This is a genomic window from Rickettsiales endosymbiont of Trichoplax sp. H2 (assembly GCF_009690945.1).
GTDB classification, from domain to species: Bacteria; Pseudomonadota; Alphaproteobacteria; order Rickettsiales; family Midichloriaceae; genus Aquirickettsia; species Aquirickettsia rohweri.
Genome location: NZ_NPHZ01000001.1, coordinates 231687 through 289357, shown reverse-complemented (window position 1 = coordinate 289357; position 57671 = coordinate 231687). Strand labels below are relative to the sequence as shown.

Genomic DNA, 57671 nt, shown 5'->3' with positions numbered 1-57671 from the left:
GCACGCATAATTTCTTTTTCATTAATTTTATCTGTAATGTTAAATAATTCACTAACTATTAAATCTATAAGAATATTAATATTTACAGGATCAAGTGCAGAGTAAACTCCAAAAATTCCACAATCACTATAACTGGTTGAGTATGATGAAATATTATAAACTAAACCTCTTTTTTCACGAATTTCTTGAAACAATCTCGATGACATCCCACCACCAAGAATAATCGAAAGAATTTGCGCATCATAAAAATCTTTATCTAAATAAGATACTCCCTCAAAGCCTAATAAAAATTGAGCTTGTTCTAAATCTTTCTTAACATGTAATTCACCACCAGTGTAAATTCCTTTTTCATATTTTTTAACATTGGTATTTTGAAAATTTACAAACCTATTACTAATTAAATCATTAAATTGCCTTGAATTAAAATTACCTGCAGCTGAAATAATAGTATTTTTATTTGAATATTGATTTGTAAAATAGCTTAATAATTCTTCTCTTTTTAAATTTTTTATAAACTCCTCTGTACCTAAAATTGATCGACCTAATGGTTGATTTTTAAATGCAGTCTCTTGAAAATAATCAAATACAATATCATCAGGTGTATCTTTTGTCATACATAATTCCTGAAATATAACTTGTCTTTCCTTCTCTAACTCTTCCTTTGCAAAAGTTGAATTCAATAATATATCTGTAATTATATCAAGCGCCTTCTCTAAGTCATTTTTAAGAACTTTAGCATAGTAAACAGTTGAAGTTCTAGAAGTATACGCATTAAAATAACCCCCTATCATATCAAACTCTTCAGCTATATCTTTTGCTGTCCTTTTTAAAGTACCTTTAAATGCCATATGCTCTAAAAAATGAGATATTCCATTATTTTGCTCATTCTCATTCCTACTGCCACTTTTAACAAGAATACTCAAAGTTACCGATTCAAAATCTTCTGCTTTATCTGTTGCAACTACTAAGCCATTTTCATGCGTAATATAATTTATTGTATTCATTTATTTAAAATAAAAATTTTGCTTTAGTTTAAACGTAATCACTTTAACTTTCCAATCTTTTTAATATTAAAAATAATTTGACTTAATAAATAAAAGCTGTAGAGTTGCTTTTTTTTAATTTGATGGCAAAAAAATGACTAAAAATTTATATCCATATTATAATAAAAAACATTTAGAAGATATTGCAGAATATCTGATAGAAAGAAAAAACTATGATAAACTCAGTGTACTATCAAGCTCTCATAAATTTAATTCTTATATAGCTATAAACAAAGCTATAATGAATTTGGATCTAAAAGCAATATCCACCATTTTAAAATACACTAGCTTTGATGATCTAGATAAAAAAAAATCAGAATTAAAATTTTGCTTAAGATTTATTTTAAGAACAAACTTTATAGATGATTTATATCATGAAGATGAAAAAATAAATGAAGTTACAAAATATATTTTTAAAACTCTGCTAGAACATAAAGTACCTTTAGATAAAACACTATCTACATATTATGAAAATGGTAAAAAAACTGAAATAAATATAATGGCTAGACTATCTGCACTAGATATAAAAGAGTTAGTTGATGAATTTTCTCTCACAGATACTGATTTAGAATATTTAAAAAATTTTTCATCTATATTAAAGGATTCAAACGTTAATTTATTATATTCAAAAGAGACTTGCTCATATAATCAATTTGGAGCAATATTATCGCGAACATATTCTAGTATAATTAACCAAGAACAAGCTTATCAACTATATAAAAGCGTTTATGATTCTGGAAAATATGGAAAAGCTATAATAGATTATTTAAATAGAAAAATTGTTAATGGTGATGCTATTACATTGCATTTTAGCAATTCTGGAAAATCATCATATGATAGGTTACAAAATAAAATTCAAGTTGTGTTAAATAATGGATATATATCTACTGAAGCTATCACAGCACATGAAATATCTCATTATATTATTAATAGATTATTTAAAAATGACTCAAAGCCTTTTAATTTCAATTACTATGAAGTTGATTTTAAAAAGCCAGGTTTTAATATTATTCCATATAAAATGCAAAATTATTATCTTAATAAAACAGCTAGTAATAAACAATTTAAATTTGCTTCAAATATTGAAAAAATTTTAGCTAGTACGAATAAATATAGTGAAACTACAAAACCTATTTTACTCAAATCAGCTGAGTTATTAAATATTACAATTCCTGATCAATACCAAGAGCTATTTAGTCTTGAATTAAGAGATTTTCTCAAATACCAGTCTTTATTACCTCTATTTATATTAAATCCTGACAAACTTATTGAAAATATTATAAGTGAAGAAAACAGTGATATAGAAAATTTTTATAATAATTTAATAGAAAATTTAAATCAATATTTTTCTAAATCTAAGAATTATTCAGAAGATTTTAATAACGATATAGTTAAAATTGAGGAAAATTTTAGCACAAATTCATCTTATCCTGTGTTAGAAAAAATAAAAGAAGTATTAATTGATAAATATTATCCAAAAATAATTGAAGATTTAAAATTAACTGATGCACAAATATTTTTCCTTGAAAGAGCTGCAGATTTAGTTAATAGAGATGATAGTAATTTTGATGTAGAGCCTGTAGTAAGATGTGTTGAGCTTGAAGTACAAAGCAAATTCTCTGATATATCTCAAGATTTATTAGATAGTTGCAAAAAAATGAATGAATTTTGGGACGAAGAAATCTTACCTTTAATGGAAGCTTAAAAAGCTTCCATTTTCAATTTTAAAATTAAGAGTGATCTAAATTTTCTTTTTGATAAATAGTTAAAAATTCTTTAATTGTTAATATATCTTCTTCAGAAACCTTCAATTCCTCTTGATAATTATTTATGTAACCTTTTAATTTTTTATTATTAATTAACTCTGTTCCATGAATTTGATGTTCTAGTGGAATTAGCTTAATAATTAAAGCACTCATTTTTATAAATAATTCAGCTAATTTTTCTTTATTAAATTTCTTCAATAGCATTTGCTCTAAATCTTCTCCACAATTAATATGCTCTGATACATATTTTATAAATTTTAAAGCTGTAGATCTAATTTCTGCTAAATCATTTTTATGCTCACATAGTAAATTAGAAAATACTGATTTATCCATCTTTACTTTACAAGATTTTTTATTATACCAATCAAAGTTCTAATTTCTTGAGAGTTTAACTCAGCTTTCGCAAAAATATTTCTAATGTTATGAATCATATTTTTCTTTATATTACTCTCTTTAAAATAATTTTTCTCATCTAACAATGAAATTAAAATATCAAAAAAATTACTAAATTCACTTTTATTGCAAATTTGTTTTAATTCATTGTCTAAAGAATCTTGTATAGAAGAAAAAAATTCATAAGAGAAAATTGATACAGCTTGTGCCAGATTTAATGATGGATTTATCGTATCAGTAGGAATTACTGATACTACATCTGCTAAACTTACTTCTTCATTTGTAAGACCATTATTTTCTCTCCCAAATAAGATTCCAATCTTTGTATTTTTATTAAATTTTTTATTACAGTAACTTACTAATTCCTTAGGATCCATTTTTTCTTTTTGCATATATCTATTCCTTGCTGTTGAGGCAATAATAAAATTTAAATCTGAAATAGCCAAATTAATATCATTATAAATCACTGTATTATGTAATATATCACACCCTTTAGCAGCTAATTTAAAAGCTTGATTATCTGGAGGCCAACCATCTCTTGGAGAAACTATCCTTAAATTCTCTAATCCAAAATTAGACATAACCCTTGCAACAGAACCTATGTTTTCAGCAAGCTGAGGACATACTAATATTATATAAGGTTTGTGCACAAATTTATTTCCACTTCAAAGAACACCCTATGCTTGGAATTTGCTCACCATTAAATTCAGAAGTTTTTGCTACTTCAGACATTGCAATAAATAACTCTCTTTTAGCATCTGGAATAATATCCTTTTTAGCAGAATCTAATCTTCCACGATACTGAAGTTCTAATTTAGAGTTAAAGCCAAAAAAATCTGGTGTGCAAACAGCATCATATTTTTTTGCTATTTCTTGTGTATTATCAAGAAGATAAGGAAAAGTAAAATTATGCTCCTTCGCAAAAATTTTCATATTTTCATATGAATCTTCAGGATATGAAATTGAGTCATTTGAGTTAATAGCAACAAAACCAATACCCAACTCTCTAAGCTCATTAGCTTCTCTTGCTATCTTATCTACAATAGATTTAACATACGGACAATGGTTGCAAATAAAAGCAACAACTAAACCATTATCACCTTTTACCTTAGCTAAATCATAATAATTTCCATCAACTGAAAGTAAAATAAATTCTTCAGCATTCCAACCTTTATCTGCCTCTGGTGTAGTTAATGCTACCATCTAAAACTCCTAATTATCATTTTTATATTTTAAATTTATATATTTTTTTTCCACAAAAATCACTAAAAAAATTCCTTTATTTACCTATTCCTTTACTTTGCTTATTATGTTTTATTCTTTCTTGAGCTGTTTCTAAAGCGCCAGTATCTATAACTCCATCCTTCCCTACAATTTCTTTTGCAGTTTCTATTACCTTTAAATTCTCTTGAAGCTCTGGACTTGATCTCATTATTTTATCAAATTTAGCTATACTTTCTTGTACATCTTGTTGTAACTGACTTTTCTCTGTTTGCCTTTCTATTTGTCCTTCTGTTTGCTTTTCTGTGTGCCTTTCCTGCACCCTATCTTTTTCTACATGACTTTTCTCTGTTTGCTGTCCTTGACTTCGAGAAACTAATTTATTTAAATCCTGACTTACTTCGGTCATTAAATCTTTAACATTTACTTTTTCAAGCGCTTCATTATTAACAACTTCTCTTTCTTCATTTCGTGGCAAAATTATATCCGCAATCCATGATAATGCACCAGTTTTCTCATCTAAAGCCTTTCCCACCATATACAAACCTACAATCACACCAAGTGGTGGTGGAATAACTAAAGCAGCAATAACACCCATCACAGCTTTTTCACCAGGTTGAAAATCAGGCAACTTACTTGTAAGCATAGCAGGAATTCTTTTAAATTTGTCCCAGGAACTTTCTAGTAAATTTCTATTGTCTTTTTCATCTTCAAATTTCAAAGCTTCTAGCAAATTATCCTCAAATTTATTTTGGCTTAACTTTTGAGCCTTCTTTTGATAATAATCATGAAATTCCTCTTTTCCCCTCATATCTCGTGTATCCACTGAAGAAGAACTCCTCCTTCCAGTTTGAGCAACTAATTCTTCAGCTTGATCTTGAATACTATATTTTAAATCTTCATCGTTCACAATACTCATTACGTTATCTGGACCAAATTTTAAAACATCAGCATCTTTAATATTTAGTTTTTCTAAAACTTGATTTGCCCTTTTCATAATTGCTGATTTAGCTTTTGGGTCTTGCATGATTGCAAAAATTTGCTTATCACTAACAGCAGCTACTTTTAAGATTTTCTTTGCTAAATTCTCCTTTAAAATTTTCAATTTTTGTTCTTTTGTATTTAACCTACCAGTAGTCTTTGCACTTTGACTTGTAACATCAGCTTTAACTGTTGACGACTGTCTATTTTCAGATTCTCTCTGCCTTTGATCTTCTATTTTAGCTTTTTCATCATCAACTAATTTTCTAAAACTACCAATATTTTGACCATTTATATCTAAGGCTTTAAATACTTTATTAAGTTTACTAATTTCACTTTGCTCATTTATCAGATCTTCAAATTTCTTATTTATATTTAAATACCTTCTTAGACCTTGAGGAATTTGAACATTTTCAAATATATTACCAACTGTTAAATTATCAAAATTATCAGAAATTTCATAATTATTGGCATCAAAAACTTGTATATTATTTAATGCAATATGTTGAGCTAGCTTTATCCTTAATCCTTGTTGAAAATTAAATGCCTCCTCTGCTTTATCTAGCATTTCTTTATTTGAAGGAACTGGTATAGCATCGCCACCTAAAGCTATCCTATTTGAATTTTCTTCTTTGTAACTTTTTGCAGCTATATTAAAATTTTCAAAAATTCCATCTGCTCTAGCTAAATTAGCACTTATTTCAGGACTCTCCACAATTAATAAAGTGCGTTCCTCACTAAGTTTTTGTACATTTTTGTAATATTTTTGAAATTCTGGATCATTACCTTTTTCTTTCATTTTCTCAAATGCTTTAACAAAACCTTGAGCTTGAATTTCATCTTTATTTATATCAGGAATCTCTAATTCTTTTATATCTACTGTTATGTTATTTCCCTTTTCAATTTGATAAAAATATTCAAAAATTTTGCTATTTTCATTTTTTTCCAATAATTTATTAAATTCAAATTTGAAATCTTCATTTTGAATTTCTGCTTGCACTCCTGGATCAGTAAATTGCTTTTTCAAATTTGTTAACTTTCTTTCAAATTCATCAGATATAAAATCTAACTCGAGTTTATCACTATCTTGATTTAATTCTACTCTTCCTTGACTAACTGCTTCAGCTGCAATATCATTTATAATTTTATAATATCTTTTTTTAAAATCTTGAAAATCACCATCTGGCATCCCACTACCCCTTTGAAATATTTAATTATGATGTTACGATTTAATTATTGATTATTCAAGGGTTAATTCCATAATGATGATTTATATATAGACTCATAACTACCTAGTTCTTGATGAAGATTTGCCACTATTAACTCTTAAAGCAGCAACATGAGAAGCTGCTCTCACTTCATCCTTAGCAACTGAACTATTAACACCTTGCATTGTAGCAGCAATTGCACGAGCTTCTTCTACAACTCTATCTTGCGGAACAACAACTTCCATTTCTACTGATCTTTCTTCTCTATCTCTTCCATGTTCTTGCTCTCTAGTTTGATATTGACTCTTAACATCTTGAACTAATCCTTGGGTAGTAACTTGTTGTAGCTCTTGAGAATCAAATTTTTCAGGAGCTTTTTTATAAAATTTTTCATTTACACATTCTTGTAATTTACTACCATCATATAATTTTTGCTTGGCTGCAGAACCCATCATATATGCACATATAGCAACGCCTACAAAAGTACCTCCTGTAACTACAAGCGCTATAGCTCCTATTGCAACTTTATGCCATGGCTTAAGCACAGGCTTACCATCATTTGTTAAGAATTTATTAAGCGCATCAGCTGGCTTTCTATACATATTATAAGCTAAAGTTGAACCTTTCCCTCTATCATCTTTTGATTTTTCATATTCTAAAGCTTTTTCTGCATTTTTATCAAATTGAGCACCTGTCATTTTATCAGTTTTATTTTGATATTTTTCGTGAAGTTACTCTTTTCCTCTCATGTCTTGACCATCTAAAGACCTTGAATCAACTCTTCCAATTTGTGCGATTAGCTCTTTTGACTGCTTTTCTAATTCAGCTTGTAAAGCTTGATTATCTATTTCCTTTAAAGCCTCTTCAACTCCTATTATATTCAATTGTTCTAAATCTATTCCCAAATTTTCAAATGCCTGCTCTGACCTTTTAATTATAGCAGATTTTGCTTTTGGATTTTGCATAATACGAGCAATTTGACCTTCACTAATTCCTGCAACTTTTAAAATTTTAACTGCTAATTGCTCTTTAGCATTGGCAGATTGCAGTTTATTCATTCTACGCGATTCATTCCTACTTATAATCTCTCTTGTATATCTATCTTTTTCTTTTTGTACCTGATCTTTAAATTGTCCTATATTTTTATCATCTATACCCAAAGCACCTAAAAAATCTTTTACTTTTACTAATCCCTCTTGGTTTCTAACATCTTCAAATTGTCCTGGTAAAAAACCATTAAGCTCATCTTTTGCATTAAATTTAATATAATTTGGTAAATTTATCCCCTCAATTAAATCACCTTTATGATCAAAAATATTTACATTATTATTAACTAAATATTTTACCAATTCTTTTTTTAGAACTTGCTGCAAATTATAAGCTTCTTCAGCTTTATCAAATATAATTGACCTTGAATTACCTCCTAATAAATCTCTCTTTTCAACTTCAGTTAAATTACTAAATGCATATTCAACGTTTTGTAAAATTCCACTTGCTCTATTAAGCTCACCCATTATCTCAGGATTTTCCACTTCTAGGGATTTCACTCCATCACTCATTTTTTCTAAAATACCTACAAAATGTAAAAAAGCATCTTTATTATCTGCATTTTTTCTTAATTCTTCAAACGTAGCAACATATGCCATTGCCTTTAATTCATCTTTTACATTTTGTGGTATACTTAACTCATCTAATCTCGATTCTTTTGCTCCCTCATATGGTTCATTTTTATTAACATCAAAAATATCTTGAACAAAAAATTGAAATATTCCTTTCTCTTCTGCATCATTTATTAAGTTATTATTTAGCTCAAATATATAGTCATGAAGATCATAATCTACATCACTAAAATCTATATCATCTTCAAGTGACCTTTGTTTTAATGCTTGTAATTCAGCTATTTCTTCTTCATATATACTTTCATCTTCAATGTTAAAATCTAGAATAACTGGCTCATATTCATCAATAATATCAATATCATTATTTTGAGTAGCTTTCAGTGCAATTTTTGCAATTATTCTTAAATATTCTTGGTCAAATTCTTCATTAGTCATCCCTGGCATATTCACTCCCTTGTTAATACAATCCTAATTTTAGGTTAAGGAGTTTTTGGGAGCTTTGCAACTATAAATTGCTTATATAATGAAATTTAAACAATCATAAGCCACTATACGACCTCATAATGGCAATTAAATCAAATCATATAATTAATTGATTATCTTTTATAGATTTAATTTTTAATTTGTATATCTCACCTTTTTGCAAATTTTTTGTAGAATATACCTTAAAATAATCCTCTGTATATCCATAATTATTAGATTCAGCTAAAATTATCTGTTCTTTTCCAATTTTATCCTTTAAATATTGATGCATTAATTTCTGCTTTAAATTCCTTAATTTTTTAGCTCTATCTTTTATAACACTAGACTCTATTTGTGGCATTCTTGCAGCAGGAGTATTATCTCTAAGTGAATAAGGAAATACATGTAAATGTACAATCCTTAGCTGCTCTATTAAATCATAAGTATTTTTAAACATCTCATCTGTTTCTGTTGGAAAGCCAGCAATTACATCAGCACCCAATACGACTTGAGATCTATGCTTCCATATTTCATTACAAAAATTTATAACTTGTTGCCTTCTATGCCTTCTTTTCATTCTTTTTAATATCATATCATCTCCTGCCTGCAAACTAAGATGCAAATGAGGCATAAATCTTGATTCATTTATAATTATATCAAAAAGCTCATCATCAATTTCAGCTACATCAATTGAAGATAGCCTTAGCCTTTTAATATCTGGAACCATCTTAAATAAGCGATTAATCATATTTCCCAAACTTGGTTTGCCTGGTAAATCTAATCCATAATCCGTAATGTCAACACCTGTAAGAACTAATTCTTTATAGCCTTGATCAACTAAATTCTGTGCATATTTTACAATCTCTCCAACAGGAACACTTCTACTATTACCTCTTCCATATGGGATTATACAAAAAGTACATCTATGATTACATCCATTTTGAATCTGCAAAAAAGCTTTTGATTTATTCTGAATTCCATCAATCATCTGATGAGCAGTTTCTTTTACTGACATAATATCGTTCACTAATATAGCTTCTGAATTTTCTAGCAATTGTTTATAAGTACCCTGCTCTAACTTCTCATGATTTCCAAAAACTTTATCCACTTCAATCATATTTGCATACTTTTCTGCAGATACTTGAGCAGCACAACCAGTAACTAATATTTTTTTATTTGGATTATCACTTCTAGCCTTTCTTATAGCCTGCTTTAACTTCCTTTCAGCTTCTTTTGTAACAGCACAACTATTAAATATAATTGCATTATTAATGCCAGCATTCTTTGCATGCTTTTCTATAAGTTCGCTTTCGTAAATATTTAATCTACAACCAAATGTAACTACCTCAACTGACATATTATAGAATAATATTCATATATAATTTTACTAATATGAACTTATACTATCTTTTTAAATAAAAATCCAATAATGTAAACATCAATGCAATTAAAATTGATGTTTGTGCAATATTAGTCTTAATAAACCATTTGAATATATCTGCTTTAGTCTCTGATAATTTTTGCTCAACCCTGCTATAATAATGCTTGACTGAATCATTAAATAATCTTTTAGTGACATACCTTTTACCATTATAATTAACTAATTTTTTCAATTCATTTATAAAATTTTGATCAAAATTTTTATAAAACTTTTTATCTTTTTTTATATCCATAATTTTAAACCTATGATATGTTGAATTTTCCAGAATTAAGAAGAGAAAATTTATAAAAAATCAAATCTGATTTCACACTCTCAACTTCAAATTCATTTATAATAAAATTTCCTAAGATGCAATAATCAGAATTTATTTCTATTTTGCATTTTAATTCATCCCCTAATATTGCAGAATTATTTAATAGCTTATATTCTGGCGTATTATTATACATACCATTTAAACTAATATTTAAAATTTGTTTATCAGGAAATTCAGTTAAGTTTCTATCCTCATTAATAGAGCCATAGTATATATAGTTGTTTTTAATATTAAATTTCAATAATCTTAATCCTGATATCTTACTTGCATGAGGATTAAAAATAAAAAAATTTATATCTTTTCCTGTTTTCATAATATTCATTTTTTCTCCTATCTAATATATAAAAGGCATATTGATAAATTTGCTTTCCAAAAACCATTTATATTTTGCGAAACATTTGAATTATTTTTTTTAAAATAATACTGATCCAAATACTCAAAGTTAATTTCTTCATTTAAGTTAACCTCTTCTATTTTATTTAAAATTTTAAGACATTTTTCATTTGAAAAATCATTTGTTACAATCTGAATATTAGCATCTATACAACTTAAATTTTCAATTGATTCATATAACTGCTTTTTTTAAAAAATTCTATTTTTATAAATGGATAATTTGCATCATCTGGAATGCATGTGTATATGCCTTTTATAAGGCCCTCAAAAAAATTACTTTTAAAAAATAAAATTAATTTTTTTTCTAAGTCGCTTATTATATCCATTATTCTCCATATAATTTACCAAACAAAACCATATATTTTTTATTTTGCTTATCTTGTTTTATTTGGTTTACAAAATAATTATCTAAATTACATTGTAATTTTAGTGGCAAAGAAATGTTCTCAACATGTCTTATAGTAAATTTATAAAGTGCTTGCTTTTTTATATCACTCTTTTTGCTTTTAATATCTTCTTCTAAGAGCTCTTTCTTAGCCCAAATTTTAATATACTCTTTCCAATCTATAATGTACCCTCCATACTGGTCATAAATCTTATCATGTGTAAATAAATTCACTCTTTGATTCATTTCACTAAAATTTTTTATCATAATTTTATATTCCTATATTTTTTATATTTTTCAGCTAAAAAATTTGAACACACACTTCTCTTTTCATACATATCACTTATATGTTCAAAGATAGTAATTTTTAAATTTTCAGGTATTTCATTTGTGTATCCCACTTCAAAATTAATATTAATATTATTGAAATTAAATTTTTGCCTTAGAATAACTTTATCTATTAAAAGGCAATAATAATTTTCATTAATTATTGATTTAACCCCATTATCATAAAATCCATAAATATTAACAATTTTAATAACTGGCTTTTTTGGAAGTACAAAATAATATTTATTTTTGTCATTTTGCTTATAAATAACACTTATTTTTGTTTTAGAAATCATTATTCCACTCCATTCTTCACAATCTCGAGTAGCTGCTAAAATAAAATCACTTAATAAACTATCTTCAACTTCATTATCAATTTTAAGGTAATTTTTTACTTCCCTTAATTTTATTAAATTTTGCCTCGCGTCTTCAATTTTTTTCATTGAAACAATCATTTCTTCTCCTCCTAATTTTATTTATATTGAAAATAAGATTTATTGAGTTACTACAATCACTATGCACTCTCTAAATGAGCTAATTAAAATCATTATTGTAAAAACTTAAAACGAATACAACAATCTATAGAATTACGTCTCTTTTAAAAATTTTGCTAAAAGTTGCAATCTTAACTCTTGAATTAATGATAATAATATTCTAATTATAAGCTCTTCCTCAGTAGCATAATCAGAATAAGGAAATTCTGTAATAGCAAAACTATCAAAATCTGTTAATTTACCTGAAGCTAATATTTTATCACCTTTATACTCTGTAACTTTATAACTTAAAGTAACCTGAATTTTCTTTCTATTCGCAACACTATTATCTTGAATTAAATAATCATCCTTATCCACGTTATACTCAATCTTAAGCAAATACTTAGCTTCTTTTTTATTATTTTCTTTAAATAATCTATCTAACTCATTATTTAAAAAAAATGTTGCTCTTGGATTTTTTTGATCATTTGTTATCCTTTCACAATAAAAATCACTTAAAATATCATTTTTATAATCTCCATAATATAAAGGCTTAAATCCACACCCAGATAAAATTAATAAAACAATAAAAATCCTAATGAATTTCATACTTACAAATATTAATACGTATACTTAACTAAAATATGTATACTCATTGTAAGTATGAAACAAGTAATTTAGCTAGCTATTTCTAATAATTTTATAGCTTCAAAATTAACAATATCTCCACCGACTTTTTTAGTAGAATAAAATTTAATATATGGTTTATGAGTAAAAGGATCACGAAGAACCCTTACATCTCCACGATCAATAATCTGATAAGCATTTTTAAAATTGCCAAATGCTATTGATATTTTACCTGGATTAATACATGGCATATCAGTTGAAATATATATTTTAGAACCAAATAAAGTGCTAAAACCACCTTCTGACAAATTTGGTTGCCATAAATATTGACCGTTCTTATCTTTTAGCATCCTTACTTTTTGCAGTGAATCTCTACTCATTAAAAAATTTGTATTATTTGAATAAATTTCTTTAATACTAAAAAATAGCTTAATAATATCATCTGCATTTAACTTATTAGATTCCGTTTTAATTCTTTCAATTTTCCCCCATTCATTACCATCTTCATACGAAAGAATTCCTTTAGGCTGACCAATTCCATTTCCATTTATAAATGCACTATTTTCTTGTCTAATAAAGATGTTAGAGAGTTTTTTTGATAACCAATCTTCCACATCAATTCTAGGATCATCAACAAGTTTTTGGGTAACTTTTGGCTGTGCGTATAACTCGTGAGTTAAAATAATTTTCTTAGTAAAGACAGTTTCTTTAGAATTTTCTATACCACTTAGGCCTGTTTCAGACCATCCACTCGTAATATCTTCTCTATCTTCAATCAATTCCAATGAATCAGTAGAAATTTCCAAAACACTTGAAATTTTCCTCATAGGAGAATTTTCGACTAATAATGTATCAATAGCTTGATTCATTTTATTTGTCACAGAATATCCAAGCTTTTGATCAGCACTATTGTTTAAATTTTTTTGCTCTAAATTTGCAATATCTGATTCCAATCCCTTCTTAACATATTTACAAAAAGCATTCTTATATTCACAATTAGTCTCATTCAATTTATGTCGATTAGAAGCCGGCCTATTTAAAACACTTTCAATTTTATTTAAACTATCTTGATATCTATCAAGTGACTTATTAATTTTATCTAAGTGCGATAAAGTAACTGAATCCGCACTACCTTTTTTTTCAATCTCGTTAATCCTCCTATCATTAATAGATTTAAATTGCTCCCAAGTACTTCCAATTTTATTTGTTTTTGTAGCAATATCATTATTAGTTATATTATTCATATAATTACTCCTTATTTATGTTATAAAACTTAAAAAACCTTGAATATCACTTTGTTTGACTATATAAAAAATGTATTGTCATATTTTTTTATAATAGTAGCTTCCCTAAGAGCTACTACGGGTGATTAGCTCAGTTGGTTAGAGTACTACGTTGACATCGTAGGGGTCAGTGGTTCGAATCCACTATCACCCACCACTTTAACTGCCAATAGCTAGAACCTCAGCATACTTATTTGCAGGAAATGTAACAATACTAACTTCCCATAAATTCACATTTATAATACACCTAATTTCCCCAGCATAATAAAAATCAAGCACTTCATAACCAATGCTCAAATGATCAGTCACTTTATTCTCAATTAATATATAAGCCTCTTTACCCAAAGAAAGATCTAAAAAAATCCTACCTTCTACATAAAGCCCTTTTTTATCTTCATAAGCTTTATCAATAATACCTATAGGATTTTGATGATTATGTTGCCACAACAATTTAATTCCTTCTACCTGGTTTTCAATAAAAGCACCTGGTAAAATTAGATCTCCTGCATAATCAACAACATTAAATATACTGGCATATCCTGTAAAATATTTAACATTATCAATATTTTTTAAATTTAAGTTGTTATCTTTTAAACTATTTGCAATCATATTCTTTATTATTTATTTATAAAAATTTATGAAATATTGGTTAATAAAATCTGAGCCAAACTCATATTCTTGGACTAAAATGCAGCAAGATAAAGTCACTTGCTGGGACGGCGTTAGAAATTATCAAGCTAGAAATAACATGCGTAAAATGAAACTTGGTGATTTAGCATTTTTTTATCATTCCAATCAAGAAAAAGCTATTAAAGGCCTTGTGAAAGTTGTGAAAGAATATTATCCAGATCATACCGATCCATCAGGCAAATTTGATATGGTAGATTTTAAATACATCAGTTCTTTTAAAAATTCTGTCTCACTTGCTGAAATTAAACAAAATCCAAATTTGCAAGATATTGCACTTGTTAAACAATCAAGGCTTTCTGTTATGCCAATTACAGCAAAAGAATATAATATTATTACTGCCATTGCGAATTAACATGCTACCTACCCTGTCATTACGAACTAACATTATGCCTTATCTTGTCATTGCGAGCGAACGCAGTGAGTGCGGCAATGCACATTCCTCTCTTGTCATTGCGAGAGCATATCAATGCTTGTGGCAATCCACAAATACATCAGCAAAACATAAAGTGGAAACATTCCTGGATCACCACGCCACTTTCGTGGCTCGTGATGACTGTGATGGTGTTGCCATTGCGAGAGCATATCAATGCTCGTGGCAATCCAGAAAATTACATAGTGTATTATTTTTACCACACTTTAAAAATATTTCACTCAAAATATAGCTTTTTTATTTGCATTAAATCTAACAGTAGTATTTAACAGTAGTTAATTAAGAATTCGTTCTTAGGAAACAATTTAAAGGTAATAAATAATATGAAAAAAATTCTACTTACAACAGTTGCAGTTGCAGCATTTACTACAGGTGCATCAGCTATGGAAGCTGGCAAAATGTATATGAGAGGTGATTTAGGTTATCAATTTCATAAGTATAGTGATGTTAAGTTAAAAGGCTTTGCTGGTGACGTCGGTTTTGGTTATGCTCTTTCTGATAACGTTAGAACAGATGTAACATTAAATTTCTCTAAACCAACAAAAACCCAAAAAGAAAAAAAAACTCTTACTGAATTTAATGGTTTAAATACAGAATACGGTATAACAACTGCAAAAACTCCAGATTCTAGTTCTGAATTTAATGGTAAAGCAAAAATAAAAGCAAAGAATATGAGCTTAATGGCTAATGCTTATTATGATTTCCACAACTCTTCAGAGTTCACACCATATGTAATGGCTGGTGTTGGTGTTAGCAGGAGTTCAATTGAAATTTCCCCATCTATAAGCTATACTTCTGGTGGTAAAGATGTTACACAAAGTTATGCAACACAAAAATCTAAAAACTTAACAAGTTTTGCTTATCAAGTTGGTCTTGGTGTTGGTTACGAAATGTCTAAAGATATTCATTTAGATGTTGGTTATAAACTTTCTGGAATGACTGGAAGTTATAAAACAGCTGAACTTAAAAACTCTGCTGGTACAGTTATACAAAAAGCTGGTGATAAAATGGCAAATACATGTAAATCAATACACACTATTTCTGCAGGTGTTAGATTTGCATTCTAATTTAGTTAATTGCTAAATTAAAATAATAGCCTTGAGGTTAATTCTTCAAGGCTTTTTTTATGCCTATTCACCTACTTTGTCATTACAAATAAACATCTTTTGCCTACCCTGTCATTGCGAACAAATCTTTGATTTGTGTGGCAATCCACCTTCCTTATCTTGTTATTGCGAGCGAATCATAGATGAGCGCGGCAATCCATAAATACACCAATCAAACATAAATACATCAACATTCCTGTATCACCACACCACTTTCGTGGCTCGTGATGACTGCAAGATACTTTGTCATTGCGAATGAACATGCTACCTACCCTGTCATTGCGAGGATGCGATAGCATCCGTGGCAATCCAGAAAACAATCAACATATATTAAACAACACTATCACCACCTTTTATAGGAGATAAGCCAACTTGCTTTCTTTTTTCATTAATTGTCATAAAATTAACTTTTTCTAGCCTATCCCAGATGGCTTCTCTCTTATTTGCAAGTGCAGGAATATTATCTTTATCTAATTTTAGAATAACTTCTTGTTTATATAACTTAGCAAGCCATCTTCCAATATGATCAATCGTATTTTGTGCAAGCGGTAAAATAGTCTGTTCCCAAAGAGTAGTTCTGGCTTCAACTAAATTGCTATATGTATTATCTCCAGGAATACCAAGAAGTTGTGGTGGAACACCAAAAGCAAGAGCAATATCTCTAGCAGCACTATGTTTACCTTCAATAAAATCCATATCTTTTGGTGATAAACTAATCTCCTTCCAATCTAATCCACCTTCTAATATCATAGGCTTACCAGCATTAACTGCACCAGTAAAATCCCCTTCTATCATTTCCTTAAGCCGGCTAAATTGCTCATCAGTTAATTCAGAAGGCCTGCCATCTGCACTTTTTACAATAATAGCTCCACTTGGCCTTGCACCATTTTGAAGTAAAGCTTGATTCCAGGAAGCAGCATTATTATGCTGATCAATACTATATGCTGCAGCCTCAATTGCAGAAAGACCATACCAATCACAAAGTGGATTACTATTTTTAATATGAAGAATTCTTGATAAACCACTAATTTGATCTACAGCAAAAACTTGCTCATTTTTCCCAATCTTATATTGATATCCTAAAGGTAAGCAATTATCACCTGCAATAACATTTACCCTATCTGGCCTTAAACTATAAATTTCTTTAGGTAACTTATTTAAATCAGATGCTGAAAATAAATAAGCATTTCCACTTATTAATCTAGATAAATAAATATTTTCAAGTAACTCACTTTTATTTTGATGAGGGTTTGGTTTATATAAAAGATCTATAATTGGATGTCCTTCTAATGGACTTCCATTATAATCAAAAACCTTCAAACTAATCGATGCTGAAGAACTTGCAATCATATTAATTGCTCTATAGGCAATAACATTTTTTGAATAACCTTCAACAGCAAATTGTTCATAATTTCTTTCCATCCAAACTGGTTTTTCTATATTATAAAAATATGAATTAAAATTTGAAAAATTATTATTAAAATTAACTGCTAGATTCTTTTTGTTAAATTTATGATTATTAAAAACTGATTTAATTCTTTTGAAAAATTTCATTCCTAATATGATTACAATTATTTGACCTTATATTTTTCATACTACTTGCATTTAAAAATTCAGGAAGTAACATTTTATTAAAATTAATATTTAAAATTTAAAATGCATAAGGACTTTGTATATTTAAAAGATATTGCTCCAAAAATCATTACAGAAATGAGATATGCAACAGAAAATAATTTTACTGGCAAAATAGTACCTGGATATGAAAGAAATATTTGCATCATAACACTAAAAGCTGCAAAAATTTTAAAAGAACTAAATGATGAATTAAATCAATATGGAATGAATTTAAAAATCTTTGATGCATATAGACCCAAAAATGCAGCAAAAAGTTTTATAGATTGGGCATACTCTAAAGAAGATAATTTAGATTTAAAGAAAATATACTACCCAAATATCAATCGTTCAGATTCCATTGGAAATTATATAGCAGATACACTATCAACACACTCAAGAGGAAGTACAGTAGATCTTACAATAATAGATCTGAAAACTAACCAAGAACTAGAAATGGGAGGAATATTTGATCTTTTTGATGAAATATCTCACACAGCAACCCCAAATATCCCAGATATAGCTAAAAAAAATCGATTATTATTAAAATCCATAATGGAAAAATTTGGTTTTAAAAACTTATGGAAAGAGTGGTGGCACTACACTCTTATTGATGAACCATTTAAAAATCAATATTTCGATTTCATAGTAAAATAAAATTTTTACTTATCTTAACAAATTATGAACTTCTTGCATCAAAAATTTATAAATGCTTGTTTTATGAATAACTGCATCAAATATTTCTAATTTTTCTTGACTCTGATTTTGTGTAAAGAAAACATTATTATGTTGAGATAATAATATAACTGGGATATTTTCAAAACCTTCTTTTGCTTTCACTTTTTTAACAAAATCTAAACCATTCATACCTGGCATTTGATAATCAGTAATAATTAAATCCAAAAATTTCACACCATAATGCTTTATTAATTCAACAGCCTCAAATGCATCTGCAGCTGATATAACATTGTAATCTTGTTTTTTCAATAATGAAGTCGCTAAACTCCTAATATAATTATTATCGTCAACAATTAAAATATTAATTTGCTTATTAGATTTCACAAGATGTATATTTTTTATTTTTTTCAATTTATTTATCTTACTCATATTCCACTGACTAAATATTAAATACATTTTTTTAATTTTGACAAGAAATATATTATAATTTTTTAAATTTTCTCTAAAATTACATAAGATATTGCATATGGCCATTCATCAGACATTGATAAAAACGCATTAATATTTTGTGATTGAAATGGATGCTCATTAAAAAATGGAGCACCTTTTTTATCATTTAATACTTCAATGTCCTTAAAACTTATATTTCTTCCAATCCCAAATTTAGTAGCTTTAGCATACGCTTCTTTTGCAGAAAATCTTTTTGCAAAGTAAGATACATTATTTATTGATTTTCCATATAAAATTTCTTTCTTAGTAAAAATTCTATCAAAAAACTTATCATTATACTTAGTAATTAAAGTCTTAACTCTTCTAATATCAATAATATCACATCCAACACCAATAATCATTTGATTGTTATTTTGGTTGTTTTAATTTGTTATTAACTAATAAGCACAATTCCGAAAGAGATTTTTTATCAATTTGTGATGGAGCTCCCATTAATAAATCTTGAGCATTTTGATTTAATGGAAAAGCTATAATTTCTCTTATATTAGGCTCATTCGCAAGTAACATTATCATTCTATCAATTCCTGGCGCAATACCACCATGAGGAGGAGCTCCATATGTTAATGCTTTCACCATAGCTGGAAACGAATTATCAACTTGTTCTTTTGTATAACCAATATTCTCAAAAGCTTTATACATTATTACAAGGCTATGATTTCTAATTGCTCCACTAGATAACTCAATACCATTGCAAATTATATCGTATTGATAAGCCTTAATAGCTAGTTTTTCATCTAATGTTTTTGCATTGCTTAAAATTTCTATACCACCTTGAGGCATCGAAAAAGGATTATGGAAAAAATCTAGCTTTTTTTCATCATCATTCCACTCATAAAATGGGTAATCAACGATCCAGCAAAAATGAAATTCATTTTCATTGATTAATTTTAAATCTATCCCAAGTTTATTTCTAACTTTACCAGCATTCAAAGCTGCTATTTTTTCAATATCACAAGTAAAGAAAACAGAATCATTTGGCTCTAAATTACATATATCCTTTAACTGTTGGAATTTTTCATTATTTAAGAATTTAGCAATTGGCCCCTTACCATTGCCATTTTCATCAATAATTATATAAGCTAATCCTTTTGCTTTTAGCTCAGATTGAGCAAAAGCAATCATTTTATCATAAAATCCTCTACTTAAATCTCCAGTTTTATGAACTGGTATTGCTCTTATTACACATCCTTTTTCTATTGCATCATTAAAAATACCAAATCCAGATCCTCTAAAGATATCTGTAACATCATTAATAATTATAGGGTTTCTTAAATCAGGTTTATCTGAACCATATTTTAAAATAGATTCATCATAAGATATCCTTTGAAATGGAGCTTTTGAAATTTTATAATTAGAGAAATTTTTAAATGTATTGTATAATACCGGTTCTATCACTGCAAAAATATCATCTTGTGTCACAAATGACATTTCTATATCTAGTTGATAAAACTCACCAGGCGCTCTATCTGCTCTTGCATCTTCATCTCTAAAACATGGAGCAATTTGAAAATATTTATCAAACCCAGATATCATATATAACTGTTTAAATTGTTGTGGAGCCTGTGGTAATGCATAAAAATTACCAGGATGCAATCTACTTGGTACTAAAAAATCTCTTGCTCCCTCAGGGGAACTAGCAGTTAAAATTGGTGTCTGCAATTCATCAAACCCATGATCCCACATTTGGTTTCTCAAAAACTTAATTACTTTGCTTCTTAATTTAATGTTATCATGCATTTTCTCTTTTCTTAAATCAAGAAAACGATATTTTAATCTTAAATCTTCTGGAAATGGTTGAGTAGAGTTAACATTAATTGGTAAAGTATCAGCTTCTGATTCAATATTATAATTCTTAATAACTATTTCAATTTCTCCTGTGTCCATTTCAGAATTAATTGTATCTTCTGATCTTTTTACCACTTGCCCTTCTATAGTTATTACACTTTCATAGCTAAGCGATGTTAATTTATCAAAATCCTCTTTAGATAAACTATAAATCTTATCATCTTGATCTGAAGTAACCAACTGCACAATTCCAAAATGATCTCTTAAATCAATAAAATACACCCCTCCATGATCTCTTTTTCTATGTATCCATCCTGATACTTTTACAAATTTTCCAATATCGTTGGAGTTTAATTCTCCACATTTATGAGTTCTATATTTAGACACCTGTCTTATACTTTATAATTAAATTTTTTGCAGAATACACTATATATTTTTTTTTGACAATTAACATTTTGACACCTTGAATCTTTTAAGTTTGGAATTCTAAATCCCTATTTATTCACTTTTAATTAACGCTAGTGCATGATCGTTATAAATTTTTAAAATTTTTCCTATCTTTTTATTATCCTTAATAACTTCTTTATCGTTAATTTGATAATTATTTAAATTTATCATTTCTAATTTTTTTCTTCTTTTACCACGATGGTACATCCTAGCTGTAACTTCTTGACCAATATAACATCCCTTATTGAAACTAATTGCATTTAAATTATCCAATCCCAAATCTAATGGATAAAATTCTTCAGGAAAAAAATCAACTCCAAATTCTGGAATTAAATACTTGATCCTTATTTCATTATACTTTGCAATATCATTAAAGTTATTTTGTTTCATATCAAAATCATAACATCTCATCCCTAAATTTTTATTTCTAGGATCTATATAACTAAATTCATTAAAATCTTCAGTTGTAATAAAAACATGCGCTTTACAATCCATAATATTAACATCTGAATGCAATTTATAAAGCATCAACTTTATTTTTATATCATTTATATAATTTTGATGATAATCTAAATAATATTTTTCAGAAATTTTAAAAATAAAAAAATCAAATAGCATTTTCCCCTTTGGAGTTAATAATAAAGAATATTGAATATTTTCCTTATCTAACATATTGATATCGTTTGATAAGATATTTTGAAGAAAAATCTCAGAGTCTTTTCCAGTAATATTTATTAATCTTCTATAATTTAAATAATATTTATACATATTTCTAAAATTTCTAAAGGATTAAGTAATTTTATAATAAAACATTGAACTGTATAATAATACTTGAAAATATTATACTCTATATATTAATATAGCATGTTTACATTTAATAATCATATATAAGTATTTGTGACAAAAAAATTTTTTACTAAACCAATAGTTCTTATTGGTATGATGGGGAGCGGCAAAAGTACAGTTGGAAGAAAATTAGCAAGAAAATTAAATTTAAAATTTTATGATAGTGATAGAGTACTTGAAGAAAGAGAAGGATTAAGTATAGTTGATATTCATGATTTTATGGGTGAAAAGTACTTTTTACAAAAAGAAGAAGAAGTTATAAAAGAAATTATTGGATATGGCGTAATAGTATTATCAATAGGTGGCAGTAGCTTTATTAATGAGAATATAAGAAATTTTATTAAAAAATATACTATTTCTATATGGTTAGATTCAAAATTAGAAACAATATTTGAAAGAGTTTCTAGACGCAATACCAGACCGGAATTAATTACTACAAATAACAAAAAAGAGTTACTAGAGAAACTTCTTAAAGAACGTAAACCTATTTTTAATCAAGCAGATATAAGGATTGAAAGTGATTTAGAAGCTCATCACTTAGTTAATAATTTAATTGAAAAATTAGAAAAGTTTCAAGTATAAATATCTAAAATAAGGAAATATATGCTCAAGATATTTACCATTATTATTCTTATAATATTATTTTCTCTAGTTTTAATTTTTCATTTAGCAAATAAAAATTCATATAAAAATTACTACTATGGCAAAATTACAGATCATTTTGATGGAGCAAAATTTCATAATCTTAAAAGTAATACATTAAAAACAAACGACAAAGTTTTGTTAAATTATTTTAAAAATAAATTACTTGGAAAAGGTGCAATTTGGCCTAAAAACATAAATGTAAATTATACCAATCCAATAAACATAATAAATAAAAATAACTTTGATATAATATTTTTTATTAATCATGCTACAAATCTTATTAATATTGCTAATTATAACATTTTAACTGACCCAATATGGTCTAATTATGCAAGTCCTTTACAATTTTTAGGGCCAAAAAGAAGAGCAAAACCAGGTGTTAAATTTGATGATTTACCTAAAATTGATATAATCTTAATTAGTCATAGTCATTATGATCATTTAGACTCTCAGACTATAAAAAGACTAGTTAAAATTCATAATCCTATATTTATTGTAGGACTTGGCGTTGGAGGCATTTTATCACAAATAGGAGTGCCTAAAAATAAAATTATTGAGTTAGATTGGTGGGATAATTTTAAATTTCCAAATTCTCTACTAAATAATAACAAATTTTTAGAAATTACATATGTTCCAGCACAACATTTTTCTTCTAGGTTTTTAGACGATAAAAATTCTACATTATGGGGAGGATTTGTAATAAAATCTTCAAATAAGAAAATTTATTTTGCCGGTGATACTGGTTTTGATTCAAATCAATTTCATGAAATAAGAAAAAAATTTGAAGTTATTGATGTATCTCTTTTACCAATTGGTGCCTACAAACCAGATAGTTTTAGATATGTTCATATGAATCCAGAAGAAGCAGTAAAAGCTAGTATGATACTTGAAAGTAAAATTAATATACCTATTCACTTTGGAACATTTATATTATCCTTTGAAAATTATGATGACCCAGTTCTTGACTTAACCAAATCATTAAATAAATATAATCTAGACCTCAATCACTTTAGCATTCTAAAAAATGGAGAATACAAAATTTTGAATTAAAGACACAATTTTTTGCTCTATAGCTAAATAACTTTAATTTAAGTACGTTAAGAAAGAAGTAAAATCTGGTAAATTTACATTGTAATAAGTAAAAATATAATTAAATTATATTAATTTAACCCGAGCTGCATATAAGAAGTAAGAGATTTATAGCAAATTTTGTCATCATAAAGCGCATTATTAATGGATTGCCACGGATGCTATCGCATCCTCGCAATTACTGTTGCTATATATGTCATCACGAAGTACTTTTTTCAATTTAGTCATTGCGAGGGCACAAAGTGCTCGTGGCAATCCAGGAAAATTATCAACAAATGTAATTAAGGTAACAATTCTGGATCACCACAGTCGAGACTTTGTCTCTCCCTCGTGATGACTGTAATGTGGCATACATTGCTCCTTCGTGATGACAAGACCTGGTATAATTTTCTAATTTCTTATATGCAGCTCAGGTTATATTAGTTTAACTTTTTCAATCTTTGAAAATTTTTTTATAATTATTGTTTCATAAACTAGTATTACTGTTGCCATAATAATTATAGCCGATCCAATTATTGTTGTTAAATCTGGTATTTCATCAAAGATAATATAGCCTAATACTGCAGAAAAAATGAGCTCAATATATCTATATGGAGCTACTGATGAAACTTCAATTAGTTTAAAAGACTTTAGCAAGCAATATAGAATCAAATTACTAGTTATTCCTAGTAGAAATAAATAAAACAGATCATTAAACGTAGGAGTAATCCAATTATAAAACACATGGATTATACTCAATATAAGCACAAAAAGACTAGAATAAAACAGCATGCTTATCATTGACTCTTGAACCGCAAAACGTTTGTTTATTATATCTAATAAAGCAAATAAAATTGCACTTATTAGAAACACCAATGATGTAAGATTAAAATCTGTGCTATTTGGATTAATTACAATAATAGTACCAATAAAACCTAGCATTGTTGCAATTAATTTTATGCGATTAAAAGATTCTTTTAAAAATATTCTTGCAAGAATTAAAATAAAAATTGGCATAATAAAATTTATAGATGTGGCAACAGTGAGTTTTACAACTTTCAACCCTACACACCATAATATAATTCCCACAAATAATAAAAATCCTCTAATAAAATGTATTCTCATAATTGTAGAAGAGCTATATTTCTTCCTAAGAATAAATGGCAATAATACTATTACACTAAATAAATATCTAAAAAATATTATCTCATAAGAGCTGATATTATTCCCTACATATTTCATTATAACATCATTGATATTATCTAATAGTAAACTTAATATAAACCAGAAGATACCATATATATTTACTTTTAAAGTTTTGTGCATAAATTTTATTTTTGATTATTTATTTTTTTAATTTTCACTACCCAATCTAAACCATGAGCAATTTTATTTTGTTTTTTAAATTGGCTTGATTAGTAGCAACTCCCAAACAAGATATACTATTGATATACAAAAGCTCTTCTTCAAGCTTTGCATCAGCAAATGTATTGAAAAATCTAACAATCTTTTCAAAATACTTATCTTGATTGAAAAAAATTATTAATAAATATTCATTATTTACTTTAAAATTATATTGCTTAATAATATCTAAATTAATATTCGTCCAAATATTACCATATATATCATAACTAATAATATTGCCAACTAATGAATCTTCTTTTATTTCTGCTTTTTTTAATGAAATTTTAACTATTTCAGTAGATAATTTATCTCCAATCTCAGCAAATTTAATTTTTTCAGATGCAAATCTTGTAGCAACATAAACATATAAATCTCTTCCATGAGAAGTCATGGTTATAACATCAGGCAACATATTTTTTCTTCATCTATCTGCCTAACCTCTTCTATACTTAAGAATGCATCTATAAAAGATAATGTACCATTATCTGGAGAAATAAAATAATGCCCTGTTTTAGATTTTAATATAATTGATTTACGGCTTGTGCCAACACCTGGATCTACAACACTAACAAATATAGTACCCTTGGGCCAATACATTGCAACCTGATATAAACGATAAGCCGCTTCTAAAATATTAAACGGTGCAATTTCATGAGTTAAATCTGATATTTTTAGGTTATTATCAACTGAATAAATAACCCCTTTCAATTCACTGACTGTTCCGTCAAAATTGCCAAAATCCGTAAGAAGTACAATTATATTACTTGATAAAGTATTAATTTCACCCATTATCTATCTTCCATATATAGCACTGGGCACTAGGTCATATATAAATTATTATGTCAATAACTCTTTAAAATAGTGTTATATTTTCTTATCAGATTTCTGTCTTTCTAAGTTATTTCTCTGAGTTTTGTTAAATTATTTTTTATTAATCTCTCTCCCTCTTTAAAACCTATATTAAATAAATTTAATTTATCTTTCTTACTTAAATTATCAAGCCAATCATATTTTGAAGTATCAATATTAATAGATAAATCAGCAAGATTTTCTTGTTCTAAAGATAGTTGATAATAAGTCACCCAACTACTTCTATATAATATTGATATATTATTTAAAATGCCATTACTAGGTGGTGGAGAAACAGCATTTACTGCAATAATTAATTTTGGCTTAAACCGCATAGCTTCCCTAACTGGAACTGGAGAAATAACTCCACCATCAACAAATAATTTATCACCTATTTTTATAGGCTTATATAATCCAGGTATAGCACAACTTGCAAATATACTATCCTTTATTGGACCAGAATTAAAAATTGTTGATTTATTAAAACTTATATCTGTTGCAATAGATACTAGAGGAATTTTTAATTCTTCATAATTTTTTGACTTAACATTCAGTTTTAAAAACTTTTCAAATTTGCCATATCCAGCCGGAGTGTTAAATAAAGTAGCACCAAAAAAATTTGCAGTTGGACTACCTTGTAAAAAATCTTTTCTATTTGCATTTATTAAAATTTCTTTTACTTTATCAGAATTTTTACTATCTGCATAAAGCAAACCTACCAGCGAACCAGCACTGGAACCAACTATTAAATCTATTGGTATATTATATTTTTCAAAAGCTGCAATAACTCCAGCATGTACTATTCCTTTACTGCCTGCTCCACTTAAGACTAAAGCTATATTAATTTGTTTATCTAAATATGGCTTTTGAGAAGGATATTCAGTTATTTTATGATTAGAATATTTACATGAACTAATTAATATTAATAAAAAAAGGTAAATTACTATCTTATTTAATCTTAATATTATTTTCACTTTAAATTAAATACAAAAATTTATATCAATTAATATATTGGAAATTTCATACATAAATCCAGAACTTTTTTAAGATAAATCTGTTCATTATGCAAATTAACTTCTCCATTATTATCTAATTCATCCAATACATCTGCTATCAAATTAGCTATCACTTTAAATTCTTCTTCTTTAAATCCTCTACTAGTTGCAGCTGGCGTCCCCAACCTAATTCCAGAAGTAATAAATGGTTTAGCATCATCAAAGGGAATACCATTTTTATTACAAGTTAAACCTACTTTTTCCAATGATTCTTCTGCAAGTTTGCCAGTAATATTTTGTTTTCTTAAATCTACTAAAATCAAATGGGTATCAGTACCACCTGTAATGACATTATACCCTCTATTCATTAATTCTTCTGCTAGCACTTTTGCATTTATAAGAACTTGCTTTATATAATCATTAAATGATGGTTGTAATGCTTCACCAAAAGCTACAGCCTTAGCTGCAATAACATGCATAAGTGGCCCACCCTGAATTCCAGGAAATATTCCTGAATTTATTTTTTTAGCAATATCTTCATAGTCTGTTAGAATAATACCACCTCTTGGACCTCTTAATGTCTTATGAGTTGTAGATGTTACAATATGAGCATACTTAACAGGATTTTGATGACATTCAGCAGCAACAATACCTGAAATATGTGCCATATCAGCAAGCAAATAAGCCCCTACTTTGTCAGCTATTTGTCTGAATTTAGCAAAATCAATTTTTCTTGGATATGCAGAGCCTCCAGCAATAATTAATTTAGGCTTAGCTTCATCTACAATAGCTGTAATTTCGTCATAATCTAATTCATAACTAACTTTATCAACAAAATAATGCTCAATTTCAAACCATTTGCCAGATAAATTTACTTTAGATCCATGTGTAAGATGTCCCCCACAATCAAGCGATAAACTTACAATTTTATCATAAGGTTTAAGCAATGCAGAAAACACTGCCTGATTTGCTTGAGAACCTGAATGAGGTTGAACATTTGCAAAATTTGCTGAATACAGTTTTTTCACTCTTTCAATAGCTAATTTTTCTATTTCATCCACATATTCACAACCACCATAATACCTTTTTCCAGGATATCCTTCAGCATATTTGTTAGTTAAAATTGAACCTTGAGCTTCAAGAACAGCTTTGCTAACTATATTTTCAGAAGCAATTAGCTCTATTGAATTTTGTTGTCTGTTTAACTCTGCACCAATAAATTTTTTTATGATGTCATCTGTTTGTGATAAATTTTTGTTAAAGAAAGCTATCTCCATAATTAAGAAATTTTAAGAAGTGGTACCCGCAGCCGGACTTGAACCGGCAAGGGATGAACTCCCCACGGATTTTAAGTCCGTTATGTCTACCAATTCCATCATGCGGGCACACAATATTTAGCATTATGTATAAACATTAAATTATTTCAACAACTTTTTATAATTTTAAGATTAATGATACAAAAAAATTGCATTGTCATTGCGAGAGCATGCCAATGCTCGTGGCAATCCATTTTTATTTTCAAATCAATTAATAATACTTCCTCTTTATTAATCTCATCTAAAATGCTAATTTAACTTATTAAAATTTAGTAAATTTATAAATGATTGGAAAATTATTCGGTGAAGTTTGTGATATAGCTTCAGATCATATTATTGTAAATGTAAATGGAGTTGGATATATAGTTTTTTGCTCAGGAAGAACTATCTCTAAATATAATATTGGTGATAAAATTGAACTAATAACACAAACAATAGTTAAGGAAAACGATATTAGCATTTTTGGTTTTGTAAATAGCATTGATAAAGAATTCTTTAACCATTTACTTACAATACAAGGGGTTGGGGCAAAACTTGCACAGACAATAATAGGAAGCCTTGATGTTAACGAGATCATTCAATCCGTACAAATCAATGATAATACAAAATTTACGCAAATATCTGGTGTTGGACCTAAGCTAGCAGCAAGGCTTGTTAACGAACTAAAAAATAAGAAATTTATTAGTAAATTACAAAATATTAAAATGAAGCAAGAGATTAATACTTCCGATAATAGCCAATCTCAAATTATCTTAGATGCAACTTCAGCACTTTCAAATTTAGGATATGCTGAAACCCAAATTAATTCAGCTATTAACCAAATCATCTCTGATAAAGCAGATTTGGAAAATCTTAAATTAGACATTTTAATTAAAGATTGTATTAAAGTCTTATCTAGCTAAACTCCTGGATTATATAAAATTTAGTCATTGTGAGAGCATTTCACCTACCCTTTGTCATTGCGAGCGAATGGAGGCGGCAGCCGTAGTGTGGCAATCCAGAAATACATCAATACACATAAATAAGGCAGCATCCCTGGATCACCACGCCACTAACGTGGCTCGTGATGACAATTGAGAAGATAGTGCCTCATGATGACTGCATTAAAAACGTCATTGCGAACAAATCTTTGATTTGTGTGGCAATCCATAAAAGTTATCAACCAACCAAATCTACTTGGCTGTTTACTAATTTGTAATAAGCAGATTTCTTAGCCATCAATTCTTGATGACTACCCTGCTCTATAAGTTTACCTTTATCAAGCATTAAAATTCTATCTGCATTTACTACAGTAGATAATCTATGCGCAACTGTTATGGATATTTTACCTTTTGAAATGCGATTTATTGCATCTTGAACAATCTTTTCATTTTTATAATCTAAAGCAGAAGTTGCTTCATCTAATAATAAAATCTCAGGATTTTTTAATACTGCTCTTGCCAGTGCAACTCTTTGTTTTTGACCTCCTGAGAGCCTTATTCCCTTTTCTCCAATAAAAGTATTATATTTCTTTGGCAATTGATTAACAAATTCATCTACAGCTGTGATTTTAGCAGCTTCTATAACTTGTTCCTTCATTGCTTTAGGATTACCAAATAATATATTTTCATAAATAGTTGATGAAAATATAATTGGATCTTGAGAAATATATGATATTTTACCTCTCAAGCTAGCTAATTTTAGATTTTTAAGTATGTTATTATTAATAAAAATATCACCTGAATTAATATCATAAAATCTCATTAACAACTCAAGTATAGTAGATTTTCCTGCTCCAGATTTTCCAACTATGGCAATTTTTTCATTATTTAAAATTTCAAAACTTAGATCATCAATCGTCTTTATATTATCTTTTGACGGGTAAGAAAAATAAACATTTTTAAAAAAAATACTTTTTATTTTATCCTGATTTATATCAGTTGCATTCAATTCATCATTAATATCAGACTTAACACTTAAAAAATCAGCAGCTCTTTCACAAGCTGCTGCAGATTTAATAATTTCACCAAATGTCTCAGATAAACCACCTATAGAACCAGCACAAATCACTGCAAGAAATATAAAAGATGATAGTTCACCAACACTCATATTTCCATTTACCACATCATATCCTCCATACCATAAAATGAGTCCAATTCCACAAAATACTAAAAAAATTACTATGAATATTAATCCAGCTTTTGACTTAGCTAATTTCATAGCAGTTATAAAATTTGCTTTTAATGAAGAATTATATCTATCTTTTTCCGATTCTTCTGATAAATAAGCCTGAATTGTTTTTATTGCATTTATTGATTCTTCTGATATCGAGCTCAGTATTCCTTGTTGTTTTTGGGTTTCTTTAGATAATTTCTTAATCTTTTTTCCAAATAAAATTATTGGGATTAGAATTGTCGGGATTAGAATTGTAATATATAAAGTAAGCTTTGGACTCATTGAAATTAACATTATAACACCACCAACTAACATAATAAAATTCCTGAGTGCAACTGATAAATTACTTCCTATTAAATTTTGAATTATTTGTGTGTCACTTTGAATTTGAGATATTATATTTCCAGTTTTTTCAGTTTCAAAAAAACTTGGAGATAAAGTAAGCAGATGACTAAATAAATCTTTTTTAATATCAAGAATCAAATTTTCACCAATAGAAGTTGTAAAATAATACCTCAGTGCAGTCCCTATAGCTAAAATCATTATCAATAAATTCTGATATATAAAAAACTTTAAAAAATTTGGATTTAAAGAATTTGAAAAAAAATTATCAATGATATAACTTAGGTATTTACTAAAAATCAAGACAGAAAAAGATGTAATAATCAGTGCTAAAAACATTATTATCAATTTAATTTTTTGTTTTTTTAAATATGGCTTTAAAAAATTTAGACTTGAAATTGATTGCATGTTAACTTAATTAAGTTTTATGTTTGTAAACATATATTATTAATTAATTTATTAAAGTAAATACTCACAGTTAGCATTATTATCATGATTCAATTTAAAAATACCTTTAAAATATTTTTTTGCTTATTACTTATTCCATGTAATTTACTATTTGCATCTCAACCAAATAATTGCTCATTTGCAGATGTTGTTGTAAAACTTAGCCCTGCAGTCGTGAATATATCAACAACTCAATTAATTGAAAACAATGGAAAAAATTTTCCCTTTTCAGAAATTCCAGAAGAATTTTTTAAATTCTTTGATATGCCAGATGAGTTTAAAAAATCTCCTTTTTCTGATAAACCATCAAAAATTATATCATTAGGATCAGGTTTTTTAATTGATGAAAAAGGACATATTGTCACAAATAACCATGTCATAGATAATGCTCAAGAAATTAATATAACTGTAGGAGATAATGAAAAGAAAATTTATAAAGCTAAGGTCATTGGTAAAGATAAAAAAACAGATTTAGCTTTATTAAAAATTGATGCAAAAGAACCAATACCATTTGTAAAATTTGGTAATTCAGATAACGCTAGAGTTGGAGAACCAGTCATTGCGATTGGAAATGCATTTGGATTTGGAGGAACAGTTACATCTGGCATTATTTCTGCTAAAGGCAGGCATCTTGGCGGTCAATTTTATGAAGAATTTATTCAAACTGATGCTTCTATTAATAAGGGTAACTCTGGTGGACCAATGTTTAGTATGAACGGTGAAGTCATTGGAGTAAATAGTGCAATTGTTTCACCTAGTGGTGGAAATGTAGGAATTGGCTTTGCTATTCCTTCAAATACAGCTAAATCAATAATTTCAAAATTATTAAAAGATGGTAAAATTGATCGTCCATGGTTAGGCATAACATTTCAACCAGTGACAGAAAATATTGCTAAAGGTTTTAACCTAAGCAATTCTGATGGTGCAATTGTATCTAATATAATAAAAGATAGCCCAGCAGAAAAAGCAGGCATTAATATTGGTGATATAATAGTAAAATTCAATAATATAATTTTAAATAATATTAATAGCTTCCCAAAATTAGTTGCTGACTCACCTCTTAATACAAAGATACCTATTCAAATAATTAGAAAAGGTAAAATAATAAACTTAAACGTACAATTAGAAATTCCTAAAAGCGACCCTTTCAATCAAAATATAGAAGATAAAGCTGTAAAAACTACTTATCATGGAATAGAAGTAGTTAATTTAACTAAAAATATTAGGAATAATTATGGAATAAGTGATGAAATCAATGGTGTATTAGTTACTAAAATTGATAAAAGTTCAGATGCTTATAAAAAAGGATTACAAACAGGAGATATAATTATTAACATTAACCAGGATGCCGTTAAATCTGCAAAACAATTCATTACTTTATTAACCAATATTAAATTAAAATCTAAAAAAGATGATGCTACAGCTGTACTGTTAGTTTCAAGAAAAAACAACAATTTTTATATTACAATCGATTTATATTAAAAATATAAAAACCGCAATATTAGTCAAGTTAATATGAGAATACAGGAGTAGAAATTAAAATGCTCTATTAGGTTGCTTTTAGTGAATAAAAGCGTATAATTTCTCTGTATTTAATATTTTTTATATTTATATTTTTAATGACTCAAGATAAACTCGAAACTCAAAAAAAAACCAAAGCAACATTAGGTTTAAGTACAAAAAAGCTTGGAGTTAAGATTCCAAATAAAAATTTATCTAATAATAATCTATCTAAAAAAAATAAAGGTACTGTTATTGTAGTTACTAAAACTAAGTCTTTAAAAATTACTGATAGCAAAAATAATAACGAACTAACTGATAAAGAAAGACAAGATAGATTAAAAGCAATTTTAAATTCAGATAGTCTAAAATCTATAAGTACTAATTTAGATACTAAAGAAAACAATCAAAATAATGAACAATCTTTAAATAAAAAACAAGTTAGCGAAATAAAAGAGCCTAATCCTAAAGATCAAAACGAAATAAAAAATTTAGATCATATTGGAAAAATTGAAAAAGAAAAAGTAAACAACACATCTTTTGAGCAATCTGATTCTGCAGGAGGTAAGCATAAAACTAATCTAAAAGCTCAAAATGATATTAAAAATAAATATTCAGATATAGATAGCAAAAATGAAATTGTAGAAGATAAAAAAGCTAACAAGAAAAAATCTAATATTATTTCAAAGAAAGAATCAAAAAAACTTTCCTTAACGGAAATATATAATTTAGAAAAAGAGGAAGAAGTATTTGAAACAAAAATCAAAACAATTAAAGTTCATTCTAAAAGCAAAAATAAAGAACATAAACAGTCAAAACAAGAAAAAATATATAGGGAAGTTAAGATTAGTGAACAAATTTCTGTTCAAGAATTAGCTAATAAAATAGCTGAAAAATCTGCTACTGTAATTAAAACTTTAATGAATCTTGGAATTATTGCAACAATTAACCAAACTATAGATGGAGATACAGCAGAATTAGTAGTACAAGAATTAGGGCATATACCTATAAGAGTAGATGAAGAGAATATAAAAAAATCATTGTTTAATGAAGTAGAAGATAACCCAGATTCTCTAAAACATAGAGCACCTATTGTAACAATAATGGGCCATGTTGATCATGGCAAAACTTCATTACTTGATGCTCTTCGCTCAACAGATATCGCATCTTCAGAACATGGCGGAATTACACAACATATTGGAGCATATAATGTTTCTTTAAATAATAATAATTCCATCACTTTTCTTGATACCCCTGGGCATGCAGCTTTTACTGCTATGAGAATGAGAGGTGCTAAAATAACTGATATTGTTATAATTGTTGTAGCTGCAGATGATGGAATAAAAGAACAAACAATTGAAGCAATAAATCATGCTAAAGCAGCTAATGTACCTATTATTGTAGCAATAAATAAAATAGATAAACCTGAAGCAAACATTGATAAAGTAAAAAATTTATTATTCACTTATGAATTAGTACCAGAAGATATGGGAGGTGACGTTATGGTTATTCCTGTATCAGCAAAAAATAAAATAGGATTAGATTCTCTTGAAGAAGCAATTCTTATTCAAGCTGAAGTTTTAGACTTAAAAGCAAACCCTGATCGATATGCAGATGGAGTTATAATAGAGTCAAAATTAGATAAATATAAAGGAGTTTTAGCTACACTTTTAGTTCAAAAAGGTACATTAAAAATTGGTGATATGGTAATAATTAACAATGATTATTTTAAAATAAGATCACTAATCAATGATAAAGGGCAAAAAGTTAAAAACGCACTTCCTTCCATGCCTGTTGAAGTTTTAGGTCTTAATAAAACACCTGAAGCAGGAGAAAAATTTTTAGTTGTAGAAAATGAAAAAATCGCAAAAAAAATAGTTGAATATAATAATAAAGATGGTGAAATTTTACAATCTAATGAAAATAAAAAAACATTCAATGATCTACTAAAAAACCAAATTGGAAATTTAAAAACATTAAATTTAATATTAAAAGCTGATGTTCATGGCTCTTTAGAAGCAATTAAAACAAGTTTGCAAAAAATTTCTAATGAAGACGTAGAAGTAAAAATATCTCATTCTATTGTTGGTAGCATATCAGAATCTGATATATCTTTAGCAAAGGTTACAGGTTCCACTATTTTAGGGTTTAATGTAAGAGCAGATAGCAAAACTGTTAAATTAGCTAAAACATTAGGTGTTAATGTAAAATATTATTCTATAATTTATGATTTAATAGATGATGTTAAATCAATGGCTAGTGGCTTGATATCACCTGTTAAAAAAGAAAATATAACTGGTTATGCTGAAATAAGACAGGTTATAAATATAAGTAAAGTGGGTAAAATTGCAGGTTGTATGGTTACAGAAGGAATTATAAAGAAAAAATCTCACGCACGATTATTAAGAGATAATATCGTTATATATGATGGAAAATTAGGGGCCTTAAAAAGATTTAAAGATGATGTAAAAGAAGTTAAAACTGGCTTTGAATGTGGAATATCATTTGAAAAATTTTCTGATTTTAAGGAGAATGATAAATTTGAAGCATATGAAATGATTGAAGAACAAAATAAATAATTACCCTTATTTTCAAGCACTTCCAGATAGCTCAATATTAATAGATATTGTAAGTTAAAAATATCTATTAATATAAATATGTTTGATGAAGTAAGGTTCCCTGAAGATATATCTTATGGATCAATTGGGGGTCCAGAATATTTAACAAAAATAATCCCCTTAAATTCTGGTAACGAATATAGAAATATTACTTACTCACTTTCAAAATTAAGGTACAATATATCATATGGAGTTAAAACCAATGAGCAAATATCAAAATTATTAACCTTTTTTAGAGCAAGGAGAGGAAAAGCAATTGGCTTTAGATTTAAAGATTGGTCAGATTATAGTGCTCGAAATGAACTTATTGGAATTGGAAATGATGTAGTAACACAGTTTCAATTAATAAAAATTTATAAAAGTGGAAATTCAGAATATATAAGAAAAATCACAAAGCCAGTATCAAATAGTATAGTGATATATTGTGATAAAGAAAAATCAATTAGTGATACTTACCAAATTGACTATACTACTGGAACCATAAATTTTAATTCGCCCGTTAAAAAAAATACTAAAATTTCTGCAAATTTTAAATTTGATGTTCCTGTTAGATTTGACGTAGATTTTTTACTAATCTCTATAGATAGTAAAAATTTATATTCTTGCAATAATATTAAACTAGTTGAAATAAACCTGTGATAAAAATCCATAATGATTTAAACAATAAGCAATCTGATAATATTATAACATATGCAATTTGTTGGTATATAAAATTAAACTGTGGATCTGAATTAAAGTTCACCAATCATAATAATAACATTAAAATTAATGATGAAATTTATATATCCAAAAACATTTTAAATTATAAAAAAATAGATATAAATTATAATTTTGTACAAAAAAATAATGAAATAAGTGGAATTATTGATAATATATACTTTAAAAAAGAAGATATAATAAAAGGAAAATTTAAAAATAGTTATATTAAAGTTTTTTTAATAGATATAAATAAAGTTAAATATAAAGAGTTAATTATAAATCAAGGTTATATAGAGAATATTCAAATTTTTGATAACATATTCAAAGCAAAAATATCTCCTTTTATCAATCAGTTTAATAAAAAAATAACTCAACCCTTTTCTCAAAATTGCAGAGCTAAATTTTGCGATAAAAAATGTAAGTTAACTGCACAAGATTATACTTTTTATGGGAAAATTGAGAGAATAATATCAAAAAATTCGTTTTTTGATATTAAAAGAACTGAAAAAGATTTTTATTTTAATTATGGAATAGTAACTTTTTTCACTGGTATAAATAAAGACTTATCTTTTGAAGTTAAAAATTTTAAGAATAATATAACAGAATTAATTCTGCCCTCAGGATTTAAACTTTATAAAAATGATAGATATTCTATCATCACAGGTTGTGATAAAAATTTTATAACTTGCACTAATAAATTTAAAAATTCCCTAAATTTTAGAGGCGAGCCTTATATTTACAATGCTTTAAAGACTAATCTGAAATAAATCTCTCATATATATATAACAAAGGAAAAGAGAAAAAAGATAAAAATATACAAAATAATTCTCTTGAAATGTTAACATACATAACCCCATTCAAATTAGGATGTATCAAAAACCCTATCAGCCCTAAAAAAACTGAAATATATGCTAAGAATTTACTTTTTTTAAAATTAAAATAAGAAACGACAATTGGAAAAAATAATGTACATACCATTATTTGGTAACTAATCAACATAACTTCAATAATATTATTACAAAAATTAGCAATTATTATCGCAGAAAAACCAAGAAAAATAGTAATTATTCTAGTATGTAATAAATTTATTGAAGAATTCTTTTTTTTAAAATCCAATGAAATATTTGAAGTAATAGCACATAGCAAAGAATCACCTGTAGAGATTATAGCACATAGAACTGCAAGTACCACAATAGAAACAATAAAACTATTAGATGTATTAATAAAAAAGTATATCATTTCATTACTTCCAGCAGGAATATTTTTAATACTTCTTGCAGCAATCCCAAAAATCAATGGTATAAAAGCAAATATTAAAAGTAATATTCCCGCTAAAAAAGCAGAAATATAAGCTGTTTTAGAATTTTTAGCCGAAAAAAATCTTTGAGCCATATCTTGCTCTATAAATACATATAAAAATGGAACTATTAAATAAGGTGCTAAAAGTGTTTTCTCTTTATTTACAATACAATTGAATAAATTATCAACTGAAAATTGTATATATTCATATTTATAAAAAAAATAATAAGCTGTAATTAAAATAAATACTATAAAGATAAATATAATCTGTACAACATCTGTATATACAACAGCTTTTAGACCACCTAAGACTGTATATAATATTAATACTATCCAAAATGCATAAAGAATTAATTCATTCTCAATCCCAAATGCTATAAGTAATTGTCTCGTTCCTACTATTAATGAAATTAATATTCCATAAAGAGATATTATTGATATAATAGATGTAACTTTCCTTAAAAATTTTGACTTATATTCTTTTTCAAATAACTCAGCTACTGTAGATATGTTTTTCTCCCTAAGTTGTTTCGCTCCAAATATTGAAATTGCAATTAAGCCTAAAGATAAACCTAGTGAATAAAATATTCCATAGATACCATATTTATATGAAAAATCTGATGTACCAAGGATTACTCCAGCTCCAATTTGTGTTGCAAGCAAAGACATGCATATAGAAGCAATACCTAACTTTCTATCAGCTAAGAAATAATTATCACCAGAGTGAACACCTTTAGATACATGATAACCAATGCCTATAAATGTAACTAAGAGTATTATTGAAAAAAATGTAAAATAATAAATCATACTTAATTATGATACTTATTATTTTTTAAACTTAATAGTTTGAACCAGAAGGTCTTCTAAAAGATTTATGCTTTCTTTTCCTTGCTTCAATGCTTTTTCTTAATTTTTTTTCAGATGGCTTTTCATAATGCCTCTTCTCTCTCATTATTTTAAAAACACCCTCTTTCTGTAATTTCTTCTTTAAAATTTTTAAAGAGTAATCTACATTATTAAATCTTACTTGAACTTCTACCAAAGTATATAATTAATTGTTATTTGTCCCACATAATAATACACATTGATAAATTTATCAATAGCTAGCCACAAACTTTCGAATTAATTTTGTATTATTTTTTTCTTTTATCCAAAATTGATACTAAATACCTTGCTATTAAATCAACTTCTAAATTCACTATAGAGCCTTTTTTTAAATGACATAAATTAGTATTTTTCCAGGTATGCGGTATGATATTTACACAAAAATATTTTTCCTCCACTTTATTTACAGTTAAAGATACTCCATGAATAGCAACAGATCCTTTATATGTAATAAATTTATATATTTTTTTTGGTAAATTTACTTTTATTATATGTGAATCACCTTCATTACTTATCTCTAAAATTTCTGAATAACAGTCAATATGACCTTGTACTAAATGTCCATTTAGTAGGTCCCCTAACTTTAGTGATTTTTCTAAATTAATTTCATATCCTTCACACCACATATCTATATTACTAACTTTTCTAGTCTCAGACGATACTTCAACAAAAAAACATTTTTCATATTTATTGATTACTGTAAGACAGATTCCATCACAACAAATTGAATCCCCTATTGATATTTCATTAATATTAAATTTTGTACCTATAATAATTTTCCAATCTGGTAAATTTTTATCAATATTCAATATTTTGCCAATATCTGTTATTATACCACTAAACATATCCAGTTATTGAATTATTGTTGCATTAAATCTAAAAATAGCTATCTTAAAGTTGGTTATTAGTCAAATTAATAATTAAATTTTAAAACATGAAAATATATCTTGATAGCTGCGATATAGAATTAATAAAAAAATATAAAGAATTAGGAATAGTTGATGGAATAACAACTAACCCTTCAATTATTGCAAAATCTGGCAAAGATTTTAAAAAAACTATAAATCAGATTTGCAGCTTAATTACTACATCTGTTAGTGTCGAAGTAATAGCAACTGATTTTGATAATATGCTTAAAGAAGCTGAAGAATTATCAAATTTAGCTCCTCAAATCACTATTAAATTACCCATCACAGAAGATGGCTTAAAAGCATGTAAAGTACTTTCCAATAAATCTATTGCTGTAAACATGACATTGTGTTTTTCGCCTACACAAGCATTACTTGCAGCAAAATGTGGAGCTACTTATGTTTCTCCTTTTATTGGTAGATTAGATGATATGGGCAGAGACGGATTAAATCTTATTTCTGATATATGTGCAATATTTGAGAATTATCCAGATATCTCAACTCAAATTTTAGCTGCTTCCATAAGAAATCCTATTCATTTTATTGAAGTTGCAAAACTTGGAGTTGATGTAATAACTTTACCTCCAAAATTAATTGATACTATAATTAATAACCCTTTAACAAATAAAGGGGTTGAAATTTTTCTAAATGATTGGAATAATATAAAAAAGTAACAAATTTAACAATGATTAAAATAGTAGCGGGGGTATTTTTGTTCATTCCTTTAATTGCAAACGCAACTGGTAATGTTTTTGATATATATAAGCAAAATATGGATTTTTTAACCAGAAATGATACTATTATTACACAAAATATTGCTAATGCAGATACTCCAAAATTTATACCTAAAAAATTAGAAAATAAAAGATCAACATTTAGTTATGATATAAAATTAGATACAACTAATCCTATGCATTTTCATGCAGAAGAAAGTAATTCTAAATATAAAGTGTCAAATGCTGAAATAATTGAAATAAAACCTGATGGCAACGCTGTAAGTATTGAAAATGAGTTGCTAAATAAGAATCAAAATTCAGTAAAACTTAATCAAGTTGCTAATATGTATAACAAAGCAAAAAATATGATGAGATATGCCATTACAGGAAGTATAAAATGATTTTTAAAACTTTAAAGACATTAACTATTATATCATTTATGTTAACTTATACATATACTTATGCACAATATGAAAGCGATGCTTTAAAAGCATCTATTAAAATTTCAGCAGCAGGAATGCAAGCACAAAATCAAAGACTTAAAGTAATTTCACAAAATATTGCCAATTCTAATGTTACAGGAAAAACTCCTAATGAAGATCCTTATAGAAGAAAAGTTATATTTTTTAAAAACGTTTATAACCCAAAATTAAAAACTAAAATATTAAAAATTGATTCTATTAGAGAGGATAAATCTGATTTCACACTAAAATATGAACCAAATCATCCAGCTGCAGATGCAAAAGGAATGGTAAAATATCCAAATGTTAATATCATTATTGAAACTGTTGATTCTAAGGAAGCACAAAGAACATTTGATGCAAATGTTAATTCTTTAGAAATTGCAAAAAGCAACCAAAATAAAATTCTTGAGTTAATGAGGTAATAATTATGACAACTTCTTCTATTAAAGCTACTTATAATCAAGCTGTAGATGCGTATAAAAGAACAAATAAAAATATAAAAACCACAGGTTTATCTTCTCAAAACTCTAAAACCAACAATATTAATTCAGGCACAGGAGTTTTATATTCAGGTGATAAAATTGATGTGCTATCTCAAGGAGTTTCTAAAGCACCTCAATTTTCTACTGTGATTCAAGAACTAATTAAGAGTAGAGTTCAAAAAGTAAAAAGTTCTGAAAAAGTTTCTTTAGATGCTATTAAAGGTAAAGCTGGAATGATAGAAGTTATGGCTGCAGTAAATGATTCAGAAGTTGCCCTGCAAGAAATAGTTACAGTTAGAGATAAAATTGTAGGTGCATATTTAGATATTTTAAAAATGCCTCTATAATCCTTATAAGGAGTAAATTAAATAAGCTGAAAATCAATCCAAGTTTTTTTTATTTAGTTATAATAATCATCAATAATAATATGAGTAGCATTTAACTGATCATTTAAACTTGTATCAATCACTTTTAAATCAAAAAAATAATCTTTATCACATTTCATTTGTACTTTCCAAAGATCTTGTTGCTTATCTTTATTCTTAGGCCTTAAAACATCATCGATTTTACTATACTCATATTTTCCTACTGGTAAAGACGGTATATAATACCCCTGCACATCATAACCTAAAGCAGTTAACTGACATCCAATATCATAATGATGCAAACCTATTAACATTAAGGACTTATCTACATCTGATTTAATTATATTATCAACAACAAACTTATTACGCATTACTCTATTTGAAATTTGTTCCATTGTATTGGACGCTGGTGGTGTGTCTACTGCTTTAAAGTCAATAGAATACTTTGATAAATTTTGTAAAAAATTTATATACTCTTTATATGCAGGCAATGTTAGATAATATTGCTGAACATATGGATCATTTTGATCTTTTAATTTTATTGTTTGCTCAACTAGTAAATATGATTGTATTGTACTTTCTTTTGTTTCCGTTATTGGTTGTTCAGCATAAAATGTTGTAACGTTTTCTTTTTGGAAAAAAGGCAATAGCTCATTCATAACTCTAGCAGGAGCTGGGTCATAATGTGCTTCAAAAAACATAAAAATTTTTTTTGAATTATGATCATTGGATTTCACAGCTGAATTATATTGATAAAAAAACCCTATTCCTATTGCTCCAAAAATTATTGATGCACTAAAATAATTTCTCATTTACTACCCTCATTAAGTGATTATAAACTTATTTATTAAATTATTATTGCACATTGTAATTAAATTACTTTAAGAAACAAGTTTTTTATTTTAGATATTATTTTTAGATATTATATATATTAAATTATTAGCTAAAATAATTACTCATAGTATTAATCCTGTATTATTTAAGCTACTGTAATATTTAATTATTCCATTTCTATTGTAGCAGGCGGTTTTGAAGTTATATCATAAACAACCCTATTAATTCCATGAACTTCATTAATAATTTGCCTGGCAATTGATCCAAGAATTTCATGAGGAATATCCACATAATCAGCAGTCATCCCATCAACAGATGTAACTGCCCTAAGCACACATATATGCTGATATGTTCTAGCATCTCCCATAACACCTACAGTTTTAACAGGCAATAAAGCAGCATATGCTTGCCATATTTGACTATATAAATTATGCTTCTTCAATGCGTTGATAAAAATGTAATCTGCCTTTCTAAGAATTTCACACTTCTCTTTTGTAACTTCACCAATAACTCTGATTCCCAATCCAGGCCCAGGAAAAGGATGTCTATTTAAAATTAAATCTGGAATATCTAGTTCTTTACCAAGCCTTCTTACTTCATCTTTAAATAATAGCTTAAGTGGCTCTATAAGTTTTAAATCACCAATATCTTTTGGTATTCCACCTACATTATGATGAGATTTAATAGTTACTTTTTTGCCTGTAGAAGTTGCAGCTGATTCTATTACATCTGGGTAAATTGTACCTTGTGCAAGATATTCAACATCATCAATTTCTTTAATAGCTTTTTGAAATGTTTTAATAAAAACTCTACCAATAATTTTACGTTTTTCTTCTGGATCAGTAACATTCTTAAGCTCTGATAAAAACCTTTCACTAGCATCAATAGTTCTTATTTGAAGATCAAAATTATCCTTTAAACTTTTTTCTACTTCTTCAACCTCATTATATCTTAAAAGTCCATTATCTACAAAAATACAATACAATTGTTTGCCAATAGCTTTATTAAGTAAAGTTGCAACAACTGTAGAATCAACACCTCCAGACAACCCAAGTACCACTTTTTTATGCCCTATCACAGCTTTAGTTTTATCTATTTGTTCATCTATAAATGAACCCATTTGCCAATCTTTTTTACACCCTGCAACCTTCGTCAAAAATGCATCAATTATATTTATACCATCTGGAGTATGATAAACTTCTGGATGAAATTGTATTCCATATATTTTTTTTGATTGATGTTGAATCACTGCATAAGGAGCTTTTTCAGTTTTTGCAATTACTTGAAAATCATTTGGTAATTTACTTATATAATCTCCATGACTCATCCAAACTTGATAAAAATCTCCAACTTGCCAAAAATCATCAAATAATACAGATTTTTTTAAAATTTCTAATTTAGCAGCGCCATAACTCCTAGACGTTGAGTTTGATACTATTCCTCCAAAATCCATGCATATACCTTGTTGTCCATAACAAATGCCTAAAATCGGAATATCTAAATCATAGATAATTTTTGGAATTTTTGGTGATTCGTTGTCTGTTATAGATTCACTACCACCAGATAATATTATAGCTTTTGGATTAAATTTCCTCACTTCTTCATCAGAAATTGAAAAAGGTTTAATTTCACTATATATATTTAATTCTCTAACTCTTCTAGTAATCAGCTGGGTGAATTGTGAGCCAAAATCTAATATTAGTACTTTATCATGATCTATCATATATTATTCTTATAATTTATTGCTGGCTCTGATTTATCCAAACTATGTATATGACCTTCTCTAATTCCTGCTGGAGTAATTTTGATAAAATTACAATTCTTTTTCATCTCATCAATGTTTTTATTACCTGTATATCCCATTGCAGATGTTAGGCCACCTAATAATTGGTTTAAAACTTCATTCATAGATCCTTTGTATTTTATATAACCTTCTACACCTTGAGGAACTAAGTTTACTTCTCCTTTTTGGAAATACCTATCTGCAGAACCAGATTTCATAGCTTCAACAGACCCCATACCTCTATATTTTTTATATTTCTCATTTTTAATATTAATAATTTTCCCTGGAGCAACATCAGTGCCAGCTAAAAGAGAACCCAACATAACACAATCAGCTCCTGCTGCAATTGCTTTAGCTAAATCACCAGAAAATTTTATTCCACCATCTGCAATTAAAAATGAATCTTTAGTTTTACATATTTCTGCAACTTCTAAAATTGCAGATAGCTGCGGTGATCCGACACCAGAAACTACTCTAGTTGTACAGATAGAACCTGGTCCTATCCCAACTTTTAAAGTGTCTGCTCCAGCGTAAAGCAATGCAAGGGCAGCATTTTTTGTTGCAATATTACCAGCAATTATTTCAGTACTTGGAGAAATATTTTTTATCTCTTTTATCGTATCTATTACATTTTGAGAGTGTCCATGAGATGTATCTATAATAATCGCATCTACATTAGCCTTAATCAATGATTTTGCACGCTTCAAAGCTTCTTCACCTGTGCCTACAGCTGCTAAAACTCTAAGTGAATTATTTGTATCAACACAAGCTTTATTATATTTAGTAATGTCAACCTCATATTTTTTTACCTTACTAACTTCTTGACACTGCAAATCAATACTTAAACTCTTATGAACAGCACCAATACCACCATTAAGAGCCATATTTATAGCCATCTTATGCTCTGTCACAGTATCCATAGCTGCAGATATTAAAGGAATGTTAAGTACAATTGATTTTGTTAACTTAGTTGTTAAATCTGCTTCTTTTGGAATAATATTAGAAAAATTAGGTTCAATTAAAACATCATCAAAAGAATAAAATTCTTTAATTTTTTTCATTTTTTAAACCTTGCATTTTTTTTTAGTATATATATTAATGATAATATAATAAATCACCATATAATAATAGCCAAAAATATTATGACAAGTAATTTCTTAAAAAATCTCACCACATTAACAAATGATATGATATTTCAATTGCCAATTTGCGATATACATGTTCATCTTCCCGGTGTAATTTCACCAAATATTGCTTGGAGTTTGGGGATTAAAAATAAGTTTATTACAATTAATAAAAAAGAAGATGGCATATATAGCTATTCCAGTGGTCCTAAATCTTTATCTATATTAGATCCTCATGAGCATTACATTGATATATTTAAGAATGATTTTAAGCTTGATACAAATGGAAATCCTATAAATTTAGAATATAATATTGATAACGAAAGCTTTAAAAGCTTTGATAGAATTATGGCTACAATTCAAGGACATAGACACCCTCCTGGTGGAATTCAAACTAAAGAAGACATGATTTTCTTACTCGACTGTTATTTAGAAGAATGTGTAAAGCAAAAAATATTTTATACAGAATTACAGCAAAATATAAAAATAGCTTATCTTTTATTTCCAAAAGATGATCAAAAGATAGCAAGAAAAAATTTATTTTTATTATTTAAAAATTCTATTGATAAATTTAAAGAAAAAGGAGTTCACCTAAGATTTTTACACTGCTTTAATAAAACTAAAGCAGCTGGAGATGATAAAAGTACTCATGAGCGAACTATAGAAGCTGCTAACTGGCTTGAAGAAGCCCAAAAAATTTCTCCTGATGTATTTGTTGGAATTCAATCAGCAGGACATGAAAAGGATGAATCTGGCTGGCCTATCCACCTTAAAGCAGGATATGAAAAAGTTAAAGATTTAGGCTTAGGATGTGAAGCACATGGTGGAGAGGGTATAGGTGTAGAACATATGTTTGATGTTGCAAGGTCTTTACCTATTACAAGATTAGCACATGGATTTCAGGTTATAGAAGATCATGATGTGATAAATTTTGTTAAACAAAAAGATATAACACTAATTATGATGCCTATAATTAATTTAAACCTAGGATTATGTGTTCATATGAAACAAATAAATGGTAAGCAAACTCCATGTTCCAAAAGCAAAGGTGGAAAAAAAATTCATATTAGAGATTTTTGGCAACACCCATTTTTTGAATTATTTAGAAAACATAAAATGAAAATAACATTAAGCTCTGATAATCCTAATATAGGTGGCATACCATTAAAAGAAACTATATTAATTATTGCTGGTCTTAATCAAAACTATCAATATCCAAATGAATTTACACCTATCAAAGCTGAAGAATTAGCTATCCTTTGTAAAAATGGTATTGATATTATATTTGCTGAAGATAAACTAAAACAAGATTACAATAAGCTTCTTAATAATTGGATCAAAGAAAATAATTTAAATCAGAAATTTATCAGTGATTATTATGCAATAAATTAAATTATATTTTTACATTGACTACTAATATCTGAAATTTATATATTTATCTTCACCTAATAATTTTTAACATGACACTTATATTAATTATTAGTTTATATCAATTATTTATTTAAGGTTTATATATACGGTAATTACTCCAATACTATAATAAAGCAAACTAAACAAATTTTATTTCGCAATAAAAATATCTTTTTTTCTAACAAAAGTTGTGATAGAAGGTCCTTGGGAATAAATTAATTGATGATAACATGGGAAGGAAAATCACTAGAAATCAATATGCATACAAATATACAGAAGATAATGAGAAGGATTCAAATATGTTTAAGGATTCAGCATCATTGGACTTTGCTTACAAATCAGATGACTTACTTCTAATTAATAAAAATAACACTCCTCTAAATCAATTATCTGCTGAAATAATTTTATCTAACTCACAAAAGATAATTTTAATTTGTACTATTATATTGCAATTAATTTTAATAAGATATTATGATTTTTTGAACATAATTTTTCAATTTTTTCATTTAATTGTACTGTTAAAATATGGAGTTATTGTTTTAAAAAGTACAAATAGAATATGAAAAATTTCTTAAGACCTTATACAATTTTATTACCTATTTACAAAGAAGAAAAAATTATTGAGCAACTAATTAGCGCTATAAAAGATTTAATATATCCAAAAAATTTACTTCAAGTTTTATGTTTAATTGAGAGTGATGATAATAAAACATTAAGCGCCTTATTAAAAATAAATTTACCAGATTATTTCTCAATTTTAATTGTAAAAGGAGAGGGACCAAAAACAAAAGTTCGTGCCTGTAATTTTGGTTTAAAATATACAACTGGAGATTATTTAGTCATTTTTGATGCTGAAGACATTCCTGAAAAGGGGCAATTACTCAAAGCAGCAAAAACATTTTATCAAAGTAACGATCCATACTTATCTTGCCTTCAAGCAAAATTAACTTTTTATAATTATAATACCAATACTTTAACCAGATTATGTACTTTGGAATATTTTTTTCATTTTAACTTTATTTTACCTGCTTTTTCTAAATATGAAATTCCAATACCTCTAGGAGGAACAAGCAACCATTTAAGAACCAGTATTTTAAAAAGAATAAATGGTTGGGATGAATATAATGTAACAGAAGACGCAGATTTAACTTACAGATTATATAAAAACAATTTTAAAATTAAAATGTTAAATAGTTACACATCTGAAGAAACTGTAGTAGATATCAAATCATGGATTAAACAGCGTTCAAGATGGATTAAGGGGCATATTATTACTTTTTTGGTTCAAAGCAGAACAATATTTAATATTAATACTAAGGCTAATTCTATAAAATATGTTTTTAGTTTATACTACTTTATGGGCATAACATCCATCTTATCACTTTTTCAATTTTACTGGCCAATATTGCTATACTTTTTTATATATAATACGCCTTCAAAAGTTAATATATATTTATCTATCACCAACTTTTTACTTTATATTTATTGCTATTTAAAAATTCCTCTTTCTTTATTATTAAGTAAGAATAAAATACTTCCAAAAACACTTATTAAATACTGCTTTATTTTTCCAATATACATTTTTTTATATACATTACCTTCACTAATAGCTATCAAACAATTAATATTTAAACCCTATAAGTGGGAAAAAACTAATCATGGAAACAATTTATATAAAAAAACAAATAATAATTAAGATATTTGATAGATTTGGTTGCGGGGGCAGGATTTGAACCTGCGACCTTCAGGTTATGAGCCTGACAAGCTTCCGGGCTGCTCCACCCCGCGATAAGATTTTAAAGACTAGGAATTAATAGCATATTAAAATCGTAATATCAAATTAAAACCTAAAATTAATTATTTATTTCTTATTTAATATGTTCTTTACAAGCTTAGAAATTTTATTTTCAATTTTAAATTTATTTGGTATGTTCAATTTTTCAAAAACAAAAGCTATTGTTCCAATTAAAATACTATTAGTTTCAGCTGCAATCTTTTTTTGTTTTTCAGGGGATAATCCTTCTATAGTTATCATATTATGAATTCTATCAATTTGCTTTATAAACAACGCTTCATTATCCTTTACATTAATTAAATTAGCAATAACATCATCAAATGGAATTTTAATTTTTTCCCCATTAATAAAACTTACTCTGGTTAATCTATCAACAATTTGAGCAATCCTTGAATTAAAATTTTCTCTCACATCATCTAACGTACATTCTGTATCTTCAACAATATCATGAAGTATGGCAGCTATAATAACATCAGTTTTAAAGTAATATTCAGCTGCAATTTCTGCAACAGTAAGTGGGTGCGAATAAAAAGGCTCTCCTGTTTTTCTAGTTTGCCCATCATGCCATTTTTTTGCAAAAATAATAGATTTTTCAATAAACTTAATATTAACTTTTCTTCTAGCAATCTTGTTTAGATTAACTAATTTAGTAAGTAAGGATTTTGAAAAATCACAATCTAAATTATAAAGTTTGTATTCCTCACTCATTATATAATTATACTGATTTTCATCTAATCCAGTATCTGCATTAATTGGATCATCCTCAGGATAATTATCAAATCTACCCGCATTTTTTTCTATTTTTTCCATATATTTTACAGCTAACCAGTAACATATCATACCTGGTATACAAATAAGCCAAATGCAAAAATCGCCTATAAAAACTTTTGAAAATTCTAATATGATAGGTGCAACACCATAACCAATAACTGAAGCAATCCCAAATGCAATTCCCAAAATCTTAAATCGTTTTGATATAGGTATATGCTTAAAACAAGTTAATTCTGTAGGGCTTGTAAAACTTGGAAATAATAAAACCAATAATTGCAAAAAAATTAACGATATTAAATTATCAGTTATTTTAAATAAATAAGGTAAAGATAATACTACTATCGAAGAAACTATTATACTTACTTTAGCTAACTTTAAAGGGTGAAATTTTTTTAATAATGGTATTACTAATAATAAAAATATCAAATGTAGTGCACTAAATTTAAGATTTTGGGTGATAACTTGTTCACTATTCATTCCTAATTTCACTTTCATAAACGGCACGGTATAAATATAAGCTATATAAAAATAGATCGCAAAAGGCAGATGCATAATAAAATAACTAAGAACTATTTTTTTATCTAATTTTTCTTTAACAATATTAGAATTTATTAGTGTATTGTTGTTTTGCTTCTCTAATTCAGTTTGAATTCTAAGTCTTTTTTTATAATCTATAAATTCAGGTGTTTCTCTTAATTTTGTTCTAGCTACAATACCTACAATTGCTATAATAGCACCAATCCAAAATGCTATTCTCCAATCAAATGCAATAGAAGTTGCAAAATAAGCAACTAGAAGTGCAAATGATCCCCCTAACTTAGACTGAATATTTATGATAGATGTGCATATATAACTATATGGAGGCTTTAAGGACTCCATTATATAAAGCTGGGCCCCTAAAATTTCTCCCATTGAAGTAAAACCTTGAAGCATTCTACAAAAAATTACTGTAAAACTAGCCATAATACCAATATCTGAATATGTCTTTAAATTTGCCATGATTATACAGCAAATAGCCATTAATATTGTAGTAATTATAACCGTATTTTTTCTTCCAATATGATCCCCTACCCACCCTACTATAAAACCACCTACTGGCCTAAGGATAAATGTTGAGCAAAATGTAAATATTGTCACAAGCTTTGTCGTAAAAGAATCTGTTTGAGGAAAAAACAACTCATTTAAGAGAACTGCCATATGCACATACAGCATTAAATCAAAATACTCTAAAAAAGTACCTATAGAAAGCAATAATACACCTTGATTTTGCTCTTTACTTAATACTTTATTACTTGACACCTAAGTTTATTCATAATCACACACATATGTAAATTGTGAAATAAATTTATCTTATAAGCAAGCTTTTTATCTAATTAAAGTCTCACCAGACATTTCAATTGGCTTTGGAATTTTTAATATATCTAAAATTGTTGGTGCAATATCAGATAATTCTCCATTTACTAATTTTATTTTTTTATTCCCAAAATAGATTAGTGGCACATCATTTATTGTATGCGATGTTTTAATTTGATTACTATTTACTTCATACATTTCTTCTGCATTTCCATGATCAGCAGTAATTAATAATTCAACATCTTTTTCTTTACAAATATTTAGAAGCTTTCCTACACACTGATCAATAGTACTACAAGCTTTAATAGTCGCTTGTAAATCACCAGTATGACCAACCATATCAGCATTAGCATAATTAACACATATAAAATCAAATTTCTTATTTTTTATTGATTCAACAAGCTTATCCGTTATTTGATAAGCTGACATTTCAGGTTTTAAATCATAGGTTTTAACTTTTGGAGAATCAACTAAAAGCCATTTCTCACCATCAATTTGCTTCTCTCTTCCACAATTAAAAAAGTAAGTTACATGTGCATATTTTTCTGTTTCAGCAACTCTTAATTGTGTTAAACACTTGTTAGAAAGATACTTTCCTAAATCGTTCTGTATTTTCAATGAAGGTAATACTTCTTCAATAATATTTTTAAATTTACTAGAATATCTAACCATAGAAGCAGCATAAGAAAGATTTAATTCTTTAACTTCAAATTTATCAAAATTATTTAAAACTAAAGACTCCGCAATCTGCCTTATTCTATCAGCTCTAAAATTTAAAAATAATAATAAATCTTGATTATTTATCCCAGAAAATGATTTTTTATGAGCTGGCCTTATAAATTCATCGGTTATACCTTCACTATAACATTTTTTAATATATTCATGTACATCATTATATACCGATGTATCTCTAGCAACTATCGAGTTATAAGCAAGCTTTATTCTATCCCATCTACAATCTCTATCCATAGCATAATACCTACCACTAATTGATGTAATTTCAATGTTATGCTCGGATAATTTTTTAATATACTTTAGTGCACCTTTAGGAGATGAATCTCTACCATCTGTAAATGCATGTAATTTCACCTTTATATTATTTTTATCTAAAAAACTTGCTAGTTCCACTATATGATCCACATGAGAATGTACACCACCATCAGAAATCATTCCTAAGATGTGGCAAGTTTTATTAAAAGATTTATTAACTAAATTTTTTATAATATTATTTTCACCAAGCTTGTGGTGATTTTTAACTAAATTATTTATCCTTACTAAATCTTGAGGAATTACTCTACCGGCTCCTATTGTCATATGACCTACTTCTGAATTACCCATCTGCATAGGTGGCAATCCTACACTTTCACCACATGTCTTAATTAAACAATTAGGATAACAAGATAATAAATAATCAATATTAGGAGTATTGGCCAATTTTATAGCATTGTTATTTTTATCATGTGATATACCCCATCCATCAAGAATACATAAAATTATTTTAGTTTTGTTTTCCATTAATCTCCTATTGGCAATTTTATTATTACTTTTAATCCACCTAAATGACTTTTAGCAAGTGATATTGTTCCTCCATGTGTATTAATTATATTTTTTGATATTGCAAGCCCTAGACCAAAACCTTGCTTAACTTTTGAATCTAATTTTTTAAACGGTTCAAAAGCTTTTTTGTATTCTTTTTGCTCAATTCCAGGTCCATCATCTTCAATTGTTAAAATTGTTTCTTCAGAAGCTTTTGATAAACTGATGCTGACTTTTTTATAACAGAATTTAATGCTATTATCAATAACATTAGTTAAAGCTCTTTCCACAGCATTAACTCTTATAGTAATAAATAACTTATTTTGATTAGTGTTATTAGTAAAAACTATTCTATTATCATTTAATAATTTCAAGGTATTTTTGATCATTTTTATAATGTCAAAACTTTTATTATCTTCATTTCCTTCCTCTTTAGCAAATGTCAAATAACTGTTAATCATATCCTCAATTTTTTTCATATTTATATTAATTGCTTCAGTATAATTATTTTTATTCATTAAAGATAATTGTAATTTTATTCTTGTAATTGGTGTCCTTAAGTCATGTGCAATATGAGCAAGCATCTCTGTTCTATTTTTTATTTGCTTTAAAATTCTTTTTCTCATCTTTAGAAATGATAAACCAAGTGATCTAATTTCATTTGCACCAGATGGTTTAAAATAAAACAACCTACCTTGCCCAAAATCTCTAGCAGCTTTATTTAATTTAACAATTGATTTAACTTGGTTTTTCATAAAAAATAATGATATTAAACCAAATAAAATTGAAGTAGTTAATATCCAAAGAATAAAGATATATGTTGTTGGATTCTTTATTTTACCAGTTGAAAAATCCAGCTGAAGAATATTTTTGTTGTTAACATGTACTTGAACTCTAATTTTAGAAAATTTTTCAATATAACCTATATCTGATTTATAATAAATTTCTTTATCTATCTTTCTTCTTAAACTTAGTAATGACCTGTCTTTAATCATACCTTGATATTCTGAATTATTTGCAAATGAAATATCAAACCCTAATTTATTTAAATTACTTAAAATACCTCTATTATCACCATATAAGTTATAAATATTTATAATCGTATTAATTTCTTGAACAACAATATTTTCCATATTATTTGAAACACTTCCCCAATGTCGTTCATAAAAAATAGTTATCGTAACAATTTGAATAATGACTATAGGCAATAAAATCATTAATAAAAATCTATTGTATATAGAGCTTGGAAGTAAGTTCACTTAAATATCTATAAAAATTACACTGTTTTATATAATATATACTGTTCTATTTCAAATTTTACATAAAATCTATTTTAATATTAATGAACTATTATTATTAATTTTTTGTATTTTGAAAACTATTTTAGGTATAAATTTTAAATTAAAAAAATACTTAAAATTGTTAATAAAAATTTAACATAAAGCTTGAATATTTTGCTTGCAATACAATAAGATTAGCTATACTATCACCCATGACATGAGGAGCAGTATCTAATTGGTCACTTTCACACACATCCCCTCACTACTTTTCTCTGCTTCTCTTGTCACATAATATAATAAGACGAAAAAATAATTATTAACTAATTATACTTTCGCTCTTCTTAACATTATTGTACAAAACTTTTTATAAAATTGCAACTTTATAAAAAATAATAATATTCTTTTATTCATTGATAAGAGCTACTTTATAATTTATTATCGTGTTTATAAATACTAATTATTAAAAAACATATATGTCTGTTATTAAAGATATTTCAATAGCTTTAGCTAATGTTGCTGTCAAAGTATATGGTGTTTTCTACAATTATGATACAGATGTAGAAGTTAAAAAGGGAGTTAAACATAAAGATAATGAACCAGAAATTAATAAAAGTTTTTGGGCTAAAACAAAAGCTAGATTATGGGATGTAGTTGATTTCTTTTTTGGCCCATCTACTCTAAAAGTAATAAGTTTTTTGTCAATTGGCTTTTTACTTTTGAGCCCATTTGGACCCTTAGCAATTGGAATAGCAGCAACAGTTTCAGTATTAACTTTAGGATTAGGTATAGTAATAGAAGGAAAGAATTTAAAAGATTTAAGAGTTCAACAAAAAGAAGCATTAGCACTAGAAACTATAACAGAATTACATAAAGAAAAACTAGAAACATTAGATAAAACTCCTGAACTAAAATCTATATTAGATGAAATGCTCAAACAAGAGCATAAATTAGATGGAAAAGACAAAACATTGAAAATCAAAAATATTTTACAACATTTTCCTGAAGCATTAATACCTCTTGTAGGTAACATTATGACCGGTAATCTAATTTCCATTGGAGCAGGTGGATTTTGTGTAATGGTAGGAGCAGTCTCAGCTGTCAATGAACAAAAGTCTTTTAGTAAACAACGAGACGAAATGTATAACATAATACAAACTAACAAAGATATATTAAGAGAAAATGGAGGTTTAAGCATTGATTATCCACAAGGCTCAGGTTTAGATTTTTTAAAAGGCTGCATCAGGGATACAGAAGCTGAAATACAAGCAATAAAAAATATACAGGCTAAAATTGAAAATGGAGAAATTGATATTAATAAACCAGAACAGGTGAAAAAACAATTTAAAGCAGAATTAAGCCAAGTAAAAAAAGATTTAGAAGCAAGATCAAGCAAAGCTGATGACCCTAAATTGGAAGTCCACAGCCTAAATTACTATACAAAAAAGGCTTTTTTTGCCAGCTTTTCTTATGATCGAAGTAGAGAAATTTTTGCCCCACTTGCTCATTATAAAGAAGAGAAACATACAGAATTTAGAGATTTTTATAAAGATAGAGTTAAAGGAAAAATTGTAAACACTCCAAGCAAACAAGCACAAAAAGATAAAGATATTTCTACTAAAAGGTCATTTGTTGAAAGTTTAACTCAAAAAAGTGAATTACATGGTAGAAGTATAAGGACTTAATAAATAATGTAATTCTTTATCTTTAATTTCATTTCCTTAGAATAATACAAAACATCTTCTAATGAAGTAATTTTAACCGACGTTGCTTTACTTACTGAACCTTGGATTAGTTTGTTTATTCCTAAAAAACTTATTTTTTTTTGAAGAAATGTTTCAACTGCAATTTCATTTGCAATGTTAAAAGTAATTAATGCATAACTACCAAGTTTATAAGCTTGTTTTGCTAAATAAAACAATGGAAAACGCTCTTGTGTAATTTTTTGAAAATTTAACACACCTATTTCAGCAAAATTTAGTTGAGTATAATTAAATTTTATTCTTTTTGGATATTCAAACACGGTTGAAATTGATGTCTTCATGTCATGATATGCCATTTGAGAAAGGACTGAACCGTCTGAATAATATACCATACCATGAATTATTGACTCTGGATGAATTATTGCATCTACCTTATCAATATCTAAGTTAAATAATTTACAGGCCTCTATCACTTCAAGCCCTTTATTTACCATATTAGCACAATCAACAGAAATTTTAGCACCCATTTTCCAATTAGGATGGCATGCAGCTTGTTCTGGAGTGATAAACTTTAACTCCTCAATATTCTTATTTAAAAATGGACCACCTGAAGCAGTAAGAACAATTTTATCTATGTTTTCTCTGTTATTTTCTTCAAATACTTGAAATATTGCATTGTGCTCTGAATCAAGTGGTATAATTTTAGTAAAGCTCTTTTTTGCTTTATTAATTATAAAATCTCCAGCACAAACTATACTTTCTTTATTTGCAAGACCAATTACTTTAGAATTTCCAATAGCTTTCATAATTGGTTTAATTGCTATCATCCCCATAATACCAACAATGGTAATGTCATATTGTAAACCAGACATATTTATGAGTTCTTTATGACCAGAAAAAATATTTATATCATAGCCACTAAGCAACTCTTTTAATTCCTTATATTTACTCTCATCACATATCACTATATTCTTAGCTTGAAACTTTATTGCCTGTTCAGCCAGCTTTTTAGCATTTTTATTTGCTGTAATTGTAGTTACTTCATATTTACCTTTATATTGATCAATCAAATCTAAAGTGTTGCAACCAATACTACCAGTTGAACCTAAAATGCATATTTTCTTTTTCATAATTTAAATAAAAATTATTTAAACCTTAAGAGAAGATAAAAAAATATTGATGCTAAAAATATACTATCCATTCTATCTAATACTCCACCATGTCCTGGTATAATATTACCACTATCCTTTACACTAAATTTTCTCTTAAAATATGATTCCATCAAATCCCCAACTTGCCCTATAATACCTAACAAGCTTAAATAAAACCCAAAAATAATAGCAAACGCAGAAAGGAAAATATGCTTTAACATAATAATTGCTACTATATTAGGGATAAAAAACGTAATTACTATACCCCCGATTAATCCTGCCCATGTTTTTTTAGGACTAATTTTTGGACACAATTTCGGCCCACCAATCAATACACCTGCAAAATAAGCAGCAGAATCAAACACCCAAATACTCAAGAGTAATATCATAATTTTAAAATATCCTTCATCATATAATCTTATATATCTAAGTGATATCATAGAGAACCCTATATAAATTAATATTGGAAATATCCACGTCATTTTTTTTAACAGCGATATTTTTTTATCATTGTTAACAATCATGATAACTTCATATGTTGAAATTATAAATATTAATCCTAAAAACGAATCAAACAAAACCCCTCCTTCCATAATTATATAAAGTACAATTGGAATTAATACTAAAGCAGTTATCACTCTCTTAAATAAGTTATTATTAAGTATTTTACTTACCATATTTCCTCTCTCTTTTATTAAAATCTTCTATTGAATCAAGCAAATCCTGTTTTCCAAAATCTGGCCAACACTTACTTGTAAAATAAAGTTCTGTATAAGCAATTTGCCAAAGTAAAAAATTACTTAATCTTTTTTCTCCACTTGTCCTAATCAATAAATCAGGATTTGGTATTTGATGAGGATTTATAATAGACTCAAATAATTCTTCAATATTATTTTTATTTACAGATTCCTTATGATATTGTTCATTAAATTTTAAAATTGATCTAGTAATTTCATCTCTTGCACCATAACTCATGGCAATAACTAAGCAAAAACTGTTTTGCGATGATCTATCTTCAGCACTTTTCATAGCTATTTTTATATCTTCATCTAATTTTGAATGGTCACCAATAAAAATAATTCTTATATCTTCTGCAATCAATTTTTCAATGTCTTTTTTTAAATATTCACGAAACATATTCATAAGCTTTACAATTTCATCTTTGGGTCTCTGCCAATTTTCAAGTGAAAATGCATAAAGTGTTAGATACTCAACACCAAGCTTTTTTGAATATTTTATGATACATTGCGCAGATTTAATTCCTTTTTTATATCCAAAAGATTTTGGTAAATTTTTTTGCCTTGCCCATCTACCATTACCATCCATAATTATTGCTATATGCTTAGGAATATTGTTTTTCTTCATTAAATTCTTTAAATCAATTCTAAAAATTCTGCCATTATCTTTTTTACACCTTCCTTCTCAAAAAACACCTCTGTTATATCTTCTTCTTTAGATAACACAATACCTTTACCAAATTTAATGTGTTTTACTTTTGTTCCAACCCCAAATTTTTCTTTTTTTGTTGAACTAATAAAATTTTGCTGCTTAACTTCTTTAAATGAGTGTAGGTTATTTTGATTTAAAGAATTATTAAAGTAATTATTTACTATCTCATAACTACCTTTGGGTAGTTCATTAATAAACCTTGATATTTCTGAAATTTGTAAATCTCCATATATTCTTCTATAACAAGTATATGAGATTGATAAATCTCTTTTAGCTCTTGTTATTGCTACA

The 57671-nt window shown here is 27.2% G+C and carries 58 protein-coding genes, 3 tRNA genes and 1 pseudogene (1 of these 62 only partly in view); 20 read left to right on the top strand and 42 right to left on the bottom strand.

The window, feature by feature from the left end; genetic code table 11:
• Positions 1-1004, bottom strand: partial view of a M16 family metallopeptidase gene (locus h2es_RS01570; protein ID WP_154510778.1) — the 5' portion only. Its footprint begins 262 nt before the window's first position; the window shows 1004 of its 1266 coding nt (coding positions 1-1004); the start codon lies at positions 1002-1004; its stop codon lies off the left edge, out of view.
• A 133-nt stretch (positions 1005-1137) separates the two neighbouring features.
• Here h2es_RS01570 and h2es_RS01565 point away from each other — a divergent pair, with 133 nt between their 5' ends.
• Positions 1138-2748, top strand: a complete 1611-nt coding sequence (locus tag h2es_RS01565; protein ID WP_154510776.1) for a hypothetical protein — start codon at positions 1138-1140, stop codon at positions 2746-2748.
• Positions 2749-2773: 25 nt separating this feature from the next.
• Here h2es_RS01565 and h2es_RS01560 read toward each other — a convergent pair whose 3' ends face one another.
• From h2es_RS01560 to h2es_RS01495, 14 genes are all read right to left on the bottom strand, one after another.
• Positions 2774-3142 carry a hypothetical protein gene (locus h2es_RS01560; RefSeq protein WP_154510774.1) on the bottom strand — a complete coding sequence of 123 codons (369 nt, stop codon included), beginning with the start codon at positions 3140-3142 and terminating at the stop codon, positions 2774-2776.
• 2 nt (positions 3143-3144) lie between these two features.
• Positions 3145-3852 (bottom strand): RNA methyltransferase, encoded by a 708-nt coding sequence (locus h2es_RS01555; protein WP_154510772.1) that lies wholly within the window; start codon positions 3850-3852, stop codon positions 3145-3147.
• A gap of 4 nt (positions 3853-3856) precedes the next feature.
• Entirely contained in the window at positions 3857-4405 is a 549-nt protein-coding gene (locus h2es_RS01550) for a thioredoxin family protein (protein ID WP_154510770.1), read from the bottom strand.
• Between the two features lie 76 nt (positions 4406-4481).
• On the bottom strand, positions 4482-6593 hold the full coding sequence (locus tag h2es_RS01545) for a hypothetical protein (RefSeq protein WP_154510768.1): 2112 nt from the start codon (positions 6591-6593) through the stop codon (positions 4482-4484).
• A 99-nt stretch (positions 6594-6692) separates the two neighbouring features.
• Complete coding sequence (locus h2es_RS01540) at positions 6693-7310, bottom strand: hypothetical protein (RefSeq protein ID WP_154510766.1); 618 nt, start codon at positions 7308-7310, stop codon at positions 6693-6695.
• A gap of 33 nt (positions 7311-7343) precedes the next feature.
• Complete coding sequence (locus h2es_RS01535; protein WP_154510764.1) at positions 7344-8675, bottom strand: hypothetical protein; 1332 nt, start codon at positions 8673-8675, stop codon at positions 7344-7346.
• Between the two features lie 136 nt (positions 8676-8811).
• Positions 8812-10050 (bottom strand): tRNA (N(6)-L-threonylcarbamoyladenosine(37)-C(2))-methylthiotransferase MtaB, encoded by a 1239-nt coding sequence (gene mtaB, locus h2es_RS01530; protein WP_154510762.1) that lies wholly within the window; start codon positions 10048-10050, stop codon positions 8812-8814.
• Between the two features lie 46 nt (positions 10051-10096).
• Positions 10097-10366: a hypothetical protein gene (locus tag h2es_RS01525; protein ID WP_154510760.1), complete on the bottom strand. Its 270-nt coding sequence runs from the start codon at positions 10364-10366 to the stop codon at positions 10097-10099.
• 10 nt (positions 10367-10376) lie between these two features.
• Positions 10377-10769 carry a hypothetical protein gene (locus tag h2es_RS01520; protein ID WP_154510758.1) on the bottom strand — a complete coding sequence of 131 codons (393 nt, stop codon included), beginning with the start codon at positions 10767-10769 and terminating at the stop codon, positions 10377-10379.
• Positions 10770-10995: 226 nt separating this feature from the next.
• Positions 10996-11166 (bottom strand): hypothetical protein, encoded by a 171-nt coding sequence (locus h2es_RS01515; RefSeq protein ID WP_154510756.1) that lies wholly within the window; start codon positions 11164-11166, stop codon positions 10996-10998.
• Positions 11166-11492, bottom strand: a complete 327-nt coding sequence (locus h2es_RS01510) for a phage head completion protein (protein WP_154510754.1) — start codon at positions 11490-11492, stop codon at positions 11166-11168. Before h2es_RS01510 ends, h2es_RS01515 begins: the two co-directional genes overlap by 1 nt.
• Positions 11489-12007, bottom strand: a complete 519-nt coding sequence (locus h2es_RS01505; protein WP_154510752.1) for a head-tail connector protein — start codon at positions 12005-12007, stop codon at positions 11489-11491. The genes h2es_RS01510 and h2es_RS01505 overlap by 4 nt, the downstream gene beginning before the upstream one ends.
• A 132-nt stretch (positions 12008-12139) precedes the next feature.
• Positions 12140-12634 (bottom strand): hypothetical protein, encoded by a 495-nt coding sequence (locus tag h2es_RS01500; RefSeq protein WP_154510750.1) that lies wholly within the window; start codon positions 12632-12634, stop codon positions 12140-12142.
• A 68-nt stretch (positions 12635-12702) separates the two neighbouring features.
• Positions 12703-13896: a phage major capsid protein gene (locus tag h2es_RS01495; protein WP_154510748.1), complete on the bottom strand. Its 1194-nt coding sequence runs from the start codon at positions 13894-13896 to the stop codon at positions 12703-12705.
• Between the two features lie 119 nt (positions 13897-14015).
• Between h2es_RS01495 and h2es_RS01490 the strand changes: the two genes are divergently transcribed.
• Positions 14016-14092 (top strand) — tRNA-Val (locus h2es_RS01490).
• A 2-nt stretch (positions 14093-14094) separates the two neighbouring features.
• Here h2es_RS01490 and h2es_RS01485 read toward each other — a convergent pair.
• Positions 14095-14544 (bottom strand): HK97 family phage prohead protease, encoded by a 450-nt coding sequence (locus h2es_RS01485; RefSeq protein WP_126045064.1) that lies wholly within the window; start codon positions 14542-14544, stop codon positions 14095-14097.
• A gap of 28 nt (positions 14545-14572) precedes the next feature.
• Between h2es_RS01485 and h2es_RS01480 the strand changes: the two genes are divergently transcribed.
• Both h2es_RS01480 and h2es_RS01475 read left to right on the top strand, forming a co-directional pair.
• Complete coding sequence (locus tag h2es_RS01480; protein WP_154510746.1) at positions 14573-14977, top strand: EVE domain-containing protein; 405 nt, start codon at positions 14573-14575, stop codon at positions 14975-14977.
• A gap of 401 nt (positions 14978-15378) precedes the next feature.
• Entirely contained in the window at positions 15379-16122 is a 744-nt protein-coding gene (locus h2es_RS01475; RefSeq protein WP_154510744.1) for an outer membrane protein, read from the top strand.
• A gap of 369 nt (positions 16123-16491) precedes the next feature.
• On the opposite strand, the gene h2es_RS01470 is transcribed toward h2es_RS01475, so the two are convergent.
• Positions 16492-17715, bottom strand: a complete 1224-nt coding sequence (locus tag h2es_RS01470; protein ID WP_154510742.1) for a phage portal protein — start codon at positions 17713-17715, stop codon at positions 16492-16494.
• A gap of 102 nt (positions 17716-17817) precedes the next feature.
• Here h2es_RS01470 and h2es_RS01465 point away from each other — a divergent pair, with 102 nt between their 5' ends.
• Positions 17818-18429, top strand: coding sequence for a M15 family metallopeptidase (locus tag h2es_RS01465; protein WP_154510740.1), 612 nt, complete (start codon positions 17818-17820; stop codon positions 18427-18429).
• 9 nt (positions 18430-18438) lie between these two features.
• On the opposite strand, the gene h2es_RS01460 is transcribed toward h2es_RS01465, so the two are convergent.
• From h2es_RS01460 to ygfZ, 4 genes are all read right to left on the bottom strand, one after another.
• Positions 18439-18879: a response regulator gene (locus h2es_RS01460; RefSeq protein ID WP_195909945.1), complete on the bottom strand. Its 441-nt coding sequence runs from the start codon at positions 18877-18879 to the stop codon at positions 18439-18441.
• 62 nt (positions 18880-18941) lie between these two features.
• Positions 18942-19301 carry a holo-ACP synthase gene (gene acpS / locus h2es_RS01455; RefSeq protein ID WP_126045102.1) on the bottom strand — a complete coding sequence of 120 codons (360 nt, stop codon included), beginning with the start codon at positions 19299-19301 and terminating at the stop codon, positions 18942-18944.
• Positions 19302-19308: 7 nt separating this feature from the next.
• Positions 19309-21132 (bottom strand): aspartate--tRNA ligase, encoded by a 1824-nt coding sequence (gene aspS / locus h2es_RS01450; RefSeq protein WP_326844983.1) that lies wholly within the window; start codon positions 21130-21132, stop codon positions 19309-19311.
• A gap of 111 nt (positions 21133-21243) precedes the next feature.
• The gene (gene ygfZ, locus h2es_RS01445; protein WP_154510736.1) at positions 21244-21960 is read right to left on the bottom strand and encodes a CAF17-like 4Fe-4S cluster assembly/insertion protein YgfZ; all 717 of its coding nucleotides are present in this window, start codon (positions 21958-21960) and stop codon (positions 21244-21246) included.
• 129 nt (positions 21961-22089) lie between these two features.
• Between ygfZ and h2es_RS01440 the strand changes: the two genes are divergently transcribed.
• Complete coding sequence (locus h2es_RS01440) at positions 22090-22620, top strand: shikimate kinase (protein WP_154510734.1); 531 nt, start codon at positions 22090-22092, stop codon at positions 22618-22620.
• 21 nt (positions 22621-22641) lie between these two features.
• Positions 22642-23733, top strand: a complete 1092-nt coding sequence (locus tag h2es_RS01435) for an MBL fold metallo-hydrolase (RefSeq protein ID WP_154510732.1) — start codon at positions 22642-22644, stop codon at positions 23731-23733.
• 453 nt (positions 23734-24186) lie between these two features.
• Here h2es_RS01435 and h2es_RS01430 read toward each other — a convergent pair whose 3' ends face one another.
• The 6 genes from h2es_RS01430 to h2es_RS01405 form a co-directional block, all read right to left on the bottom strand.
• A complete protein-coding gene (locus h2es_RS01430) occupies positions 24187-25077 on the bottom strand; it encodes a DMT family transporter (RefSeq protein WP_154510730.1) in 891 nt (296 codons plus the stop codon).
• A gap of 46 nt (positions 25078-25123) precedes the next feature.
• On the bottom strand, positions 25124-25567 hold the full coding sequence (locus h2es_RS07800; RefSeq protein ID WP_154510728.1) for an SAM hydroxide adenosyltransferase: 444 nt from the start codon (positions 25565-25567) through the stop codon (positions 25124-25126).
• Positions 25549-25944 (bottom strand): SAM-dependent chlorinase/fluorinase, encoded by a 396-nt coding sequence (locus h2es_RS07795; protein WP_154510726.1) that lies wholly within the window; start codon positions 25942-25944, stop codon positions 25549-25551. Before h2es_RS07795 ends, h2es_RS07800 begins: the two co-directional genes overlap by 19 nt.
• A gap of 104 nt (positions 25945-26048) precedes the next feature.
• The gene (locus tag h2es_RS01415; protein ID WP_154510724.1) at positions 26049-26978 is read right to left on the bottom strand and encodes a patatin-like phospholipase family protein; all 930 of its coding nucleotides are present in this window, start codon (positions 26976-26978) and stop codon (positions 26049-26051) included.
• Positions 26979-27007: 29 nt separating this feature from the next.
• Complete coding sequence (gene glyA / locus h2es_RS01410; RefSeq protein WP_326844993.1) at positions 27008-28270, bottom strand: serine hydroxymethyltransferase; 1263 nt, start codon at positions 28268-28270, stop codon at positions 27008-27010.
• Positions 28271-28296: 26 nt separating this feature from the next.
• Positions 28297-28384 (bottom strand) — tRNA-Leu (locus tag h2es_RS01405).
• A 215-nt stretch (positions 28385-28599) separates the two neighbouring features.
• Here h2es_RS01405 and ruvA point away from each other — a divergent pair.
• Entirely contained in the window at positions 28600-29217 is a 618-nt protein-coding gene (gene ruvA, locus h2es_RS01400) for a Holliday junction branch migration protein RuvA (protein WP_154510720.1), read from the top strand.
• Positions 29218-29473: 256 nt separating this feature from the next.
• Here the strand turns inward: ruvA and h2es_RS01395 are convergent, their stop codons facing one another.
• Positions 29474-31219 (bottom strand): ABC transporter ATP-binding protein, encoded by a 1746-nt coding sequence (locus h2es_RS01395; protein ID WP_154510718.1) that lies wholly within the window; start codon positions 31217-31219, stop codon positions 29474-29476.
• An 84-nt stretch (positions 31220-31303) separates the two neighbouring features.
• On the opposite strand from h2es_RS01395, the gene h2es_RS01390 reads away from it, so the two are divergent.
• The 4 genes from h2es_RS01390 (at position 31304) to h2es_RS01375 (ending at position 36842) form a co-directional block, all read left to right on the top strand.
• On the top strand, positions 31304-32740 hold the full coding sequence (locus tag h2es_RS01390) for a Do family serine endopeptidase (protein ID WP_154510716.1): 1437 nt from the start codon (positions 31304-31306) through the stop codon (positions 32738-32740).
• A gap of 137 nt (positions 32741-32877) precedes the next feature.
• Positions 32878-35337, top strand: coding sequence for a translation initiation factor IF-2 (infB, locus tag h2es_RS01385; RefSeq protein ID WP_154510714.1), 2460 nt, complete (start codon positions 32878-32880; stop codon positions 35335-35337).
• 78 nt (positions 35338-35415) lie between these two features.
• Positions 35416-36015, top strand: a complete 600-nt coding sequence (locus h2es_RS01380; protein ID WP_154510712.1) for a DUF2460 domain-containing protein — start codon at positions 35416-35418, stop codon at positions 36013-36015.
• Complete coding sequence (locus h2es_RS01375; protein WP_154510710.1) at positions 36012-36842, top strand: DUF2163 domain-containing protein; 831 nt, start codon at positions 36012-36014, stop codon at positions 36840-36842. The genes h2es_RS01380 and h2es_RS01375 overlap by 4 nt, the downstream gene beginning before the upstream one ends.
• Here the strand turns inward: h2es_RS01375 and h2es_RS01370 are convergent.
• The 3 genes from h2es_RS01370 to h2es_RS01360 all read right to left on the bottom strand — a co-directional run bounded on the left by h2es_RS01370 (position 36829) and on the right by h2es_RS01360 (position 39104).
• A complete protein-coding gene (locus tag h2es_RS01370) occupies positions 36829-38181 on the bottom strand; it encodes a sodium:solute symporter family protein (RefSeq protein WP_154510708.1) in 1353 nt (450 codons plus the stop codon). The genes h2es_RS01375 and h2es_RS01370 overlap by 14 nt on opposite strands.
• 31 nt (positions 38182-38212) lie before the next feature.
• Positions 38213-38416 carry a 30S ribosomal protein S21 gene (rpsU, locus tag h2es_RS01365; protein ID WP_154510706.1) on the bottom strand — a complete coding sequence of 68 codons (204 nt, stop codon included), beginning with the start codon at positions 38414-38416 and terminating at the stop codon, positions 38213-38215.
• A 91-nt stretch (positions 38417-38507) separates the two neighbouring features.
• Positions 38508-39104, bottom strand: coding sequence for a riboflavin synthase (locus tag h2es_RS01360; protein WP_154510704.1), 597 nt, complete (start codon positions 39102-39104; stop codon positions 38508-38510).
• 89 nt (positions 39105-39193) lie between these two features.
• Between h2es_RS01360 and fsa the strand changes: the two genes are divergently transcribed.
• Genes fsa through h2es_RS01340 form a run of 4 tightly spaced genes read left to right on the top strand, consistent with a single transcriptional unit; the run spans position 39194 to position 41176 of the window.
• A complete protein-coding gene (fsa, locus tag h2es_RS01355; protein WP_126044675.1) occupies positions 39194-39841 on the top strand; it encodes a fructose-6-phosphate aldolase in 648 nt (215 codons plus the stop codon).
• A gap of 38 nt (positions 39842-39879) precedes the next feature.
• Positions 39880-40284 (top strand): flagellar basal body rod protein FlgB, encoded by a 405-nt coding sequence (locus h2es_RS01350; RefSeq protein ID WP_126044674.1) that lies wholly within the window; start codon positions 39880-39882, stop codon positions 40282-40284.
• The gene (gene flgC / locus h2es_RS01345; RefSeq protein WP_230204226.1) at positions 40281-40769 is read left to right on the top strand and encodes a flagellar basal body rod protein FlgC; all 489 of its coding nucleotides are present in this window, start codon (positions 40281-40283) and stop codon (positions 40767-40769) included. Before h2es_RS01350 ends, flgC begins: the two co-directional genes overlap by 4 nt.
• Before the next feature lie 5 nt (positions 40770-40774).
• Positions 40775-41176, top strand: coding sequence for a flagellar hook-basal body complex protein FliE (locus tag h2es_RS01340; protein WP_154510702.1), 402 nt, complete (start codon positions 40775-40777; stop codon positions 41174-41176).
• A 53-nt stretch (positions 41177-41229) separates the two neighbouring features.
• Here the strand turns inward: h2es_RS01340 and h2es_RS01335 are convergent, their stop codons facing one another.
• From h2es_RS01335 to guaB, 3 genes are all read right to left on the bottom strand, one after another.
• Positions 41230-42006, bottom strand: coding sequence for a hypothetical protein (locus tag h2es_RS01335; protein ID WP_154510700.1), 777 nt, complete (start codon positions 42004-42006; stop codon positions 41230-41232).
• A gap of 188 nt (positions 42007-42194) precedes the next feature.
• Positions 42195-43751: a glutamine-hydrolyzing GMP synthase gene (gene guaA / locus h2es_RS01330; protein WP_154510698.1), complete on the bottom strand. Its 1557-nt coding sequence runs from the start codon at positions 43749-43751 to the stop codon at positions 42195-42197.
• Positions 43748-44872 carry an IMP dehydrogenase gene (gene guaB / locus h2es_RS01325; RefSeq protein WP_154510696.1) on the bottom strand — a complete coding sequence of 375 codons (1125 nt, stop codon included), beginning with the start codon at positions 44870-44872 and terminating at the stop codon, positions 43748-43750. The genes guaA and guaB overlap by 4 nt, the downstream gene beginning before the upstream one ends.
• 81 nt (positions 44873-44953) lie before the next feature.
• On the opposite strand from guaB, the gene h2es_RS01320 reads away from it, so the two are divergent.
• From h2es_RS01320 to h2es_RS01310, 3 genes are all read left to right on the top strand, one after another.
• A complete protein-coding gene (locus h2es_RS01320) occupies positions 44954-46327 on the top strand; it encodes an amidohydrolase family protein (protein ID WP_154510694.1) in 1374 nt (457 codons plus the stop codon).
• 248 nt (positions 46328-46575) lie between these two features.
• The gene (locus h2es_RS01315) at positions 46576-46908 is read left to right on the top strand and encodes a hypothetical protein (RefSeq protein ID WP_154510692.1); all 333 of its coding nucleotides are present in this window, start codon (positions 46576-46578) and stop codon (positions 46906-46908) included.
• Complete coding sequence (locus tag h2es_RS01310; protein WP_154510690.1) at positions 46905-48041, top strand: glycosyltransferase family 2 protein; 1137 nt, start codon at positions 46905-46907, stop codon at positions 48039-48041. Before h2es_RS01315 ends, h2es_RS01310 begins: the two co-directional genes overlap by 4 nt.
• A gap of 15 nt (positions 48042-48056) precedes the next feature.
• Here the strand turns inward: h2es_RS01310 and h2es_RS01305 are convergent.
• The 4 genes from h2es_RS01305 to h2es_RS01290 all read right to left on the bottom strand — a co-directional run bounded on the left by h2es_RS01305 (position 48057) and on the right by h2es_RS01290 (position 52933).
• Positions 48057-48133: transfer RNA gene (locus tag h2es_RS01305), tRNA-Met, on the bottom strand.
• A gap of 73 nt (positions 48134-48206) precedes the next feature.
• A complete protein-coding gene (locus h2es_RS01300; RefSeq protein WP_154510688.1) occupies positions 48207-50210 on the bottom strand; it encodes an MFS transporter in 2004 nt (667 codons plus the stop codon).
• 66 nt (positions 50211-50276) lie between these two features.
• A complete protein-coding gene (gene gpmI, locus h2es_RS01295; protein WP_154510686.1) occupies positions 50277-51779 on the bottom strand; it encodes a 2,3-bisphosphoglycerate-independent phosphoglycerate mutase in 1503 nt (500 codons plus the stop codon).
• Positions 51779-52933 carry a HAMP domain-containing sensor histidine kinase gene (locus h2es_RS01290; protein ID WP_230204225.1) on the bottom strand — a complete coding sequence of 385 codons (1155 nt, stop codon included), beginning with the start codon at positions 52931-52933 and terminating at the stop codon, positions 51779-51781. The genes gpmI and h2es_RS01290 overlap by 1 nt, the downstream gene beginning before the upstream one ends.
• Positions 52934-53553: 620 nt before the next feature.
• On the opposite strand from h2es_RS01290, the gene h2es_RS01285 reads away from it, so the two are divergent.
• The gene (locus h2es_RS01285; RefSeq protein ID WP_154510682.1) at positions 53554-54762 is read left to right on the top strand and encodes a hypothetical protein; all 1209 of its coding nucleotides are present in this window, start codon (positions 53554-53556) and stop codon (positions 54760-54762) included.
• Here the strand turns inward: h2es_RS01285 and dxr are convergent.
• From dxr to h2es_RS07540, 4 genes and pseudogenes are all read right to left on the bottom strand, one after another.
• Entirely contained in the window at positions 54759-55910 is a 1152-nt protein-coding gene (gene dxr, locus h2es_RS01280; protein WP_154510680.1) for a 1-deoxy-D-xylulose-5-phosphate reductoisomerase, read from the bottom strand. The two genes, h2es_RS01285 and dxr, sit on opposite strands and share 4 nt — an antisense overlap.
• A gap of 14 nt (positions 55911-55924) precedes the next feature.
• On the bottom strand, positions 55925-56608 hold the full coding sequence (locus h2es_RS01275) for a phosphatidate cytidylyltransferase (protein WP_154510679.1): 684 nt from the start codon (positions 56606-56608) through the stop codon (positions 55925-55927).
• Positions 56598-57296, bottom strand: coding sequence for a polyprenyl diphosphate synthase (gene uppS, locus h2es_RS01270; protein WP_154510677.1), 699 nt, complete (start codon positions 57294-57296; stop codon positions 56598-56600). Before uppS ends, h2es_RS01275 begins: the two co-directional genes overlap by 11 nt.
• Positions 57297-57304: 8 nt before the next feature.
• Positions 57305-57671, bottom strand: a pseudogene (locus tag h2es_RS07540) (hypothetical protein); the annotation flags it as partial.

What these genes read in the sequence shown, in the direction of transcription:
- h2es_RS01565 (WP_154510776.1), top strand. Translation starts at nt 1,138, where the DNA reads ATGACTAAAAATTTATATCCATATTATAATAAAAAACATTTAGAAGAT.
- h2es_RS01560 (WP_154510774.1), bottom strand. Translation starts at nt 3,142, where the DNA reads ATGGATAAATCAGTATTTTCTAATTTACTATGTGAGCATAAAAATGAT.
- h2es_RS01550 (WP_154510770.1), bottom strand. Translation starts at nt 4,405, where the DNA reads ATGGTAGCATTAACTACACCAGAGGCAGATAAAGGTTGGAATGCTGAA.
- h2es_RS01545 (WP_154510768.1), bottom strand. Translation starts at nt 6,593, where the DNA reads ATGCCAGATGGTGATTTTCAAGATTTTAAAAAAAGATATTATAAAATT.
- h2es_RS01540 (WP_154510766.1), bottom strand. Translation starts at nt 7,310, where the DNA reads ATGACAGGTGCTCAATTTGATAAAAATGCAGAAAAAGCTTTAGAATAT.
- h2es_RS01535 (WP_154510764.1), bottom strand. Translation starts at nt 8,675, where the DNA reads ATGCCAGGGATGACTAATGAAGAATTTGACCAAGAATATTTAAGAATA.
- mtaB (WP_154510762.1), bottom strand. Translation starts at nt 10,050, where the DNA reads ATGTCAGTTGAGGTAGTTACATTTGGTTGTAGATTAAATATTTACGAA.
- h2es_RS01525 (WP_154510760.1), bottom strand. Translation starts at nt 10,366, where the DNA reads ATGGATATAAAAAAAGATAAAAAGTTTTATAAAAATTTTGATCAAAAT.
- h2es_RS01520 (WP_154510758.1), bottom strand. Translation starts at nt 10,769, where the DNA reads ATGAATATTATGAAAACAGGAAAAGATATAAATTTTTTTATTTTTAAT.
- h2es_RS01515 (WP_154510756.1), bottom strand. Translation starts at nt 11,166, where the DNA reads ATGGATATAATAAGCGACTTAGAAAAAAAATTAATTTTATTTTTTAAA.
- h2es_RS01510 (WP_154510754.1), bottom strand. Translation starts at nt 11,492, where the DNA reads ATGATAAAAAATTTTAGTGAAATGAATCAAAGAGTGAATTTATTTACA.
- h2es_RS01505 (WP_154510752.1), bottom strand. Translation starts at nt 12,007, where the DNA reads ATGATTGTTTCAATGAAAAAAATTGAAGACGCGAGGCAAAATTTAATA.
- h2es_RS01500 (WP_154510750.1), bottom strand. Translation starts at nt 12,634, where the DNA reads ATGAAATTCATTAGGATTTTTATTGTTTTATTAATTTTATCTGGGTGT.
- h2es_RS01495 (WP_154510748.1), bottom strand. Translation starts at nt 13,896, where the DNA reads ATGAATAATATAACTAATAATGATATTGCTACAAAAACAAATAAAATT.
- h2es_RS01485 (WP_126045064.1), bottom strand. Translation starts at nt 14,544, where the DNA reads ATGATTGCAAATAGTTTAAAAGATAACAACTTAAATTTAAAAAATATT.
- h2es_RS01480 (WP_154510746.1), top strand. Translation starts at nt 14,573, where the DNA reads ATGAAATATTGGTTAATAAAATCTGAGCCAAACTCATATTCTTGGACT.
- h2es_RS01475 (WP_154510744.1), top strand. Translation starts at nt 15,379, where the DNA reads ATGAAAAAAATTCTACTTACAACAGTTGCAGTTGCAGCATTTACTACA.
- h2es_RS01470 (WP_154510742.1), bottom strand. Translation starts at nt 17,715, where the DNA reads ATGAAATTTTTCAAAAGAATTAAATCAGTTTTTAATAATCATAAATTT.
- h2es_RS01465 (WP_154510740.1), top strand. Translation starts at nt 17,818, where the DNA reads ATGCATAAGGACTTTGTATATTTAAAAGATATTGCTCCAAAAATCATT.
- h2es_RS01460 (WP_195909945.1), bottom strand. Translation starts at nt 18,879, where the DNA reads ATGAGTAAGATAAATAAATTGAAAAAAATAAAAAATATACATCTTGTG.
- acpS (WP_126045102.1), bottom strand. Translation starts at nt 19,301, where the DNA reads ATGATTATTGGTGTTGGATGTGATATTATTGATATTAGAAGAGTTAAG.
- ygfZ (WP_154510736.1), bottom strand. Translation starts at nt 21,960, where the DNA reads ATGTATAAATATTATTTAAATTATAGAAGATTAATAAATATTACTGGA.
- h2es_RS01435 (WP_154510732.1), top strand. Translation starts at nt 22,642, where the DNA reads ATGCTCAAGATATTTACCATTATTATTCTTATAATATTATTTTCTCTA.
- h2es_RS01430 (WP_154510730.1), bottom strand. Translation starts at nt 25,077, where the DNA reads ATGCACAAAACTTTAAAAGTAAATATATATGGTATCTTCTGGTTTATA.
- h2es_RS07800 (WP_154510728.1), bottom strand. Translation starts at nt 25,567, where the DNA reads ATGTTGCCTGATGTTATAACCATGACTTCTCATGGAAGAGATTTATAT.
- h2es_RS07795 (WP_154510726.1), bottom strand. Translation starts at nt 25,944, where the DNA reads ATGGGTGAAATTAATACTTTATCAAGTAATATAATTGTACTTCTTACG.
- ruvA (WP_154510720.1), top strand. Translation starts at nt 28,600, where the DNA reads ATGATTGGAAAATTATTCGGTGAAGTTTGTGATATAGCTTCAGATCAT.
- h2es_RS01395 (WP_154510718.1), bottom strand. Translation starts at nt 31,219, where the DNA reads ATGCAATCAATTTCAAGTCTAAATTTTTTAAAGCCATATTTAAAAAAA.
- h2es_RS01390 (WP_154510716.1), top strand. Translation starts at nt 31,304, where the DNA reads ATGATTCAATTTAAAAATACCTTTAAAATATTTTTTTGCTTATTACTT.
- infB (WP_154510714.1), top strand. Translation starts at nt 32,878, where the DNA reads ATGACTCAAGATAAACTCGAAACTCAAAAAAAAACCAAAGCAACATTA.
- h2es_RS01380 (WP_154510712.1), top strand. Translation starts at nt 35,416, where the DNA reads ATGTTTGATGAAGTAAGGTTCCCTGAAGATATATCTTATGGATCAATT.
- h2es_RS01370 (WP_154510708.1), bottom strand. Translation starts at nt 38,181, where the DNA reads ATGATTTATTATTTTACATTTTTTTCAATAATACTCTTAGTTACATTT.
- h2es_RS01360 (WP_154510704.1), bottom strand. Translation starts at nt 39,104, where the DNA reads ATGTTTAGTGGTATAATAACAGATATTGGCAAAATATTGAATATTGAT.
- fsa (WP_126044675.1), top strand. Translation starts at nt 39,194, where the DNA reads ATGAAAATATATCTTGATAGCTGCGATATAGAATTAATAAAAAAATAT.
- flgC (WP_230204226.1), top strand. Translation starts at nt 40,281, where the DNA reads ATGATTTTTAAAACTTTAAAGACATTAACTATTATATCATTTATGTTA.
- h2es_RS01340 (WP_154510702.1), top strand. Translation starts at nt 40,775, where the DNA reads ATGACAACTTCTTCTATTAAAGCTACTTATAATCAAGCTGTAGATGCG.
- h2es_RS01335 (WP_154510700.1), bottom strand. Translation starts at nt 42,006, where the DNA reads ATGAGAAATTATTTTAGTGCATCAATAATTTTTGGAGCAATAGGAATA.
- guaA (WP_154510698.1), bottom strand. Translation starts at nt 43,751, where the DNA reads ATGATAGATCATGATAAAGTACTAATATTAGATTTTGGCTCACAATTC.
- guaB (WP_154510696.1), bottom strand. Translation starts at nt 44,872, where the DNA reads ATGAAAAAAATTAAAGAATTTTATTCTTTTGATGATGTTTTAATTGAA.
- h2es_RS01320 (WP_154510694.1), top strand. Translation starts at nt 44,954, where the DNA reads ATGACAAGTAATTTCTTAAAAAATCTCACCACATTAACAAATGATATG.
- h2es_RS01315 (WP_154510692.1), top strand. Translation starts at nt 46,576, where the DNA reads ATGGGAAGGAAAATCACTAGAAATCAATATGCATACAAATATACAGAA.
- h2es_RS01310 (WP_154510690.1), top strand. Translation starts at nt 46,905, where the DNA reads ATGAAAAATTTCTTAAGACCTTATACAATTTTATTACCTATTTACAAA.
- gpmI (WP_154510686.1), bottom strand. Translation starts at nt 51,779, where the DNA reads ATGGAAAACAAAACTAAAATAATTTTATGTATTCTTGATGGATGGGGT.
- h2es_RS01290 (WP_230204225.1), bottom strand. Translation starts at nt 52,933, where the DNA reads ATGGAAAATATTGTTGTTCAAGAAATTAATACGATTATAAATATTTAT.
- h2es_RS01285 (WP_154510682.1), top strand. Translation starts at nt 53,554, where the DNA reads ATGTCTGTTATTAAAGATATTTCAATAGCTTTAGCTAATGTTGCTGTC.
- dxr (WP_154510680.1), bottom strand. Translation starts at nt 55,910, where the DNA reads ATGAAAAAGAAAATATGCATTTTAGGTTCAACTGGTAGTATTGGTTGC.
- h2es_RS01275 (WP_154510679.1), bottom strand. Translation starts at nt 56,608, where the DNA reads ATGGTAAGTAAAATACTTAATAATAACTTATTTAAGAGAGTGATAACT.
- uppS (WP_154510677.1), bottom strand. Translation starts at nt 57,296, where the DNA reads ATGAAGAAAAACAATATTCCTAAGCATATAGCAATAATTATGGATGGT.